General features: G+C 63.9%; 54 protein-coding genes and 5 tRNA genes (2 of these 59 cut by a window edge). 28 read left to right on the plus strand and 31 right to left on the minus strand.

The window, feature by feature from the left end; all coding sequences use genetic code 11:
• A protein-coding gene (guaD, locus tag P9220_RS00270) for a guanine deaminase (RefSeq protein ID WP_309763036.1) crosses the window boundary here: on the plus strand, nt 1-24 show its 3' portion. Its footprint begins 1305 nt before the window's first position; the window shows 24 of its 1329 coding nt (coding positions 1306-1329); its start codon lies beyond the left edge, outside the window; the stop codon is at nt 22-24.
• Between the two features lie 123 nt (nt 25-147).
• On the plus strand, nt 148-621 hold the full coding sequence (locus P9220_RS00275) for a hypothetical protein (protein ID WP_309763037.1): 474 nt from the start codon (nt 148-150) through the stop codon (nt 619-621).
• Here P9220_RS00275 and P9220_RS00280 read toward each other — a convergent pair whose 3' ends face one another.
• The 8 genes from P9220_RS00280 to P9220_RS00315 all read right to left on the minus strand — a co-directional run bounded on the left by P9220_RS00280 (nt 622) and on the right by P9220_RS00315 (nt 8746).
• The gene (locus P9220_RS00280; RefSeq protein WP_309763038.1) at nt 622-1686 is read right to left on the minus strand and encodes a 2-aminoethylphosphonate aminotransferase; all 1065 of its coding nucleotides are present in this window, start codon (nt 1684-1686) and stop codon (nt 622-624) included.
• Nucleotides 1686-2864, minus strand: a complete 1179-nt coding sequence (aepY, locus tag P9220_RS00285; RefSeq protein WP_309763039.1) for a phosphonopyruvate decarboxylase — start codon at nt 2862-2864, stop codon at nt 1686-1688. The genes P9220_RS00280 and aepY overlap by 1 nt, the downstream gene beginning before the upstream one ends.
• On the minus strand, nt 2857-4554 hold the full coding sequence (gene aepX / locus P9220_RS00290; RefSeq protein WP_309763040.1) for a phosphoenolpyruvate mutase: 1698 nt from the start codon (nt 4552-4554) through the stop codon (nt 2857-2859). Before aepX ends, aepY begins: the two co-directional genes overlap by 8 nt.
• Nucleotides 4555-4578: 24 nt before the next feature.
• On the minus strand, nt 4579-5367 hold the full coding sequence (locus P9220_RS00295) for a phosphocholine cytidylyltransferase family protein (protein ID WP_309763041.1): 789 nt from the start codon (nt 5365-5367) through the stop codon (nt 4579-4581).
• Nucleotides 5368-5391: 24 nt separating this feature from the next.
• A complete protein-coding gene (locus P9220_RS00300; protein WP_309763042.1) occupies nt 5392-6408 on the minus strand; it encodes a flippase-like domain-containing protein in 1017 nt (338 codons plus the stop codon).
• Nucleotides 6405-7217: a 2OG-Fe(II) oxygenase gene (locus P9220_RS00305; RefSeq protein WP_309763043.1), complete on the minus strand. Its 813-nt coding sequence runs from the start codon at nt 7215-7217 to the stop codon at nt 6405-6407. Before P9220_RS00305 ends, P9220_RS00300 begins: the two co-directional genes overlap by 4 nt.
• On the minus strand, nt 7214-7930 hold the full coding sequence (locus P9220_RS00310) for a CDP-alcohol phosphatidyltransferase family protein (RefSeq protein ID WP_309763044.1): 717 nt from the start codon (nt 7928-7930) through the stop codon (nt 7214-7216). The genes P9220_RS00305 and P9220_RS00310 overlap by 4 nt, the downstream gene beginning before the upstream one ends.
• A gap of 108 nt (nt 7931-8038) precedes the next feature.
• On the minus strand, nt 8039-8746 hold the full coding sequence (locus tag P9220_RS00315; protein WP_309763045.1) for a DUF4136 domain-containing protein: 708 nt from the start codon (nt 8744-8746) through the stop codon (nt 8039-8041).
• Nucleotides 8747-8923: 177 nt separating this feature from the next.
• Here P9220_RS00315 and pepN point away from each other — a divergent pair, with 177 nt between their 5' ends.
• The 5 genes from pepN to P9220_RS00340 all read left to right on the plus strand — a co-directional run bounded on the left by pepN (nt 8924) and on the right by P9220_RS00340 (nt 14460).
• Complete coding sequence (pepN, locus tag P9220_RS00320) at nt 8924-11647, plus strand: aminopeptidase N (protein ID WP_309763046.1); 2724 nt, start codon at nt 8924-8926, stop codon at nt 11645-11647.
• A gap of 151 nt (nt 11648-11798) precedes the next feature.
• On the plus strand, nt 11799-12818 hold the full coding sequence (locus tag P9220_RS00325; protein WP_309763047.1) for a class 1 fructose-bisphosphatase: 1020 nt from the start codon (nt 11799-11801) through the stop codon (nt 12816-12818).
• Nucleotides 12819-12871: 53 nt separating this feature from the next.
• Nucleotides 12872-12947, plus strand: a tRNA-Thr gene (locus P9220_RS00330).
• Between the two features lie 550 nt (nt 12948-13497).
• The gene (locus tag P9220_RS00335) at nt 13498-13647 is read left to right on the plus strand and encodes a hypothetical protein (RefSeq protein WP_309763048.1); all 150 of its coding nucleotides are present in this window, start codon (nt 13498-13500) and stop codon (nt 13645-13647) included.
• Between the two features lie 210 nt (nt 13648-13857).
• Entirely contained in the window at nt 13858-14460 is a 603-nt protein-coding gene (locus P9220_RS00340) for a chorismate mutase (RefSeq protein ID WP_309763049.1), read from the plus strand.
• A 31-nt stretch (nt 14461-14491) separates the two neighbouring features.
• On the opposite strand, the gene P9220_RS00345 is transcribed toward P9220_RS00340, so the two are convergent.
• The gene (locus P9220_RS00345; protein WP_309765320.1) at nt 14492-15637 is read right to left on the minus strand and encodes an exonuclease domain-containing protein; all 1146 of its coding nucleotides are present in this window, start codon (nt 15635-15637) and stop codon (nt 14492-14494) included.
• 1310 nt (nt 15638-16947) lie between these two features.
• On the opposite strand from P9220_RS00345, the gene P9220_RS00350 reads away from it, so the two are divergent.
• Nucleotides 16948-18102, plus strand: a complete 1155-nt coding sequence (locus P9220_RS00350; protein ID WP_309763050.1) for a porin — start codon at nt 16948-16950, stop codon at nt 18100-18102.
• 76 nt (nt 18103-18178) lie between these two features.
• On the opposite strand, the gene greB is transcribed toward P9220_RS00350, so the two are convergent.
• Complete coding sequence (gene greB, locus P9220_RS00355) at nt 18179-18730, minus strand: transcription elongation factor GreB (RefSeq protein ID WP_309763051.1); 552 nt, start codon at nt 18728-18730, stop codon at nt 18179-18181.
• A gap of 190 nt (nt 18731-18920) precedes the next feature.
• Here greB and P9220_RS00360 point away from each other — a divergent pair.
• Both P9220_RS00360 and P9220_RS00365 read left to right on the plus strand, forming a co-directional pair.
• Nucleotides 18921-18997 (plus strand) — tRNA-Arg (locus P9220_RS00360).
• Between the two features lie 86 nt (nt 18998-19083).
• Nucleotides 19084-19160: transfer RNA gene (locus tag P9220_RS00365), tRNA-Arg, on the plus strand.
• 410 nt (nt 19161-19570) lie between these two features.
• Here the strand turns inward: P9220_RS00365 and P9220_RS00370 are convergent.
• The 5 genes from P9220_RS00370 to P9220_RS00390 form a co-directional block, all read right to left on the minus strand.
• Nucleotides 19571-20062, minus strand: coding sequence for a phage protein NinX family protein (locus tag P9220_RS00370; protein ID WP_309763052.1), 492 nt, complete (start codon nt 20060-20062; stop codon nt 19571-19573).
• Between the two features lie 69 nt (nt 20063-20131).
• Nucleotides 20132-22477, minus strand: a complete 2346-nt coding sequence (locus P9220_RS00375) for a RelA/SpoT family protein (RefSeq protein WP_404980450.1) — start codon at nt 22475-22477, stop codon at nt 20132-20134.
• Between the two features lie 184 nt (nt 22478-22661).
• Nucleotides 22662-22865 carry a DNA-directed RNA polymerase subunit omega gene (rpoZ, locus tag P9220_RS00380; protein WP_006025620.1) on the minus strand — a complete coding sequence of 68 codons (204 nt, stop codon included), beginning with the start codon at nt 22863-22865 and terminating at the stop codon, nt 22662-22664.
• A gap of 69 nt (nt 22866-22934) precedes the next feature.
• Entirely contained in the window at nt 22935-23609 is a 675-nt protein-coding gene (gene gmk, locus P9220_RS00385) for a guanylate kinase (RefSeq protein ID WP_309763053.1), read from the minus strand.
• A gap of 9 nt (nt 23610-23618) precedes the next feature.
• On the minus strand, nt 23619-24563 hold the full coding sequence (locus tag P9220_RS00390; protein ID WP_309763054.1) for a YicC/YloC family endoribonuclease: 945 nt from the start codon (nt 24561-24563) through the stop codon (nt 23619-23621).
• Between the two features lie 290 nt (nt 24564-24853).
• On the opposite strand from P9220_RS00390, the gene rph reads away from it, so the two are divergent.
• From rph to P9220_RS00415, 5 genes are all read left to right on the plus strand, one after another.
• Nucleotides 24854-25594, plus strand: a complete 741-nt coding sequence (gene rph, locus P9220_RS00395; RefSeq protein WP_309765322.1) for a ribonuclease PH — start codon at nt 24854-24856, stop codon at nt 25592-25594.
• A gap of 10 nt (nt 25595-25604) precedes the next feature.
• Nucleotides 25605-26204 carry an RdgB/HAM1 family non-canonical purine NTP pyrophosphatase gene (gene rdgB, locus P9220_RS00400; protein ID WP_309765323.1) on the plus strand — a complete coding sequence of 200 codons (600 nt, stop codon included), beginning with the start codon at nt 25605-25607 and terminating at the stop codon, nt 26202-26204.
• Nucleotides 26201-27424, plus strand: coding sequence for a radical SAM family heme chaperone HemW (gene hemW / locus P9220_RS00405; RefSeq protein WP_309763055.1), 1224 nt, complete (start codon nt 26201-26203; stop codon nt 27422-27424). The genes rdgB and hemW overlap by 4 nt, the downstream gene beginning before the upstream one ends.
• Nucleotides 27425-27435: 11 nt before the next feature.
• Nucleotides 27436-28644, plus strand: a complete 1209-nt coding sequence (locus P9220_RS00410; protein WP_309765324.1) for an MFS transporter — start codon at nt 27436-27438, stop codon at nt 28642-28644.
• Nucleotides 28645-28689: 45 nt separating this feature from the next.
• Nucleotides 28690-28779, plus strand: a tRNA-Ser gene (locus P9220_RS00415).
• A 530-nt stretch (nt 28780-29309) separates the two neighbouring features.
• Here P9220_RS00415 and P9220_RS00420 read toward each other — a convergent pair.
• Nucleotides 29310-29666, minus strand: a complete 357-nt coding sequence (locus P9220_RS00420; RefSeq protein WP_309763056.1) for a hypothetical protein — start codon at nt 29664-29666, stop codon at nt 29310-29312.
• Nucleotides 29667-30820: 1154 nt separating this feature from the next.
• Here P9220_RS00420 and P9220_RS00425 point away from each other — a divergent pair.
• Nucleotides 30821-31144 (plus strand): hypothetical protein, encoded by a 324-nt coding sequence (locus P9220_RS00425; RefSeq protein ID WP_309763057.1) that lies wholly within the window; start codon nt 30821-30823, stop codon nt 31142-31144.
• Between the two features lie 13 nt (nt 31145-31157).
• Here the strand turns inward: P9220_RS00425 and P9220_RS00430 are convergent, their stop codons facing one another.
• A complete protein-coding gene (locus tag P9220_RS00430; RefSeq protein WP_309763058.1) occupies nt 31158-31301 on the minus strand; it encodes a hypothetical protein in 144 nt (47 codons plus the stop codon).
• A gap of 62 nt (nt 31302-31363) precedes the next feature.
• Nucleotides 31364-31522 (minus strand): hypothetical protein, encoded by a 159-nt coding sequence (locus P9220_RS00435; RefSeq protein ID WP_309763059.1) that lies wholly within the window; start codon nt 31520-31522, stop codon nt 31364-31366.
• Nucleotides 31523-31630: 108 nt separating this feature from the next.
• Here P9220_RS00435 and P9220_RS00440 point away from each other — a divergent pair, with 108 nt between their 5' ends.
• Complete coding sequence (locus P9220_RS00440) at nt 31631-32122, plus strand: TonB family protein (RefSeq protein WP_309763060.1); 492 nt, start codon at nt 31631-31633, stop codon at nt 32120-32122.
• Between the two features lie 261 nt (nt 32123-32383).
• Nucleotides 32384-33688: an MFS transporter gene (locus P9220_RS00445; protein WP_309763061.1), complete on the plus strand. Its 1305-nt coding sequence runs from the start codon at nt 32384-32386 to the stop codon at nt 33686-33688.
• Nucleotides 33689-33703: 15 nt separating this feature from the next.
• Here P9220_RS00445 and opgC read toward each other — a convergent pair whose 3' ends face one another.
• Nucleotides 33704-34903, minus strand: coding sequence for an OpgC domain-containing protein (gene opgC / locus P9220_RS00450; protein ID WP_309763062.1), 1200 nt, complete (start codon nt 34901-34903; stop codon nt 33704-33706).
• A gap of 225 nt (nt 34904-35128) precedes the next feature.
• On the opposite strand from opgC, the gene P9220_RS00455 reads away from it, so the two are divergent.
• The gene (locus P9220_RS00455; RefSeq protein ID WP_309763063.1) at nt 35129-35308 is read left to right on the plus strand and encodes a hypothetical protein; all 180 of its coding nucleotides are present in this window, start codon (nt 35129-35131) and stop codon (nt 35306-35308) included.
• 270 nt (nt 35309-35578) lie between these two features.
• The gene (locus P9220_RS00460; protein WP_309763064.1) at nt 35579-36946 is read left to right on the plus strand and encodes a chloride channel protein; all 1368 of its coding nucleotides are present in this window, start codon (nt 35579-35581) and stop codon (nt 36944-36946) included.
• A gap of 121 nt (nt 36947-37067) precedes the next feature.
• Here the strand turns inward: P9220_RS00460 and minE are convergent, their stop codons facing one another.
• From minE to map, 5 genes are all read right to left on the minus strand, one after another.
• The gene (gene minE, locus P9220_RS00465; RefSeq protein ID WP_049655730.1) at nt 37068-37322 is read right to left on the minus strand and encodes a cell division topological specificity factor MinE; all 255 of its coding nucleotides are present in this window, start codon (nt 37320-37322) and stop codon (nt 37068-37070) included.
• Between the two features lie 9 nt (nt 37323-37331).
• Nucleotides 37332-38147: a septum site-determining protein MinD gene (minD, locus tag P9220_RS00470; RefSeq protein WP_309763065.1), complete on the minus strand. Its 816-nt coding sequence runs from the start codon at nt 38145-38147 to the stop codon at nt 37332-37334.
• A gap of 78 nt (nt 38148-38225) precedes the next feature.
• On the minus strand, nt 38226-39005 hold the full coding sequence (gene minC, locus P9220_RS00475; protein ID WP_309763066.1) for a septum site-determining protein MinC: 780 nt from the start codon (nt 39003-39005) through the stop codon (nt 38226-38228).
• A gap of 132 nt (nt 39006-39137) precedes the next feature.
• The gene (locus P9220_RS00480; protein ID WP_309763067.1) at nt 39138-39662 is read right to left on the minus strand and encodes a GNAT family N-acetyltransferase; all 525 of its coding nucleotides are present in this window, start codon (nt 39660-39662) and stop codon (nt 39138-39140) included.
• A 167-nt stretch (nt 39663-39829) separates the two neighbouring features.
• A complete protein-coding gene (gene map, locus P9220_RS00485) occupies nt 39830-40612 on the minus strand; it encodes a type I methionyl aminopeptidase (protein ID WP_309763068.1) in 783 nt (260 codons plus the stop codon).
• Between the two features lie 208 nt (nt 40613-40820).
• Between map and P9220_RS00490 the strand changes: the two genes are divergently transcribed.
• On the plus strand, nt 40821-41171 hold the full coding sequence (locus P9220_RS00490) for a hypothetical protein (protein WP_309763069.1): 351 nt from the start codon (nt 40821-40823) through the stop codon (nt 41169-41171).
• A gap of 91 nt (nt 41172-41262) precedes the next feature.
• Here P9220_RS00490 and P9220_RS00495 read toward each other — a convergent pair.
• From P9220_RS00495 to P9220_RS00505, 3 genes are all read right to left on the minus strand, one after another.
• Nucleotides 41263-41353: transfer RNA gene (locus P9220_RS00495), tRNA-Ser, on the minus strand.
• A gap of 109 nt (nt 41354-41462) precedes the next feature.
• Nucleotides 41463-42761, minus strand: coding sequence for a serine--tRNA ligase (gene serS, locus P9220_RS00500; protein ID WP_309763071.1), 1299 nt, complete (start codon nt 42759-42761; stop codon nt 41463-41465).
• A gap of 199 nt (nt 42762-42960) precedes the next feature.
• Nucleotides 42961-44277, minus strand: a complete 1317-nt coding sequence (locus P9220_RS00505; protein WP_309763072.1) for a replication-associated recombination protein A — start codon at nt 44275-44277, stop codon at nt 42961-42963.
• Between the two features lie 235 nt (nt 44278-44512).
• On the opposite strand from P9220_RS00505, the gene cytX reads away from it, so the two are divergent.
• Nucleotides 44513-45817 carry a putative hydroxymethylpyrimidine transporter CytX gene (gene cytX, locus P9220_RS00510; protein ID WP_309763073.1) on the plus strand — a complete coding sequence of 435 codons (1305 nt, stop codon included), beginning with the start codon at nt 44513-44515 and terminating at the stop codon, nt 45815-45817.
• A gap of 180 nt (nt 45818-45997) precedes the next feature.
• Here cytX and speB read toward each other — a convergent pair whose 3' ends face one another.
• Nucleotides 45998-47008 carry an agmatinase gene (gene speB / locus P9220_RS00515; RefSeq protein WP_404980392.1) on the minus strand — a complete coding sequence of 337 codons (1011 nt, stop codon included), beginning with the start codon at nt 47006-47008 and terminating at the stop codon, nt 45998-46000.
• A 117-nt stretch (nt 47009-47125) separates the two neighbouring features.
• Between speB and P9220_RS00520 the strand changes: the two genes are divergently transcribed.
• Nucleotides 47126-48055: a LysR family transcriptional regulator gene (locus P9220_RS00520; protein WP_309763074.1), complete on the plus strand. Its 930-nt coding sequence runs from the start codon at nt 47126-47128 to the stop codon at nt 48053-48055.
• 159 nt (nt 48056-48214) lie between these two features.
• On the opposite strand, the gene lolA is transcribed toward P9220_RS00520, so the two are convergent.
• Both lolA and P9220_RS00530 read right to left on the minus strand, forming a co-directional pair.
• A complete protein-coding gene (gene lolA / locus P9220_RS00525) occupies nt 48215-48925 on the minus strand; it encodes an outer membrane lipoprotein chaperone LolA (RefSeq protein ID WP_404980391.1) in 711 nt (236 codons plus the stop codon).
• Nucleotides 48922-51246, minus strand: coding sequence for a DNA translocase FtsK 4TM domain-containing protein (locus P9220_RS00530; RefSeq protein ID WP_309763077.1), 2325 nt, complete (start codon nt 51244-51246; stop codon nt 48922-48924). Before P9220_RS00530 ends, lolA begins: the two co-directional genes overlap by 4 nt.
• A gap of 357 nt (nt 51247-51603) precedes the next feature.
• Here P9220_RS00530 and trxB point away from each other — a divergent pair, with 357 nt between their 5' ends.
• From trxB to P9220_RS00555, 5 genes are all read left to right on the plus strand, one after another.
• Complete coding sequence (gene trxB, locus P9220_RS00535; RefSeq protein ID WP_309763078.1) at nt 51604-52611, plus strand: thioredoxin-disulfide reductase; 1008 nt, start codon at nt 51604-51606, stop codon at nt 52609-52611.
• Nucleotides 52612-52865: 254 nt separating this feature from the next.
• Nucleotides 52866-53663 carry a Smr/MutS family protein gene (locus P9220_RS00540; RefSeq protein ID WP_309763079.1) on the plus strand — a complete coding sequence of 266 codons (798 nt, stop codon included), beginning with the start codon at nt 52866-52868 and terminating at the stop codon, nt 53661-53663.
• A 2-nt stretch (nt 53664-53665) separates the two neighbouring features.
• Nucleotides 53666-54286, plus strand: a complete 621-nt coding sequence (locus P9220_RS00545) for a trimeric intracellular cation channel family protein (RefSeq protein WP_309763080.1) — start codon at nt 53666-53668, stop codon at nt 54284-54286.
• A 127-nt stretch (nt 54287-54413) separates the two neighbouring features.
• Nucleotides 54414-55067, plus strand: coding sequence for a protein-L-isoaspartate O-methyltransferase (locus P9220_RS00550; RefSeq protein WP_309763081.1), 654 nt, complete (start codon nt 54414-54416; stop codon nt 55065-55067).
• 66 nt (nt 55068-55133) lie between these two features.
• Nucleotides 55134-55457, plus strand: a complete 324-nt coding sequence (locus P9220_RS00555; RefSeq protein WP_309763082.1) for a rhodanese-like domain-containing protein — start codon at nt 55134-55136, stop codon at nt 55455-55457.
• Here P9220_RS00555 and P9220_RS00560 read toward each other — a convergent pair.
• Nucleotides 55451-55794, minus strand: partial view of a GDSL-type esterase/lipase family protein gene (locus P9220_RS00560; RefSeq protein ID WP_309763083.1) — the final stretch only. Its footprint extends 1186 nt past the window's final position; only the last 344 of its 1530 coding nucleotides appear in the window; its start codon lies off the right edge, out of view; it ends in the stop codon at nt 55451-55453. The two genes, P9220_RS00555 and P9220_RS00560, sit on opposite strands and share 7 nt — an antisense overlap.

Below are 55794 nucleotides of genomic sequence, written 5' to 3' on the forward strand. Positions count from 1 at the left end.
GCGAGGCTCGAACTGGCAGCCTGACGCGCGCCTTCGATCCGCTTCGGTCGGGTTCGATCGGGTTCCAACCGGCTTCGCGACGGCGCGGCTCATGCACGATTCTTGCGTTGTCGTTAAAGTGCCTGAACCCCATCACGTCACTTTGCCATGACGCTCGCCGCTCGACTATTCTCGCTTGCCTGGCCGTTCGCGCTGACCGCCTTCGTCGCGCCGTCGCTCGCGCACGCGGCAGCGACAGCGACAGCGGCAGCGACAGCGACAGCCATCGAATCGCAACTCGACTGCAAGTCGACGCCGCATGACTTCATCGCGCCGCTTCAGCAAGAAGGCCTGCTCGAAAAGAAAGCCATGCGCGTCGAGCCGAATTCGATCAACGCGTTCCGGCCGGTCAAAGGCGCGGCGCTGACCGCTTACGGCTTCAAGGTCTACGCGCTGGTGGCGTATCAGAAGGACGATCCGCTCTTCAGGCAAGGAAAGGGCGAACCGATTGGCGATGCGGCGTATGGCGCAGTCGTGTGGGGCGGCGATGACGAAGTGCAGCAGCGCGTACGCGAAGCCGGCAGCGACGCGGTGGTGCACCACGTCGCGCCGTTCATCACCGCGATCTTCTGCAAGCCCTGATCAGCGCAGCAGTTCGCCGACCGCTGCGATCAGCCGGTCCATGTCGCCCGCAGCGAGCGCGCCCATCGTCGAGATGCGGAACAGGCTCTTCGACAAACCGCCCTGCCCCGCGTAGATCACGAAGCCCCTGGCCTTGAGCGCATCGTGCAGCGTCTCGTACGTGACGCCTTCGGGCAGCCGGTACGCGCGCAACACCACCGACGATTCCTCCGCCGGCAACGCGCCTTCGATGCCGAGCGTGGCCAGCCCCGCGCGCACCTGCTCGGCGAGCGCCGCATAGCGGGCATGCCGAGCGCGCCAGCCGCCCTCGTCCTCGAACTCGCGCAGCGCTTCGACGAGCGCATAGTACGCATGCACCGACGGCGTGAACGGCGTGTTGCGCTCGTCCTGCAGCTTCGCGAGCCGCGCGATGCCGAGGTAGTACGTGCGGCTCGCGGCCTTCTCCAGCGCATCGCGCCGGACGATCACGAACGCCGCGCCGGGCACGCCGTGCAGGCACTTGTTCGCCGTCGCCGCCACCGCGACGATGCCCCCGCCGTCGAAATCGATTGCTTCCGCGCCGAAGCTGCTGACGCCGTCGACAAGCAAGCCCACGCCGCGCGCGGCGCACGCGCGCGACAGCGCATCGATGGCGTTGAGGCGGCCGGTCGTCGTCTCGTGATGGATGATCGCGACGTGCGTGAACGCCCGGGCGTCGATCATCGCGACGATCGCGTCGATGTCGGGCGCCTGCATCCACTCGTATTTCACGACTTCATGCTCGATGCCGTACTGCTTCGCAATCTGCGCGATGCGGTCGCCGTAGACGCCGTTCTCCACGATAAGCAGACGCCCGCCTTCCGGCACGATGCCCGCCACCATGCTTTCGACGGCGGCCGTGCCGGAGCCGGTCATCAGCACGGCGGTCCACTTCGCGGGATCGAGTTCATAGGCGGCGACGAGGCGCGTTCTCGCTTCGTCCTGAAGATCGAAGAACTCGGGCTCGCGATGGCACAGGTCCGTTTGCAGCAGGCTCTTGCGCACGCGCTCGGTCAGCGTGACGGGACCGGGATTGAGCAGCAGCATCAGCGTTCTCCGATGTGTCGTTGCAGGCGCGCGCGCACGTCCTCGGGCGTGATCTTCGGGCGCGGCAGGTCAGCGGGCGTGCCGGTGTCGATCGACAGCCGCGCGAAGCGTGCGCCTCGGCGGGCATCGGCTGCGGCATCGGCTTCGAACAGGCGATCGATCACGCCGATGTCGTCGCCATCGAGCGCGAGGGCGTAGCCGCACGCCGATGCGATCGACGCAAAGTCGACGCCGCGCGAGACGGTCGCCTGTCCGCCCGTCGATTCGTGCGCGCCGTTGTCGAGCAGCAGATGCAGCAGGTTCGACGGGCCATAGGCGCCGAGCGTCGCGAACGCGCCCATGCGCATCAGCGCCGCGCCGTCGCCATCGAGCGCGACCACGGTGAGGTCCGGCCGCGAGAGCGCGAGACCGAGCGCCATCGGCGTGACGCAGCCCATCGAGCCGACCAGATAGAGCTGGTTCTCGCGGTCGTCGATTGCGTACAGTTCGCGGCCGCAAAAGCCCGTCGATGCGAGCACGACGGTCGAATCCTTCGGCGTCCTCGCGATCACGCGCCGGAGCGCATCGCGGCGCGACACGCGCTCGCCATCGAAGCGCGCGACGGCGGCCGGTTCGCCAGATGCGTGCACGCCGGACAGGCCGGTCTTCTTCAGCTCATAAGGTGCGACGCTGCCCTTCTGCATCACGAGCGCATACGGACGGCCGGTGCGGTCCATGTACTCGGTCGCGCGATGGAGCGCCGGACCGATCGCATCGCTTTCGGTCGGGAACAGCTCCCACGCGATTTCCATCGTGTCGAGCATCTGCGGCGTGATCGGGCCCATCAGCGCGTGCTGCGGTTCGTCGGCGACGCCCGGCTGTCCGCGCCACGTGACGATCAGAAGCTGCGGCAGCCGGAACGTCCACGTGAGCGACGTCAGCGGGCTCACCGCATTGCCGAGGCCCGAGTTCTGCATCATCGCGATGCCGCGACGCTTGCCCGCCTCGTTTCCGGCGCCGAGCGCGACGCCGGCGATCAGCGCGACGGCGTCGCCCTCATTGGCCGCCGACACGTAATGCAGCGATTCGTCCTGCAACACGTAGTTGATGAACGGCGTGAGAAACGAGCACGGCACGCCCGCATACCAGTCGAAGCCGTGCGCGCGCGCCGCTTCGACGAACTCCGCTGCTTCAATCATGCGCGTTCTCCAATCCTTCCGAACCGATGGGCGTCTGACCGTGCGCGAAATCGCCGGCGCGGCGGAAGTCGTCGAGGTCGTTGACGCCGCGCCAGTGGCCGTGCACGTACTGCACTTCCACCTTCTCGCCCGACGCGATCAGCGCGTTGAGCAGCGCGGCCATGTCGAGAGTGTCGAAGTCGGGGCGTTGCCGAAGCTGCGAGAGCGTCGCAGTGAAACGCTCGCGCGCGCCCGCCCGCACGTTGATGAGGCCCATCCAGCGGCCTTGCGGCGCGCGGCTTTCGGTCAGCGCCTGCCCCGCGCCGACCACGCTTTCGAGCCACACTTTGTGGCCGAAAAGCGCGCGGTCGTCGGCGGTCGAGCAATAGGCGAAGTCAGTCGCGGATGCGCCCGCGTGCGGCGTCTGCGACGAATCGACGACGACGCAGAAGTCGCTTTCCGATTCGACCAGATCGCGCAGGATGTAGCTTCGGAACAGCAGGTCGCCGTAGGAGATGACCGTATCGCCGGTGATGTGCTTCGCCGCGCACGCGAGCGACGCGAGCTCGCCCGTCGATTCGTGCTGCTCGTTGACGACGAGGCGAATGCCCGACGCATCGATCGCGTCCGCGCGATATCCGCCGACCACGGTGATGTCGTTGATGCCTTCCTTCTTGAACGCTTCCGCGAGATGGCGCAGCAGAGGCTTGCCCGCGACCGGCAGCATCACCTTCGGGCGATCCGCCGTCACCGCTTCCAGGCCCGCGCCGCGGCTCGCCGCCAGCACGACCGCGCCGCGCTTTTCGTTGGCCGCCGTCAGATACAGGTTCTCGGCGGCGGAATATTCGTCCGCGTCCTGCAGCCGGAAAATTTCGTTCACCGACGCGATGCGGTCTTCCACATTGACGAGCGTCTCGCTGTCGTGGATTTCCTTGGCGATCGCCTGCATCGCGGAGACCGCGCCGCGAATCAGATGATTCGCCCAGATCACCGTGCTGATGCCCGCCTGACGGAACACGTCGGTCGGCGTGCTGTAGTACTTCGTCGGCACGATCACGAGCGGACCGCGCCCGGCCCATTCGCGGGCGAACGTGAGGATTTCGTCGGGCTTCGAGAGCTTGCTGTGAATGAGGATCGCGTCCGCGCCCGCCTGGCGATACGCCTCGGCGCGCTTCAGCGCCTCTTCCATCCCCCAGCCGGCGATCAGCGCTTCCACACGCGCGACGATGGAAAAGTTGGGATCGCTCTGCGAATCCTTGCCGGCCTTGATCTTGCCGCAGAATTCGTCGATGTCGGCGAGCGGCTGCGCTTCGCCGTTGATGAAGCTGTTGGTCTTCGGAAACTGCTTGTCTTCGATGCACACGCCCGCGATGCCGCGCTGCTCCAGCTTCTTTACCAGCCGGCGCACGTTGTTGAAGTTGCCGTAGCCGGTGTCGCCGTCGAGCAGGATCGGCAGATCGCTCGCGTCCGCCATGAATTCGAGGTTATCGACGACCTGCGTCCAGCTCGCCTCGTTGTTGTCGCGCACGCCGAACTGCGCGGAAATGGAAAGGCCCGAGCCCCAGATCGCCTTGAAGCCCGCTTCCTTCGCAATGCGCGCGGAAATGCCGTTGTGCGCTTCCATCAGGAATTCGAGGCGATTGCTCGTGAGCATCTCGCGCAGGCGCATCGTGCGCGAATAGCCAACCGGGATAGTGCGTGGTGCGTTCATTGTCGAATTGCTCCTCTTGTCCTTTTAGCCTGCGAACTGACGCAGCGGATGCAGTTGCGGCAGAACTTCATCGGCCGCGCGCTTCACGTCGTTCGGAAAGTCGATCTCGATCCACGGTGCGCCGGTGACATCGGCGATATCGAACACGTGGCGTTTTTCTAGCAGAAGGTCGCGCACCGCTTCTTCGTGCGGCAGCTTCGCGCGGCCCGTCTGCACGTAGTCCGCAACGATATCGGCGAGACGCGCGGCCGTCTTTTCGTCGAAGCGAAAGAAGCCGACCGATTCGCCGATGGTGTCGTACTTGAGGCCCGCCGCCACCTGCTTGCGCAGCTCGACCGGCACGCCGTTCTCGACGCACAGCTTCACCGGCTCGTCGCCGGCTTCGAAATCGCGGTCGATCAACAGACGGTTCACCGAGCCGCCCGCCACGAGCGGCTCGACGATGCGCTCATCGTAGAGCACGTCCGCGTCCATCAGCAGCACGTCGCCGCCGCGCGTCATCGCATCGCGCGCCGTGTGGACGGACAGCACGCTGCCGAGCGTGTACTCGTCGTTCACGATGGTCGAAGTCCGCGGCTTCCAGTCGATGCCCGCGAGTTCCGCATCGATCTGCTCGTGCTTGTAGCCCGTCACGAAGACGATTTCGTCGACGCCCGCGTTCTTCAGAAAATGCAGATGGCGTTCGAGCAGCGAGGCATCGCCCGAACCGTCGCCCATGTTGTCCTTGAAGCGCAGCAGACACTTCGGTTTTTGCTGGCCGTCGGGCTGACCGAGACGCGAGCCCATCCCGGCCGCAAGAATGATTGCGCGCATGCTTGTGTTTCTCTTCGAGGGTGATCAGTCGATGTCCGGCACGCGCGCAAGACGGCGGCGCTGCCAGCCCTTCTCAACGAAATGCAAATAGACGATGCCCGGCACGCCGAGCAGCAGTTCCCGCGCGCGCTTGGCGAGCGACAGCGCGAGCGCCGCTTCGGGCGGCAGGCCGACGAGCCGCGCGAGCAGCAGATAGCCGCCCTCCTGCACGCCGAGCGAGCCGGGAATCATGAAGGCCGCGCCGCGAATCGCCTGGCCGAGGCTTTCGAGCAGCAGCGCTTCGGTCAGCCCGACCGGATGGCCGAGCACGTTCAGCGCAAGCCACACTTCGCCGGTGCCGACGATCCATCCGATGAGGCTCAGGCCGAAGCTCGCGGCGACCTTGCCGCGCTCGCGATAGAGCGCGTGCACGGCGGTGTCCACCGCTTCGGCGCGGGAAACCAGCGACGACCAGTCGCGCTTCTTCGAGAAGCGCGCCGCGATGCCGGAGACGAAGCGCATCGCGCGGCCGAAGAGGCCCCGCCGTTGCGCGAGATAGAAGCCGAAAATGAGCGCGCCGATCACGGCGACGACCGCCAGCACTGCGATCGACACGACGGTCGACGATCCGCCCGCCGCGTGATCCGTGAGCAGCACGACGCCGACGAGCGCGAAGATCAGTTGGCCGACCGTCTGCATCGTCGTGCTGACCGTAATGACGGCGGCGGCGTCGCGCGCACGCATGCCGCGCTGCGAGAGATGGCGGACCATCAGCATCGGCCCGCCGATCTGGCCTGCGGGCATCAGGCTATTGACCGATTCGCCCGCCCAGCGCGCGAGCAGCGCATCGCGCAGGGAGACATCGCGTTGCTTGCCTGAGAAGAGCACGCTGATCGCGCCGGCATCGAGCATGAGCGGCACGAAGTGAAAGGCCGCGACCGCGACGAGACCCCAGCCCGCTGCGGCGAGCGTCGACGCCACCGAACCGAAGCCCTGCCAGCCGAGCAGCGCGATGAACAACACCACGCCGACCGACAGCATGAACGTTCCGGCGCGGCTCATGCCTGTCCGTTCTTGCCGCCCTTGCGGCGAAAGACCTGCCGGAAGCCGAAGTAGGCGATCGAATCCTTCATGTTCGAAATGAAGCGCTGGAACGGCCGCATGTTCGGATTCGTCACGTATTCGAACGTGAGCGACACGCGCATTTCGTTCTCGCCGAGCGGCGTGACGCGATGGCGCAGCTTGTCGCCGTCGAAGAACACCAGCGCGCCCGGCGGATACTGCACCGAGCCGGGCTCGGGCGTCGCGTTCGGCGTGCGCGTGTGCAGTTCGTAGTCGAGGCGGCAGGAAGAATGGTCGACGACGCCGAGCAGCATCGTGTAGCGGCGGCCGTTGTAGTACGAGGTATCGTAGTGCCAGCCGATGTGATCGCCCGGACGCGTGTAGAAATACAGCGCGTAGGCGTGCGGGTCGTCTTCGGGCGAGAGCTGCAGCTTGTCGCCGCTGATGGCTTCGAGCCACTTGATGAGCGCCTCGGACCGGTACAGGTCCGCGATGAACGGCGCGAGCTTGTCGAGCGTGTGGCGGCTCACGCTGCCGCCCGCCTTGTGACCCGGCAGATAGTTGCGGTTCACGGCCGGCGTCACGTCGTGAACGGCGGCGATCAGGCGTTCGGTGTATTCGCGCGGCAGGAAGTCGTCGAGATAGAGGAAGGAGCCCTGCTTCTCGTAGTCCGCATGCAGCTTGGGCGTCTGCAGCCCCGCGAGCCGGGCGTTCAGCGTGGCGTCGATTTCGTCCCGCGTGGGACGGCCGGCGTGCGTTGCATGCTGTTCGTGTTGCAGGTTGTTGACCGGGGTTGCCGTATCGCTCATCTCACCGCCTGGAAATCGTTGCCGTCCTTCGCCTGCGCAGCTTGTGTGGCCTGTGCGGCCTGTGCGTTGGCATGCACGCTTCTCACGACCCGCCGATAGTCCACCGCGACATACACCGCGAACAGCGGCGCGCCGATGCATGCGGCGATCAGGAACGGCGTCATGCCGTTGAGGATCGTCACGACCGGCAGCAGGTACAGCACGTCTTCGGTCTCGAAGCCGCCCATCGAAGCCTGCCTCGTGCCGGACTTGCCGACCATCGACTCGACGCGCATGCGCAAGAAGAAAATGATCGCGACCGCAACGCCCGCGACGCCGCCGAGCCACTGCGCCGCCGCAGCCATCGACGGATGATGCTCCGCCACATAGAAACCGATGCCGACAAACAGCAGCACGGTAATGAGCGCGTCGGACGCGAGGTCGTAAAAGTGCCCGATTTTACTCGACTGGCCGCTGATGCGCGCGAGCTCGCCATCGGTGTGATCGACGAAATTGGACAGCGCGATCAGCAACGCGCCGAGCGTGCAGAGCCAGAAATCGCCGAGGGAAAGGCAGTACGCTCCCGCGAGGCCGATAACAAGGCGCAGCGTCGTCAGATGGTTCGGCGTGACGGGCGTGCCGACGAGCGGCGTGACCAGCGCGCGGGCGAGCCGCGCGTCCCACGTGGAGGGCTTCGGAACGGTTTTGGGGTCGGGCGGACACGGTTTAGTCATGACCGCGAATATATCGCTAATCGGGCCGCACTGCATGGGTGCGGGCTGCCGCCGGCGACTGCGAACGCCCCGTTCCGTCAGGGTTCGCCGGGTTTCACCCAGCCCGTTTCACTCGACGTTTTTGGCCGCAGCGCCGCCGGCGTTCGAGCCGACCGACGCCGCCGTTTCGTTACCGACGCCGCCGCTCTGATCCACGGGCAGCGTCACCGTGCGCACGGTGCCGTTGCCGAGCGGGAAATCGGCGAGCGCGCTGCGGGCGAGATAGGGCATCGCGTGAAAGAGCGACGCATCGCCGGTCGAATTGACCGCGCTCACCTTGTAGACCTCGCGGCCCGTCGTGCGGTCGGTCATGCGAATCTGCAGCGCGTGGATAAAGACCGGATAGCTCTGGTCGACATAGCCCGTCGGTCCCCACGGACCGTACGGCCCCATGCCGCCCCACGGTCCCCAGAACGGGCGGCCGTAGTAGCCGTACATCGGCCACGGATCGTAATAGACGGGCTGACGCACGGTCAGCAGATCGCCGCGCACCGAATACGCGAGCGCCACTTCATAATGCGCGCTTCCTTCAGGCGCGTGCTTGAACGCATATCTCGCCAGCTCGTTCGCGACGAGCACTTCGTAGGTTGCCTGTTCGATGCTGTTCTGCTGCTCGGGCGTGCGCGCGAACGCGTAGGTGCGGTTCGCGTCGCTGCCGGACCAGTCCGAGAAGGCGGTCACGCGAGTCTGAACGTAGCTCGTGCAGCCCGCGAGCCACAGCGCGCCCAGTAGGCAGACGGCGCGAACAAGCGTCCGGGGAAACTTCGGGAGATTCATGGTCTTCCTCACTTGGTCGACTGCCCTTCTTAGTTATAGATAGCACTTGCCAGCCTTGCCGGCTCGCATCGGACTCACGACGTCCAGCCGTTTTGTACAATGGTTCGACCCGCCGCGCCCGCATTCGTGCCGTACCGCCGTGCGACCGCGCCGCCATTCCACCTACACGATCCTGCCATGTCCAACACCGCACCGACCGCATCCGCTGTTATCCGCCGCGAGGACTACACGCCGCCCGCGTTTCTTATCGATTCGGTCGCGCTCGAGTTCGATCTCGTGCCGTCGCGCACGGTCGTGAAGAACACCATGCGCCTGCGCCGCAATCCGGACGCCGCGGGCGAAGCGCCCCGTCTGGAACTGATGGGCGAGCAGCTCGAATTCGTGAGCGCATCGATCGATGGCCAGCCGCACGCCGACGCCCACGTGACCGACCACGGACTGTCGATCGGCGATATTCCCGGCGACGCGTTCGAACTCGTCATCGAAAGCATCTGCAATCCGGCCGAGAACACGACGCTGTCCGGGCTATATGTGTCGAGCGGCAACTTCTTCACGCAATGCGAGGCGGAAGGATTCCGGCGCATCACTTATTTTCTCGACCGCCCGGACGTGATGGCCACCTACACCGTCACGCTGCGCGCCGACAAGTCGGCGTATCCGGTGCTGCTGTCGAACGGCAATCTGCTCGAAGAAGGCGATCTGCCCGATGGCCGTCACTTCGCCAAATGGGAAGACCCGTTCAAGAAGCCGAGCTATCTGTTCGCACTCGTCGCGGGCAAGCTCGTCTGCCTCGAAGAGCGCATCGAATCGAGTTCGGGCAAGGAGAAGCTGCTGCAGGTCTGGGTCGAACCGCAGGATCTCGACAAGACGCGTCACGCGATGGATTCGCTCATCCACTCCATCCGCTGGGACGAAAAGCGCTTCGGGCTTGAACTGGATCTGGACCGCTTCATGATCGTGGCGGTGAGCGACTTCAACATGGGCGCGATGGAGAACAAGGGCCTCAACATCTTCAATACGAAGTACGTGCTGGCGAATCCGGAGACGGCGACCGACATCGACTTTTCGAACATCGAGGCCGTGGTCGGCCACGAGTATTTCCATAACTGGACGGGCAACCGCGTGACCTGCCGCGACTGGTTCCAGTTGAGCCTGAAGGAAGGGCTGACGGTGTTCCGCGACCAGGAATTCTCCGCCGACATGGCCGCCGGCGATGTCGAAGGCGCGGCGAGCGCGGCCGCCCGCGCGACCAAGCGCATCGAAGACGTGCGCGTGCTGCGGCAGATGCAGTTCGCCGAGGACGCCGGCCCGATGGCCCACCCGGTGCGCCCGGAAAGCTATGTCGAGATCAACAACTTCTACACGATGACCGTCTACGAGAAAGGCTCGGAAGTCGTGCGGATGTACCAGACGCTTTTCGGCCGCGACGGCTTTCGGCGCGGCATGGACCTCTACTTTCAGCGCCACGACGGCCAGGCCGTGACCTGCGACGATTTCCGCCGCGCGATGGCCGACGCCAACAAGCGCGACCTCGCGCAGTACGAGCGCTGGTACAGCCAGGCCGGCACGCCGCGCGTGACGGTGCGCGCATCGTACGACGCCGCCGCGAAGCGCTACACGCTGACGCTTGCGCAAGGTTACGGCGAGACGTCGGAGGCGGCGCGGGCGACCCAGAAGGGACCGCTGCTGATTCCGTTCTCGGTCGGTCTCATCGGGGCGAACGGCGCGGATCTGCCGCTGCGGCTCGACGGCGAGCCGCAGCCGGGCGGCACCACTCGCGTGCTCGAACTCACGGAGCGCGAACAGTCGTTCACGTTCGTCGATGTGAACGAGCCGCCGCTGCCGTCGCTGCTGCGCAATTTCTCGGCGCCGGTCATCGTCGATTTCGATTACACCAATGAACAGCTCGCGTTCCTGCTCGCGCACGACAGCGATCCGTTCAACCGCTGGGAAGCCGGTCAGCGGCTCGCGACGCGCGAGTTGCTCGCGCTGGCGGGACGCGCGGCGAAGGGTGAGACGCTATCTCTCGACGATGAAACCATCGCCGCGTTCGCCCGCGTGCTCGACGACACGACGCTCACGCCCGCATTCCGCGAGCTCGCGCTGATGCTGCCGTCGGAGAGCTATCTGGCCGAGCAGATGAGCGTGTCCGACCCGGCCGCTGTGCATGCGGCGCGCGTGTTCATGAGCCGGCAACTGGCGTCGCGCCTGCGCGACAAGTGGCTCGCGCTCTACGAGGCGAACCGGACGCCGGGCGAATATCGGCCGACGCCCGAAGACGCCGGCAAGCGCGGCCTGAAGAATCTGGCCCTCGCCTATCTGAGCCAGCTGGACGATCCGCGTGACGGCGGTAAGCTCGCGCAGAAACAGTACGACGACGCCAACAACATGACCGATCGCTCGGCGGCGCTTTCCGCGCTGCTGCTGGCGAGCGCGACGGCAGGCGCGAGCGCGACGGTCGCCGATGCCGCGCTCGAAGACTTCTATCGCCGCTTCGAGAAGGAGCCGCTCGTCATCGACAAGTGGTTCGCGCTGCAGGCGACGCAGCGCGGCGGGGCGGATCGCAAGGTGATCGATATCGTGCGCGAGCTGATGCAGCATCCGGCGTTCAACATCAAGAATCCGAATCGCGCGCGCTCGCTCATTTTCAGCTTCTGCAGCGGCAATCCCGCCCAGTTCCATGCCGTCGACGGTTCCGGCTACGCGTTCTGGGCCGAACAGGTGATCGCGCTCGATGCGCTCAATCCGCAAGTCGCCGCGCGTCTCGCGCGCGGACTCGAAATGTGGCGACGCTTCACGCCGCAGCTTCGCGAGAAGATGCATGCGGCGTTGACCGAAGTGGCGTCGAAGGTGAAGTCACGCGACGTACGGGAAGTCGTGGAGAAAGCACTGGCGTCCTGAGCGTTGCTAGCAGCCTGAACGGCCGCCGCGCGAGCATTCGCGCGACGGCCGTTCTCGCTTATGGCGGGCATCGGCGGGCGCTGTCATAAGGAATGACCGAATCGAGCGGTTACAATCGTGAACATTCGTCTAAACGCTCACGGAGCTCCGCATGTCCTCCATCTCCAGCCGTACCACGCTGACCAAGTATCTGATCGAGCAGCAGCGTGAACATCAAAACCTGCCGGCCGACCTGCGTCTGTTGATCGAAGTCGTCGCGCGCGCTTGCAAGCAGATCGGCTACCAGGTCAGCAAGGGCGCGCTCGGCGACGCGCTCGGCTCGGCGGGCAGCGAAAACGTCCAGGGCGAAGTGCAGAAGAAGCTGGACGTGCTCTCGAACGAGATTCTGCTCGAAGCCAACGAATGGGGCGGGAACCTGGCCGCCATGGCGTCGGAAGAGATGGAAAAGATCTTCCCGATCCCGAACCGCTATCCGAAGGGCAATTACCTGCTGACCTTCGATCCGCTCGATGGCTCGTCGAATATCGATGTCAACGTATCCATCGGCACGATCTTCTCCGTGTTGCGCTGCCCCGACGGCGCGGAGCCGACCGAAGCTGCGTTCATGCAGCCGGGCTCGGCGCAGGTGGCCGCCGGCTATGCGGTCTACGGTCCGCAGACGGTGCTCGTGCTGACCACCGGCAACGGCGTGAACTGCTTCACGCTCGACCGCGAACTGGGCTCGTGGGTGCTGACGCAGCGCGATATGCAGGTGCCGGCCGAAACACGCGAATACGCGATCAACGCGTCGAACAGCCGCCACTGGTACGAGCCGGTGCAGCGCTACATTGGCGAGTTGAACGAGGGCAAGGACGGCCCGCGCGGCGCGGACTTCAACATGCGCTGGATCGCATCGATGGTCGCAGACGTGCATCGCATCCTGACTCGCGGCGGCATCTTCATGTACCCCGCCGATCGTCGCGATCCATCGAAGCCCGGCAAGCTGCGTCTGATGTACGAGGCAAACCCGATGGCGTTCATCGTCGAACAGGCTGGCGGCGCGGCGACGAATGGCGAGCAACGCATCCTCGATATCGTTCCGACGAGCCTGCATCAGCGCGTGCCGGTCTTCCTCGGCTCGAAGAACGAAGTCGAGCGCGTGACCGGCTACCATCTCGAAAAGAAAATTTGATTCAGGCTATTGCCAAAACGAGAAGGTGCTCGCTATAATCTTGTTTCTCTGATGCCGGAATAGCTCAGACGGTAGAGCAGCGCATTCGTAATGCGAAGGTCGGGGGTTCGATTCCTCTTTCCGGCACCACAAGATTCAGCATCAAACAAAAACCCGCGTTCACGCAAGTGACGCGGGTTTTTGCTTTGCGTTCGCGGTTCGGCGCGACTCATCCGACTCCCTGGCTCGGCGCACACAGCGGATCTCGCTGTCGCGCTGTTCCGTTTTGGCGTGCCTTGACCGCGCCGGCTAATTCGCGCGTTATGTGCGGTTTCATACAGGAGCGACCCATTTTCCGCTCCGCAGCATGAGTCGTCAACGATGGTTTCCCGGTATCGTTATACCTATAGAGGAAAGGCTAGAGTTGGAAGCGTGCGGCAGGCGTCGTCGGCAAGGACAGACGCCACGCGCCTTGGCGGGCGGGGTCGTGCGACCGGAATGCGAAGCAGGGCATCGCGCGCAAATTACCGAAGGACTCACGAAAGATCATGCCGGGTCGGACGCGCCGCTCAAGTCAGGCAGCGACGATTCCGATAACGCATAAACACAAGGAAGTGGTATTGGATTAGTAAGGATGCGATTCACGCGAACGGTCGCATCCGCAGCAACGCAACAGTTGACGTCACCCGAGGAGAGAACCATGGACGCGAAACCGACGAAGATCCCGACGCCCGATAAAGTGTATTCGCCGGACCCGGAGCCGGTGGCGGTCGAGTTTCTCGCGACCGAGTTGCCGGAGCACGTGCGCGCGTTCTTCGACGAACAGCGCAAGATGGCGTCGTCGAAATAACGGCGGCGAATCTCATCGCCCTGTCGTCGACGTGATCCTGACGCCCTTGCGCGTGGCGCACCCGGACTCCGAAGTCCGCATACGGCTCGACGCCGGCGGGCGTCGCGCGCCCTCGAATATCGTCGATCGTCGCTGGCCGGCGCGCGTCCGTTTCGCCGGCTGAAGTCGCTGCGCTATGCTGGCGGTTTCGCCAGCTTCCGCCCATCACCGATGCGCCGACCTTCCCTTCTTCGTTCCCTTCACGCGATAACCGCCGCTTCGGCGCTCTTCCTCGCCTTCGTCACGCCCGCGCACGCCGACGGCGACGACACCGCGTTCACGAATCTCATCGCACTGGTTTCGCAACGGCTGGCTTTGGCCGAACCGGTCGCGCGCTGGAAATGGGCGAAGCACGAGCCGATTACCGACGAACCGCGTGAGGCGGCGTTATTGAAACAGGTCGAACAGCGGGCACTCGCCGCGCAAGTGGACCCCGAATTCGCGCAACAGTTCTTCCGCGATCAGATCGACGCCAGCAAGGACGTGCAAAACGCCCTCTTCGCCAGCTGGCGCGCGGTGCGGGCCGCGCCGGAAGGCACGCCGCCCGATCTCGCCCGTGATACGCGGCCGAAACTGGATCAGCTCACGCGGTCGCTGCTGAGCGCACTGGCTCGCATCGAGCCGATTCGTCATGCCGACGACTGCCCGCTTCGCCTCGCCGACAGCGTCGCGCGCTGGAAGCATCTGACGCGCTATGAGTCGTCGATGAACGCGCCGCTTTCGCGCGCGTTGTCACATGTGTGTGCGACCGGCGGTGTGGGCGCGGTTGGTTGAACCGACCGGCGTCGGATTGCGCGACGCTACGCTACGTTACGTTGACGAGCGCATCGAGCGCGAGCGGTGTGACGGCGAGTCCCCGCGAAAGGCGCTCGGCAAGAATCCGGTAGGTTGCCAGGTCGAATGCCTGCGGCGTGGCGGCCACGCATAACGCCCGCGCTTCGGTCAACGTGCCGGCCGTCCCGAGATACTGCCATTTGTCGACGACATGCCACGCGCGCGCGCCCGTCGACGCGTCGCGCTCCTCGATCGCGATCGCGCCCGCATGCAGCCACGGCGCGCCGCGCGCATCGCCGGTGCGCGACTTCGAAACGCGATTCAGCGACGGACGCAGCGTTGCAATCATCTGCGCTTCGGCAAGCATCGCGCCGATTTCACCGCCCGTCGCCTTCCATTCGACACGCCGTACGAGCGCGGCGAGGCGCATGTCCTTCGCGGATCGCCGCGGCCCCGTCAGATGGGAGCGCACGCGCTGACGCAGCCGCACGCTGCGGCCGACGTAGAGCGGCAGGTCATCGTCGCCATAGAACATATAGACGCCGCAGCCCGCCGGGATACGCTCGATCGTGTCTTCGTCGATATGCGCCGCGAGCTGGAACCGTCGCGTGACGCGCTCGACATGCGCGCGCAGCACGTCTTGCGGATGCGCGCCATGAAGATGCTGCCAGAACTGCCATAGCAGATCGGCGTCTGCGAGCGCCCGATGCCGCGCCGAAGGCAACAGCGCATGACGTTCGACGAGCGCATCGAGGCCATGGCGGGTCTCTCGCGGATAGATCGCACGCGAAAGCTGAACGGTACAGAGCACATCCGGCGAGAAACGCATGCCGATACGCCTGAACTCGCCCTTCAGGAATCCGTGGTCGAAGTGCGCGTTGTGCGCGATGAAGAGCCGTCCGCTCATCCGCTCCATCAGGCCGGAGGCGAGTTGCTCGAAGGTGGGCGCGTCGCGGACCATCGAATCGTCGATGCCGGTGAGCTGGCGGATGAACGCGGGAATCGGCCTGCCGGGATTGACGAGCGATGTCCATTGCGACACGCCTTGCGGCCCCGCCTCGACAATGCCGATTTCCGTGATGCGGTCGACGCCCAGCGTGCCGCCCGTGGTTTCGAGATCGACGAAAACGATCGGTTCGGCGGGCAGTGCGGATTGGGGCAATGAGTCGGGAAGCATCGTGGGACGGCTGGGTTGAGGCGGATCGAAGATCGCGATGACGATCGGATCGTGCATTCTAACGTACGGCGTTTTCCCGCAGCGATGGAGTGTGGGAAAACGCATTGACATCGGCAAATTGTACTTTTGCTAATATCGATTTGCGCATTGGTTAGTAGTTTCACTGATTTACGGTCTGCGAGACCTCGGCTTCGCGCATTCGTTATCCATTCGACAGCACAGAAGATAATCAGCAATTGAGGATAACCCGGTTGTCGCAGCCGCCTACGTTGCGGACGATTTATCACCACCCGTATTTTGGTTGTGGTAGTGCAGTCCGACGGAAAGTGACGACAAACCCGCCCGGCGGCCGGCCCCGTCGGACGGAGCGCCCAGCTTGCCGGGCGATCCAAGGCGGCGGCTCTCTTGAACACGCTAAACTTTTTGTGCGCTTTCCGCATGGACTCTTTTAACCTCCACGCGATTATTTAGTTTCCAGCCGTATTAATCCGTTAATGCCGACCGGATTCATAGCTATGAAAATGCACAGGACACGGATTCTGAATGAATCCACTACATCGCTCCGCCTTTATTCGCGCAATTGCTGTGTGTATTTATGACCCACTCGTCAACTCATTTTATAAGCAGCGTTAATTCGAACCGGAAAGGCACGATCGAGTTCGTCAGCAAAACTTACTGCCATGGCGGAGCCAACGGACATTCTGTAGCGGACTATCGGGCGAGCGTTTTCACACGGCTACCCGGCGCTCCGCACAGGCCCACGGAACATGGCCTAGAGCCCTCCCGGCCCATGCCGGCGCGACCGCGAAAAAAAAGCGCGACCGGGAAGTCGCGCTGACAAAGTTTGGAGATCTTTTCCGTCAACGAAAAAGTCTGCTTCGGAAAGCAGAAACGGCAGTATAGCCATACGCCACGCATGAATTACAGTCGGAACGCACAAACGTCTGTTTCATTACCATCAACAATCATCACTTCGGCATTTTCCCATTGCGAATGCCCCGGTTTCATGTAGCACTTGCGCAACGCTGTCTTGTTGACACCCACGCCCTTACGACTTTATTCGCTTATAAACCCTTGTGTATAAAGGAGAAAACGCCGTCGGGCGATCATTGCTGATTGCAGAATGATTTATTGCGGATTCTGGAACATCCGCTTTGTAACGCCGTCTTTACACTTCGTCTGGTCCGGAAACAAATGTGTCGCACCTTCGGACGCATTGCTCCGGTGGCCGCGCCTCTCGCAGCGCGCCGCACGGAGGTTTCCTCAAAGCCTGGGACCCTTAGGCCCAAACTGCTCTCGGAGTTACAAAGATGAAAAAGACTCTCATGGTCGCTGCCCTGTCGGGCGTTTTCGCTACCGCTGCCCACGCGCAAAGCAGCGTCACGCTGTACGGCCTGATCGATGCGGGCATCACCTACACGAACAACAACGTGACGACGGTCGGCGGCCCTGGCCATAGCAACTGGAAGGCGACGAGCGGCTCGGTCAACGGCAGCCGTTGGGGCCTGCGTGGTTCTGAAGACCTGGGTGGCGGTCTGAAGGCGATCTTCACGTTGGAGAACGGCTTCAACATCATGAACGGCACGAACGGCCAGGGCGGTCGTGAGTTCGGCCGTCAGGCTTTCGTCGGTCTGTCGAGCAACCAGTTCGGCGCGATCACGCTTGGCCGTCAGTATGACTCCGTGGTCGACTTCCTCGGGCCTCTGGCGCTGACGGGTACGCAATACGGCGGCACGCAGTTCGCCCACCCGTTCGACAACGACAACCTGGACAACACGTTCCGCGTCAACAACTCGGTCAAGTACACGAGCGCTAACTACGCTGGCTTCAAGTTCGGCGCACAGTATGGCTTCTCGAACGCAGCCGGCGGTTTCTCGAACAACCGTGAATACAGCGCAGGCGTGTCGTACAACTACGGTCCGTTGAACATCGCCGGTGCGTACATGCAGCTGAACAACGGCAACAATCCGCTGCAAGCAGGCGGCGCAGTTGCTGGCGACGCTCCGTTCGTCGCAGGCCGTCAGCGCGTGTTCGGCGGCGGCATCAACTACGCGTTCGGTCCGGCGACGGTCGGTTTCGTGTTCACGCAGACGATGCTGGACAACGCTACGCAAATCAGCGCGGTCGGCACGCAGACGGGCTCGCCCTTCAACCTGTCGAACGGCCACGTTCGCTTCACGAACTACGAAGTCAACGGCCGTTACAACCTGACGCCGGCTTTGTCGCTCGCTGCGAACTACACGTACACGAACAGCCGCATCGACGGTATCGCCCCGAAGTGGCATCAGGTCGACCTGCAAACGGCGTACGCGCTGTCGAAGCGTACCGACGTGTACCTGCAGGGCGAGTACCAGCACGTGACCGGCCTGGACGGCTCGGATCTGGGCGCGACGATCAACGGCGTCGGTATGTCGTCGTCGTCGAACCAGGTTTCGGCAACGGTTGGCGTTCGTCACCGCTTCTAAGCCGTATCCGCAGCACAGTTGTGAAAAAGCCGCTCTTCGGAGCGGCTTTTTTTCGTTCTGCGTTTCCGGTTCGGTTTCAGCGCGGATAACGCACGTCGAGAATATCGATCTGCTGAACGCCTGCGGGCGTGTGCAGCGGCACCGTATCGCCGATCCTGGCCTTGAGCAGCGCACGCGCGACCGGCGAGATCCAGCTGACGTGGCCGCGATCGAGATCGACCTCGTCGATACCGACGATCGTCACCGTATGCACGATTCCGTCGTCGCCCGCGTAGTCGACCGTCGCGCCAAAGAACACCTGGTCGACGTTTTCCTGCTTGCGCGCATCCACGACTTCCGCGAGGTCGAGGCGCTTGGTCAGGAAGCGGATGCGGCGGTCGATTTCACGCAGACGGCGCTTGCCGTAGATGTAATCGCCATTCTCCGAACGATCGCCGTTGGACGCCGCCCAGGACACGAGCCTGACGACTTCGGGACGTTCGGTATCGAGGAGCTGCAGCAACTCGCTGCGCAGCCTCTCATGCCCTGCCGGCGTGATGTAGTTCTTGGCGCCGGCCGGGACATCGGGCTGGTTCAGTTCGAGGTCGTCGTCGCTCTCGTCCGATTCTTTGACAAATGCCTTGTTCATCGTACCAACCAGTTTCAGTATTCTGCGGATGGGTTCAGACCATCAACTTACCACGCCCCAAGGGGCGAAGCGCGATCGGACCTGACTGCGCGATGGTGGCGGCAGCGGTCGAATGCAAACGATGCGTCGATCTTTCGGTCGAAAACTCTTCCTTTTTGAAAAAGGCTTCGCTATAATTCCGCTTCTGCGTGCGGCTGTAGCTCAGTTGGATAGAGTACTTGGCTACGAACCAAGGGGTCGTGGGTTCGAATCCTGCCAGCCGCGCCACTCATTCCGGTGTTTTCGTTTGGAACGAAGGCATCGAGCGCTTAACCACAAGCGCGTCGAAGTAACATAGCAGTACCGTTTTGCGTGCGGCTGTAGCTCAGTTGGATAGAGTACTTGGCTACGAACCAAGGGGTCGTGGGTTCGAATCCTGCCAGCCGCGCCATTTTTCGAAGGGCCTTCCATACGGAAGGCCCTTTTCGTTTGGCGCGGCGCAAATCGAGTGAGGCACCCAACGGCAGAGCACTCCACGGCAGCGCCAAGCGCTGTGCCGGATGAATGAGCCGCTCACCACTAAGTGGAGTGCGCGGTGCCACAGTGGCTAATCGCACCTAACCCGTACTGCCTATGCGGCCGACACTTAAGCGATTGCCGCTGCTAGGGCAAGTGCGATCGCGCCGGGCATGCTGCGGGCGGTGTGAAAGCTCCTTTCTTTGCATGGGACCAGCGTAAGGCGCCAAAGCGCCAACTCTGGCCGACAGCGAAGAAAATCGGCCCCGCCTCGGCGAGGCGCAGCCTAATAAACCGACACGAAGCAAGCGCCGCGGGGCCGCGCCGCAAGGCACAAGAAAAAACTCAAGGCCGCGGCGCCGACCTGACATCGCCGATCCGCCCTTCAGGCACGGGGACATCCCCCGTCGTACTGACAGCACTTTGCTCACCAATAGATTCGGCCTGAGTTCCAAGCAACGTCTGGGGATGCCGTAGATAAACATCCTCGACGGACTCACCGAAAGCGTGCCGCACGAACGCCCGCAGCAGCGCGATGCGCAACGACGGTCCCCGCCCCTCCACCGGCTGCCCATCCGCACCGAAGGTCACGGTACATTGCACTTCGCCCCGCCCGTGATCGCTCATCTCGAGCCGGCAGGCGCGCTCGAGGACGACAGAAGCCGCCTCCCAGGAAGTCGACGGCAAGAACCGCCCGTCCCATGCCTTCCCGCGATCATTGCCGCGAATGGAAAGCGTCTCCCCACTATCGGTGAAGTAGATTTCTCGGATGAAGTCATGCAGCCCTCGCGCGACCCAGTAGTCGAGCGTGGCGCCTTCGAGATCGGATGTATTCATTGCGGCGCTTCCCATGCTTTCAGTCGAATGACAATGACAAAAGGCATGCACGCCGCGTTCCCGCGCCGCTCAGTAGTCGGCGCGTTCGCGGTCGACACGCATGCCGCCGTCCTGATTGCGATGATGCGGCTCGTCGCTCGGACGCTCCCGCGCGATGCGCATCACGTCGTGGTTGGTGCGCACGCGGCGCATCACGTTGGCGAGGTGCACGCGGTCGCTCACCTGGATCACGAAACGCAGCAGCTTCGCTTCCTGCGAGACGTCTTCGTCCATCGCGATATGGACGATGTTCGCGTCCGCCGACGTGATGTCCGCCGCGACGCGAGCAAACACGCCCTTGGTGTTCCTGACGAGCACCTTGACGGCGACATCGAACAGGCGGCCCGGCTGCGGCGCCCACGCGACGTCGATCCAGCGGCCCGGATCGCGCCGATGAATGCGTTGGGCGACGCGGCATTCGGTCGTGTGAATCGCCATGCCGAGCCCGATGCCGATATAGCCCATGATGTTGTCGCCGGGAATCGGACGGCAGCACGGCGACAACTGCACCGACATGCCTTCCGTGCCCGTGATCACCACCGGCGGCGCGGTGTTCGTATGGTGATGCTCGCGATGCGGATGCTCGTCATCATCGGCGATGCCGTTCATCAAGACTTCGATGCGCTTCGCCATCACCGCCGCGACGCGCCGGCCGAGACCGATGTCCGCGAAAATTTCCTGGCGAGTCTTGTTGCCGGTCCACTGCACGAGCTTTTCCCACACTTCCGGCGTGACTTCGGAGAGCGCGAGGCCATAGCCCTTCAGACTTTGATCGACGAGCCGCTCGCCAAGTTGCACCGACTCGTTCAGGCGCATCGTCTTGAGATAGTGACGAATGGCCGAGCGCGCCTTTCCGGTGCGTACGAAACCGAGCCACGCCGGATTCGGCTTCGAATACGGCGCGGTGATCACTTCGACGATATCGCCGCTCTTCAGCTCCGTGCGCAGCGGCAGAAGCTCGTTGTTGATCTTCACCGCGACGCACTGGTTGCCCAGGTCGCTGTGGATCGAATACGCGAAGTCGAGCGCGGTCGCGCCGCGCGGCAGCGGCATGATCTTCGACTTCGGCGTGAAAACGTAGACCGCGTCCGGGAACAGATCGATCTTGACGTGTTCGAGGAATTCGCTCGAATCGCCGGCTTCGCTCTGAATGTCGAGCAGCGACTTCAACCACTGATGCGCGCGCTTCTGCACATCGTTGAGATCCGCGCCGCCGTTTTTGTAAAGCCAGTGCGCCGCGACGCCCGCTTCGGCGATTTCATGCATCTTGCGGGTGCGAATCTGAAACTCGATGGGCGCGCCGAACGGCCCGACGAGCGTCGTGTGCAACGACTGATAGCCGTTGACCTTCGGAATCGCGATGTAATCCTTGAACTTGCCCGGCACGGGCTTGTAGAGCGCATGCAACGCGCCGATGCATGTGTAGCACTCCAGCGCGCTTTCGACGACGACGCGAAAGCCGTAGACGTCCAGCACCTGCGAGAACGACAACTGCTTGTCGCGCATCTTCTTGTAGATGCTGTAGATGGTCTTTTCGCGGCCGGTGACTTCCGCGCAAATCTTTGCATCCGCGATGGTGCGCTGCACCGCTTCGAGAATCTTGCCGACCACTTCGCGCCGGTTGCCGCGCGCCGCCTTCACCGCTTTTTCGAGCGTGGCGTAGCGGTTCGGATTGAAGTTCGCGAAGCTCAGGTCCTGCAGTTCGCGATAGGTATTGTTGAGACCGAGCCGATGTGCAATCGGCGCGTAGATGTCCAGCGTTTCGCGCGCCACGCGCCGCCGCTTTTCCGGCGGCACCGCACCGAGGGTGCGCATGTTGTGCAGCCGGTCCGCGAGCTTGACGAGAATCACGCGGACGTCGCGCGCCATCGCGAGCAACATCTTGCGGAAGTTTTCCGCCTGCGCTTCCTCGCGATTGCGGAACTCCATCTTGTCGAGCTTCGACAAGCCGTCGACCAGTTCCGCGACTTTCGCGCCGAAGCGCTCCGCGATTTCGGTCTTGGTCACGCCCTGGTCTTCGATCACGTCGTGCAGGAGCGCCGCCATGATCGATTGTGCATCCAGCTTCCAGCCCGCGCAGATTTCGGCGACCGCCACCGGATGCGTGATGTACGGCTCGCCGCTCTGGCGATACTGCCCGAGATGCGCTTCGTCGCTGAAATGGAACGCCGCCTTGACTTCCTTGATCTCGTCGGCCGAGATATAGCTCGCGAGCGCGTTCGTCAGGTTCGCGATGGAAACGACATCGTGCTTGCGCGGCTGCTCGGGCGTCGCGGTCGGGCCGAACAGGTGGCGAAACGACTGTTCGAGGACCGCATCGATGTACTTGCGCGCGGCGTGCGGCTTGTCGGCGTCGAGAAGCGCGTCCTGATCGATCTCGGGATCGGTCTGGGTCTCGATCTCGGGGTCCACTGACGCGGAGACGGGCAACGGTGTCTGACTCAAGTTCGCCTCCGTGTTCGTGTGACGCGCCGCTTGACGATCTGTCGCGCCGGTTGCAGGAAATGAAACGCGTGTGATGCGATAAGACGTTGAAGCCGGACGTTGAAGCCGGCGGCCCTTAGACGGGCACCTTCTTCAGCATTTCGACGCCGACTTGCCCCGCTGCGATTTCGCGCAGCGCGACGACGGTCGGCTTGTCGCGGCTTTCGATCTTCGGGGTGTGACCTTGCGCCAGCTGGCGCGCACGATACGTTGCCGCGAGCGCCAGCTCGAAGCGATTCGGAATTTGTTTCAGGCAGTCTTCGACGGTAATGCGGGCCATGTTTGTTTCCTTCTCAATATGAGTTTTATTCTACCTTATGTGACCGATACGCCCCGGCCACGGCTCGCGTCACGACGCGTGCGAGGGATGAATGCCGAGGTCGACGAAAAGCTGCGTATGACGCGCGTATTGAGACGTGAAGCGCAGGCGCGTCGCCGTGACGAGGCATTGCAGTTCGGTGAGCGCGCGATCGAAGTTCTCGTTGATGACCACATACTCCGCCTCCGATGCATGCGCCATCTCGCTGCCCGCCGCGAGCAGGCGTCGCACGATCACTTTTTCGGAGTCCTGTCCGCGCTTCTTGAGCCGGTCTTCGAGCGCATCGAGCGACGGCGGCAGAATGAAAATCTCCACCGCGTTCCGGAACTGCTTCTTGACCTGTTGCGCGCCCTGCCAGTCGATTTCGAGCAGCACGTCGTGGCCCATCTTCATCTGGTCTTCGATCCACAGGCGCGAGGTCGCGTAGTAATTGCCGTGGACCTCGGCGCTCTCGAGGAACTCGCCCTTGTCGTGCCGTTCCATGAAGTCTTCGACCGACACGAAGTGATATTGCACGCCGTTGGTTTCCATCGGACGCGGATCGCGCGTGGTGTACGACACCGACAGGCGAATGGCCGGGTCCTGGGCGAGCAGCGCGTTGACGAGCGTGGACTTGCCCGCGCCCGACGGCGCGACCACCATGAACAGGTTGCCGGGATAGACGCCCGTATAGTTGCTATGCGAGCGATGTGTGGTGTTCGGCATGATGTTGCGTTACTCCAGATTCTGTACTTGTTCGCGCATCTGTTCGATGAGCAGCTTGAGCGTCATCGATGCATCCGCGAGTTCCTTCGCGGCCGCCTTGGAGCCGAGCGTGTTCGCTTCGCGATTGAGCTCCTGCATCATGAAGTCGAGCCGCTTGCCGACCTTGCCGCCCTTCTGCAGCACGTGGCGCGTTTCGGCGAGGTGCGCGGTCAGCCGCTGCAACTCTTCGGCGATGTCGATACGAATGCCGTACATCGTCACCTCCTGACGGATGCGCTCGGCAATCTCTTCGCGCGGCACGCTCGTCGTCGCGGCGTTCTCGGCAGTCGCGATGCCGAGCGCATCCTGCAATCGCTCGACGATCTTCTGCTGATGCTTGGCGATGAGTTCCGGCACGAGCGGCGTGATGCGCGCGACGATCGCTTCCATTTCCGTCACGTTGCTGACGAGCACGTTGCCAAGCGCCGCGCCTTCACGCGCGCGCACGTCGATGAGATCGGCGATGGCCTGCTTGCCGCACGCGAGCACCGCTTCGCGCAGCGTTTCCGGCGACACCGAGCTTTCCGCCAGCACGCCCGGCCAGCGAAGAATCTCGCCGGTGCGCATGCGCTCCGCATCGGGGAAAACGTCGAGCACCGCGCGCTCGAGCGTCGCGAGTTGCGTGAGCGCATCGCGATTGAGCGCGCCCGCGTTCGCCGTCTGCTCGACGCGATTCAGGTTGATGCGAATATCGACCTTGCCGCGCGAGAGCTTCGTCATCAGCATTTCGCGCAGTTGCGGTTCCGTCGCGCGCACGTCTTCGGGCATGCGGAAATTCAGGTCGAGAAAGCGCGAATTCACCGTGCGCAATTCGACCGATACGCCGACGCCCGAACCGCCCGCGCCATTGGGTCCCGCGCCATTCGCGACGACTTCCCGCGTCGCGCTGGCATAGCCTGTCATGCTGTAGATCATGGTCCGTCCCGCGATGTGAGCCTTGCTTGCGAAGGCCGGTTCAACGAAACGCCCGGCGTGTCTGAAGGTGCATTGGGATGGGCACGCGCGTGCCGCCGGGCGATGAATCGGCATTATCCCATTTTTGCCGCGCGGGCCGCCCGGAAAGGCGCGCCCGAAACATCCGATCCCCGCCGCGCCCGGCAACGCCACCCGTTGAATGACGATAAAATTGCTTCACCCGGCGCGCTCGGATTCGAAGCCGCGCCTGACCTCTCTTACTGCGGATCACCATGACCGACTCTCCCCTGCTGAAGCCTTCCATTCCACGTCCGAGCGGCCGTCGCGACAATCAGTTGCGCGATGTTCGCATCACGCGGCATTACACAAAGCACGCGGAAGGATCGGTGCTCGTCGAGTTCGGCGATACCAAGGTGATCTGCACGGCGAGCATCGCCGAGCGCGTGCCTGCGTTTCTGAGCGGACGCGAGCAAGGCTGGCTGACCGCGGAATACGGCATGCTGCCGCGCGCGACGCACACGCGCAGCGACCGCGAAGCCGCGCGTGGCAAGCAGACGGGCCGCACGCAGGAAATCCAGCGTTTGATCGGCCGCGCGCTGCGCTCGGTGTTCGACCTGAACGCGCTCGGCCCGCGCACGCTGCATATCGATTGCGACGTGATCCAGGCGGACGGCGGCACGCGCACGGCGAGCATCACCGGCGCGTTCGTCGCCGCGCACGATGCGGCAACGAAGCTGCTGGCAAGCGGGCGCATCGCGCAATCGCCGGTGAAGGACTTCGTCGCTGCGATTTCGGTCGGCATCTTCGATGGATCGCCGGTGCTCGATCTCGACTACGAAGAAGACTCGCAATGCGATACCGACATGAACGTCGTGATGACGGGCGCAGGCGGTTTCGTCGAGGTGCAGGGCACGGCGGAAGGCGCGCCGTTCTCGCGTGACGAAATGAACGCGCTGCTCGATCTCGCGGATAGCGGAATCAGGGCGCTGATCGCGAAGCAGAAGGCCGCGCTGGAGATCGAAGGTGTCTGATACGCACGGCATGAAGCGCGTGGTGCTCGCGTCCAATAACGCGGGCAAGCTGCGCGAATTCGCATCGCTGCTGGGGGCGGCGGGCATCGAACTTATCGCGCAGGGCGAGCTCGGCGTGCCGGAAGCGGAAGAGCCCCATGCGACGTTCGTCGAGAATGCGCTGGCGAAGGCGCGTCACGCGTCGTCGCTGACGGGCCTGCCCGCGCTCGCGGACGACTCCGGCCTCTGCGTGCGTGCGCTGAACGGCGCACCCGGCGTCTATTCGGCGCGCTACGCGATGATCAACGGCGGCGAAAAAAGCGACGCCGCCAACAATGCGCGGCTCGTCGCGGACCTCGCGAGCGAGACCGACCGCCGCGCTTACTATTTCTGCGTGCTCGTGCTGGTGCGGCATGCGAACGATCCCGAACCGCTCATCGCGGAAGGCCGTTGGCATGGCGAAGTAATCGATGCGCCGCGCGGCGCGAACGGCTTCGGCTACGATCCTTATTTCTTTCTGCCGACGCTCAACGCGACGGCCGCCGAACTCGAGCCCGCACGCAAGAACGCGCTGAGCCATCGTGCGCTCGCGCTGCGTGATCTGCTGCAACGGCTGAAGGAACTGGCGTGAGCACGGGACCGAAGACGATCAATGTCGTTCAGGCGTTCACGTCGCCGGGAAGCATCCGGCTCACGTCGCTGCCGCCGCTTTCGCTTTATGTGCATTTTCCGTGGTGCGTGCGCAAGTGTCCGTACTGCGATTTCAACTCGCACGAATCGAAGGACGATACCTTCCCCGAAGACCGTTATCTCGATGCGTTGCGCGCCGATCTCGAAAGCGCGTTGCCGCTCGTATGGGGACGTCAGGTCCATACCATCTTCATCGGCGGCGGCACGCCGTCGTTGCTCTCGGCGAAGAAGCTCGATCGCTTGTTGTCCGATGCCCGCGCCCTGCTCCCCCTCGACGCCGACGCGGAGATCACGCTCGAAGCCAACCCGGGCACGTTCGAAGCCGAGAAGTTCGCGCAGTATCGGGCAAGCGGGGTGAATCGCCTGTCGATCGGCATTCAGAGCTTCAACGAGGCGCATCTGAAGGCGCTCGGGCGCATCCACGATGCGACGCAAGCCAGGCGCGCGGTGGAGATCGCCGGGAAGCACTTCGACAACTTCAATCTCGATCTGATGTTCGCGTTGCCGCAGCAGACGCTCGCCGAATGCCGGCAGGACATCGAGACGGCGATTGCGTTCGCGCCGCCGCATCTGTCGCTGTATCACCTGACGATGGAGCCGAACACGCTCTTTGCGAAGTATCCGCCCGCCTTGCCCGACGACGATGCCGCCGCCGACATGCAGGACTGGATTCACGAGCGCACGCGAGATGCGGGCTACGAGCGCTACGAAGTATCGGCGTATGCGAAGCCGCATCGGCAGAGCCGGCACAATCTGAACTACTGGCGTTTCGGCGACTATCTCGGCATCGGTGCCGGCGCGCATACCAAGCTGTCCTTTCCGCAGAAGATCGTGCGGCAGGCGCGCTTCAAGCATCCGTCGACGTATATGGATCAGGCGTTGTCGTCCGGGCAGAGCGCGGTTCAGGAAGAGCGTGAAGTCGGTCCGCGCGATCTGCCTTTCGAGTTCATGCTGAACACGCTGCGGCTGGTCGAGGGTTTTCCGGTGCACGCGTTCGTCGAGCGCACGGGCCTGGCGATGTCCGCCATCGAGCCCGCGCTCGTCGAAGCGGAGAAGCGCGGACTCATCACGCGCGATTTCGAGCGCATTGCGCCGACCGAACTCGGCCAGCGGTTTCTGAACGATCTGCAGGAGCTGTTCCTGAAGGATACGGACCGTTGAGCGCGCCGACGATGGCGCCCGGCTCGGTGATGCGGCATCGTCCGTTCGCGCTTTTCTGGAGCGCGCGGGTGATGTCGTCGGTGGCGTTTCAGATGATGTCGGTCGCGATCGGATGGCAGGTCTATTCGATCACGCACAGCGCGTTTGCGCTCGGGCTCGTCGGGCTCGCGCAGTTCCTGCCGATGTTCGTGCTCACGCTCGTGGTCGGGCATGTGGCGGATCGCTATGACCGGCGCACCATTGCGTACGTCTGTCAGACGATCGAGGGCATCGCGGCGCTGGTGCTGTGCTTCGGGGCGTGGCGCGGCTGGGACCACGTCGGGCCGATCTACGCGATCGCGATGATCACCGGCGCTGCGCGCGCATTCGAATCGCCATCGATGGCGGCGCTGCTGCCGAATCTCGTCGCGCGCAACCAGTTGCAGCACGCGAGCGCGTGGTCGACATCGGCGAATCAGACCGCGCAGATCCTTGGCCCGGCGATGGGTGGCCTGCTTTACGGGCTCGGCGCGTCGACCGTTTATGGCGCGGTGACGGTCGCGTTCATCGTCGCGGCTTGCGCGGTCGGGGCGATCCGCATCGACGAAGCCGTCCGCATGCGTGCGCCTTTGTCGTTTGCGGCGTTGTTCAGCGGGATCGGCTTCATTCGAAGCAAGCCGGTGATTCTCGGTGCGCTGTCGCTCGATCTCTTTGCGGTGCTGCTTGGCGGCGCGACGGCGCTGCTGCCCGTGTTCGCGCGTGACATCCTGCATACCGGTCCGTGGGGGCTGGGCGTGTTGCGGGCCGCGCCGGCGGCGGGCGCGTTGGCCGGATCGATCTGGCTTGCGCATTTTCCGCTGCGACGGCGCGCGGGGACGGCGCTTTTCGGCGGCGTGATCGCGTTCGGCATCGCGACGATCGTGTTCGGGCTGTCGAGCAATCTCTATGTGTCGCTGATCGCGCTGGCGGCGCTGGGCGCATCGGATGTGATCAGCGTGGTCGTGCGCATGTCGCTCGTTCAATTGCAGACGCCGGACGAGATGCGCGGACGCGTCGGCGCGATCAATTCGCTTTTCATAGGGACGTCGAACCAGCTCGGCGAATTCGAATCGGGGATGACGGCGGGCCTGTTCGGCGCGGTGCCGGCGGTGCTGATCGGGGGTATCGGCACGATTGCGGTTGCATTGCTGTGGATGCGGCTTTTCCCCGCGCTGAAGGCGACGCGCACGCTGGAAGGCTGAGCGTTTCTTCCGGCTGGCGAGTTGCGCTACAATACGCGCCTTGCTGGAGGTGTGGCCGAGCGGTTTAAGGCACCGGTCTTGAAAACCGGCGAAGGAGCGATCCTTCCGTGAGTTCGAATCTCACCGCCTCCGCCAGCGACAGAACAAAGGCCCCGTCAGTCAAGTGACTTACGGGGCCTTTTCGCAACCGGCCTTTCAGCCGATCAGACAAGGCGCTCAACGTTGAACGGCTACAGTGCTCGCCCTCACCGTCTGCGAAAGCGCGAAAAACTGTTCCGACGAAAGCGCCCTTCCGTCGTCAGCGAACCCCGTTCGAGCCTGCGCATGCATGGTGGTCACGACGCTGTCACAGCGCCGCTCGGAAAGACGGAGCGACCGCGAGTCCGGATCATGCTCCACCGCAACAAGTTCGGCGTCGTGAAAATTGGGTGCATCGGCAAGGGTTTGAACGGGCGTGAATCTGGAAGTAATCATCCGCTGGTCAACGGAAGAGTAGTGAGCGGCGCCCGCAACTATCTTTCCCGGTGAAAGAACTTGACGCTCCATTTCTGGGCGTGCGATACGCTTTGTTCATGGTCATGATCGAAGTCGAGGTCCACAACCGCTGCCATCGCTCACATACAACCGCATCCTGTTACTGCCGGTGCAATGTTAGCTTTGTGTTCTCACTGGTTATGAGAGTCGACTTCGACCGACCGCATCCTGTCGAATTCAACCGTTGCCTCGGCGCCGAGCGACGCGGAGATTCTTGCGATCTTCTTCATGGGCCAGTTATCACCCCAGGGATGCGCCTCCTCCAATGCCTTTCGTGCCACTGCGTATTCAGTCGAGGACTCCGTCAGTAGCGTCAAACTGTAGACGACGTTCTGAGCAACGAATCCCTCGACGATGAAACGAGTAGCCCCTTCGAAGTAGATGCTGGCGCGGCGTTTCTTGAAGTCGTCGCAAAGTTGAATGGTTAACTCATGAGTCCCCATATCCAGCGAGACGCCGACCCGGAACCAATCATGGAACGATTGCATACATCCTCTTAATAGGACCAAGGGCTAAAAGGAACTACGTCGTATCCGGTATCGCGGCCCCCGGTTCCCCACTTATGCGCGTGCGGCCGTAAGCCGTTGTGGACATGATCGAAATCCAGATCAACTACGGGCCTGCCGTCAGAACCATAGAGCCGCATTTGACCGCTGCCGGAGTTCGTGTACCAGCTTCCCGGTTCCCCGAGATTCGGCGTCTTTGCAACGTCCCACACGTCACCGTCTGGCATGTCCGGCGAATATTCGAACGGCTGGGCGTCTGCAAGCGGTGTAACTTCTGACAGGCTCGATGGCTCATCGACCTCCTGGGGCATTCGCAGCCCCCCGCCGTACTTTTGAACCGCTCGGATTGCGCGGTAATCGCCTGCGGCTTGCGCCGGTCTTCCTGAATTGACTTCACGCAGACTCGCAAGTCATCGGGCGTCGGCACGAAAATCGAATCGCCTCGCGTCACCGCTTCGCGCACGGCCTGCGCGATCTCCCTTGTTTCCCGCCATACCCAATGCGGAAAGGACCTATCGGAGCGACCGAGCGCCGAACGCAAGTCAGAGTCGGAGCTCGATAATCGAATCACGGTGAAACGGTTGAGGAATGCGTGGCGGGCGACTCTCATGGCTATGGTGATAGCGTCTATCTCTTCGCGAGTCACTTCCGTGGCATTCCGGTTTGTGCAAAAACAGTAATGGCTAGCCGGAAAAAACATACGTGGATTTCTCACGCTGAGATAAACCGATCGATGAATGCTCTGCCAAAACAGATATGTGTACCGGTTGTTTTCGTCGTGAATGCCGTAGTCCGGACCAAGGTGAAACATTGCGTTCCTTACCTCTCCGCTGTCTTGAAAGAGAGCGTCAGAAGTACCACAAAACGGCGAAACGAAACCAGTGCGTTATTCTGAAAAGCCAATGGGGTAACGTTTCCAATAAGGACCGCGCTGCGAAGCAGCGTAAAAAGATGCGCCTGAGTCGGGTTCGTTGATTGAAGCGCTCCCGTTGCCTTCTCAGCTCAGCTCGCGGGCATCGGCAATCGACCTATGAGGATACGTGCCCCTGCACGCCCGCATGCGATGCATTCGCTTTGGAACGCCCTCGCCTGCGCTCTATCTAACACGCCTCCATTCCTTACGCGGAGCACCGTGCATGAAATTTCCAAGCGGCATCCCGGCAATTCTTCTCGCGCTCGCGCCGCTCGCCATGGCCCCGTCCACCCGCGCCGAAGAAACACCCAACGCCCAATGGCGCGCATCTGAAACAACGCTCTTCGACCTCATTCAGAACGGCTACACGATGGTCAGCACGACGAGCGTCGCCGCGCGCAGCACGGGGCTGCCCGAAGACACCTACCTCCTGCAAAAGACAAACAGCGTCTATCGCTGCGTGGAAACGCGCGCGACCGATTCCGCCGCCACGCGTTCCATCACGCCGCTGCGCTGCGCCGAACTGGTCAAGCCGTACCGCGACTGATGCGGACCTCGCGTCAGTTGTCGTCCGTCCTGACAGGACGCTCGTGCGGCGCCGGCTCGGCCTTGTCGGCATCGGGAACGGATGCGTTCTCGTCCGGTGACGGCGGGGGTTGTTGCTCAGGCGCGCCGTTGGAAGGGGGATCGTTAGCGGGTGACATGGCATTCTCCCAAGAGGCACGGGGCGCCTCGCCCCTACCTTAGCACCGCACCGGCGCTGCGCTCAACCCACCGGCGGCTCGCCTTCGCCCGGCTCTTTCCCCGGCTGGTCGTTCGGCGCCTGCTTGCGACCTGCATCGTCACGCTCCGGCAGCTTGCTCTTCTCGTTGTCGCTATGCTCGGCGGGCTGCGCGTCTTCAGGCCGATTCGCTTCGCTGCTCATGACTCCCTCCTTTCTCCGTTCGATGGTGAACCATCGATAGCAAGTTATGCACCCGTCGACGCCACCACCGACTACTATTGAATCATCGCGTCACCCGTTCTTTCGCTCATGTTCGCCATATTCCTGCGACGGTCGGGCATCTGCCTCGCGTCGATGCTCCTTCTCGCGACCACCGCCTGCACCATCACGCCGCCGCCGGGCGTGCTGCAGGCGCGCGCCACGGCGCCCGCCACACCCGCGCCCAGCCCGACACTCGACGACTACAAGGCGCGCATCGCCGAGCGCATCTTCGAGCGCAATCCGTCGCTCGTGCTGCGTGGCACGCCGCAGGCGATGCTTCGCTCCTTCGTCCTCGTCTCGTTCACCGTCGATCGCAGCGGGCGGGTGGTGCACTCGTCGGTGTATCGCACGAACGGGGACGATGAAGCCGAAGCCACCGCGCTCGCGTCGCTGCGTCGATCCGCGCCGCTGCCCGCGCCGCCCGCGCGGCTCCTGAACGGCAGCGGACAGATCGAGCTTTTCGAAGGATGGATGTTCAACGACAACGGCCAGTTCCAGCTGCAGACATCGCACTCGCCGCAAGCGACGACCATCGATTAGCGCGCGCCGGCGAACGAGTTGGCGCTCCCCGCGCCCGGTCGATATAATTTTTGACACCCCTGCCGGCTCCACCGGCACCGCCTTCGCCGCGCGCCGACCCCGCGCGCCGTGCGAAGCGCCCATGCGGCCACGCCGCACCGCCTCGCGCACCACTCCCGCGCAGCACGAGGCATCGTATCCAATCCCTATAAAAGCATGACCGAGCGCCATCGTCCATGTGCCGTCGATGCGCGCAACAGCGTTTCATGAAACGGAGACACCATGTCCTCAACCCCGCTTTCCGCCGAAAATTCCGGCGATAAAGCCCAAAGCACCTCGCGCGTGATCTTCGCGAGCTTCATCGGAACCGCGATCGAGTTCTACGACTTCTACGTGTACGCGACCGCCGCCGCGCTTGTCATCGGACCGGTGTTCTTCCCGCACGGATCGCCGGCGGCGCAGGCGTTGTCGGCGTTCGTCACGTTCGGCATCGCGTTTCTCGCGCGTCCGGTCGGCTCGTTCCTGTTCGGGCATTTCGGCGATCGCGTCGGGCGCAAGTCGACGCTCGTCGCCTCCCTGCTCGTGATGGGCGTTTCCACGACGCTCATCGGCTTCGTGCCGGGCTACGATTCCATCGGCAGTCTTGCGCCCGTGCTGTTGTGCATCCTGCGCTTCGGGCAAGGCATCGGGCTCGGCGGCGAATGGGGCGGCGCGGCGCTGCTCGCGACCGAATATGCGCCGAAGGGCAAGCGCGGTCTCTTCGGCATGTTTCCGCAACTGGGGCCATCGGTCGGGTTCCTGGCGTCGAACGGATTGTTCTTCGGGCTCGCCCTCTCCCTTTCCGACGAGCAGTTCCGCAGCTGGGGCTGGCGCGTCCCGTTCATCGTCAGCGCGGTGCTGGTGGCGCTCGGCCTCTACGTGCGCCTGAAAATTGCGGAAACGCCTGCGTTCCGCGCCGCACTCGAGCGACAGGAGCGCGTGCGCGTGCCCATCGCGACGCTGCTCGGCCGCCATCTCGGGCCGACGCTGCTGGGCGCGCTCGCGATGGTCGTCTGCTACACGCTGTTCTATATCTCGACGGTCTTTTCGCTGTCCTACGGCGTCGCGACGCTGCACTTCTCGCGCGAAAAGTTCCTCGGCCTGCTGTGCTTCGCCGTGCTGTTCATGGCGATCGCCACGCCGATTTCCGCCATCGCCAGCGACCGCTTCGGCCGCAAGCCGGTGCTGGCCGTCGGCTGCATCGCGGCGATCCTCTCGGGCTTCGCGATGTCGCCGTTGCTCGGCAGCGGCAACACGGCTTACGTCGCGCTCTTCCTGGTGATCGAACTGTTCCTGATGGGCGTCACCTTCGCACCGATGGGCGCGCTTCTGCCCGAACTCTTCCCGACGAACGTGCGTTACACGGGCGCGGGCGTCGCCTACAACCTGGGCGGGATTCTGGGCGCATCGGTGGCGCCGTATATCGCGCAACTGCTCGCCAATCGCGGCGGGCTGGCGTGGGTCGGCGCTTATGTGTCGGTGGCGGCGGCGGTGAGTCTCTTCGCCGTGCTGGCCATGCGCGAAACGCGCGATATCACGCTGGAGTGATCGGAGCCGATACGCTCAGCGCTCGCGCCGCCGGTCGACGGCATGCGCGGGCGCCGGCCGCTGCTCGATGACCGGCAGCCGCCGCGCCGGTTTCGCGCCGGCGCGCGCCGCCTCTTTCGCTCGGACCGCCTTCGCCGCCTTGCGATCCGCCCAAACGCGCGCGAGCCATAGCAGCACGCCGACGGCGAGCGCATCGGCGGCGAGCCCCGCGAGCCAGTGCGACGGCGTCCGTCCAAGCTGATCGACGCCCATCACGCGCAGCGCCGTATCCAGCACGAGCGACACGCAGGTGCCCGCGATGAAGCACACGAGCCCCTGCTGCCCCACCGTGACGACGCCCGGCAGCCTGCGCGCGAGGTCGCCTATCCATCCTCGATACACCGCCCGCGCAACGATCCACGCGACGACCGCGAAACTCACGATGCGCAGCGTCGCGAGGTTCTGCTTCATGTATCCCGGCGGCGCCTGCGTCTCGAGAAAGAGCTTGGCGAACGCAAACGTCAGCGCGAACGCGACCGCGACGCACGTGAGCCAGCGCGCGGTCCGGCTCGCGTGAAACGTGGCGCTGACCGGCTGCGCGCGCGCCAGCACGCCCGCCACGAACATGAGCTGCCAGGCAAAAGGGTTGAAGGACCATGCCTGCGCATACGATGCCGGCAGCGCATGCGCGAGCGGCGCGGCGGCGAGCCACAGCAGCAGGCTCCCGAACATCACGGCGACGGGCCTGCGTTGCGCGAGCGGCGCGGCGACCGGCACGGCAAGGGCGAAGAGCGCATACATCGGCAGCACCGACGACAGATACGGCTGCTGACGCAACGTCGCGACATCGAGCATCAGGCCGAAGGGACGCCCGAGCAGCGCAGGCCATTCGGTGTACTGCAGCATCGGCGAATCGATCCGAAGGAACATCAGGAGCGCGCCGCAGAGCAGCATCAGCATCGCCGTCAGAAGATACGCGCGATAGATCTCCCAGCTTCGTCTGAAAAAGCGTCGGCGAGCGGCCGGGTTGCCACGGCGAGTCGCGAGCGCCGTGTAAGCCGCCGCCGACGCATAACCGCCAAGAAAGACGAAGACTTCAGCGGAGTCGCAGAACGCGTAGCGATGCAGCGTGAAGTGCGACAACACGCTTCCCGATATATGGTCGACCGCGATGACCAGCAGCACGATTCCCCGGAAGAAATCGACTTCGAGAGAACGTGTGGTCGGGGAAGTCATCGATCGGAAGCTCCAACGGACTGCGGTCGGGCGCGCCTCTCAGGGACGATTGCGCGCATGCGGGTTGGTAACCGGCCTTGCTGAAAGATTCCCTGAAATGCGTGCATCAAAGCTAACACCTGAACGCCGTCCGCAATGTGGCGGGAATATGGCGTTTCTGCCGGTTTGCCGCTGAACGCGGCGTGCCTATACTCGATCGAAGCAAGGCATTCAACGGGGACCACCATGCGCCTCTTTTTTCAAACCTCGCATCTCGTCGCGATGATCGCCATCGCGCTGTCCGTCGCCCTCCTGCTTGCGATCCGGTTCCGCCCCGCGACATGGCGCGGGGTCGTGTGCGAAGCGGTCATCGCCAATCTCGGCGCGATCGCAGCAGTCGTTGCTTTCGAAGTACTTACGGCTTGATCGATCGAGCGAAGAAGTTCGAAAGTCGATTGAACTTCCATCACAGGGTCTAGTCCGAACGTGTAATGCCGCGCTTGCCGACGAATCTCTTCCGGCGCGCGCGGCGCTCTTCTCCTCTCCGCTCCTGCTTTGTGGGAGCGTTTCCTGGGCGCCCGGCGAAAGCCTCGCGCCTGTTCTTTTTTCTGGCGGTCTTTCGCTTCTCGCGCGGCGCGCCATCGTTTATGAGATGGTCGTTATAATCGGCGCTCCTTCGAAAGCGACGGCTAACGCATGCTCCGAGCGCTCCGCTCCCTCTCGACCCTCACCACGCGCCGCACGCGCAGTCTCTGGCGGCGCTACGGCATCTTCTGGCTGGGTGCGATCCTCGTCGGTCTCGTCGCGGTGTACTACGCGCGGCTCATCGACTGGGGCTACGACCTTTTCATGCACTATCGCGCCGGGCATCCGTGGCTGCCGCTCATCGTGACGCCGGCGGTCGCGGCGCTGTGCGTCTTTCTCACGCGCAGTTTCTTTCGCGGCTCGGAAGGCAGCGGCATCCCGCAGGTCATCGCCGTGCTGCATAGTCCGACATCGGCGGCGGCAGGCAGGCGGCTGCTGACGCTGAAGATTCTCGCGAGCAAGATCGCCGTCTCGTTCATCGCGATTCTCGGCGGCTTCACGATCGGACGCGAAGGACCGACCGTGCAAGTCGGCGCGGCGCTGATGTTCAACATGCGGCGCTTCTATCCGCGTTCGAATTCGCTGATCGAACGGCAACTCGTGCTGGCGGGCGCGGCGGCCGGCTTGTCGGCGGCGTTCAACACGCCGCTTGCGGGCATCGTGTTCGCGATCGAGGAACTCACGCGCAGTTTCTCGACGCGCGCAAGCGGCGTGCTGATCACGGGCATCATCATCGCGGGTATCGTCGCGCTGGGGCTGAACGGCAACTACACGTACTTCGGCACCATCGACGTCGGCGCGCACTTTCCCAGTCTGCTCGCGGTGGCGGTCGTCGTCACGGCGGTCATTACCGGCATTGCGGGCGGCGTCTTCTGCTGGCTGCTGCTCAATACGGCGAAATGGATTCCCGCGCCGCTGCGCACACTGCACGCGTCGCGTCCGGTCGTCTTCGCGGCGCTGTGCGGGCTCGTCATCGCTGTAGTGGGCGTCGTGTCGGGTGGCACGACGTTCGGCAGCGGCTACGCGGAAGCACGCGGCCTGCTCGAAGGACGCGAGCATCTGTCGGTGTTTTATCCGCTGCTGAAAATGGTGTCGATGATCGGCTCGTATCTGCCGGGCATCCCCGGTGGCATCTTTGCGCCGTCGCTCTCCATTGGCGCGGGCTTCGGCAACGTGATCCACATGCTCTTCACCGACATGCCGTTGCCGATGCTGATCGCGCTCGCGATGGTCGGCTATCTCGCCGCCGTCACGCAGTCGCCGATCACGGCGTTCGTCATCGTGATGGAGATGATCAACGGCCACGCGCTCGTGATCTCGCTGATGGCGACTGCACTCATCTCGAGCCGCGTGTCGCGCGCGTTCGCGCCGCCGCTCTATGAAGCGCTGTCGGAGCGCTATCTGACGCCTGTGGCGCCGCAAGCGCCATCGCCGGAAGTGCCGGAAGCCGAAGAGACGCGCGTCGAAAAACGGACGTGAATCGCGGCACGCAAACGATAGCGCGCAAAAGCAAAAAGCCAGGTTCCAACCGATCCTGGCTTTTTTCATTTGGCGACGCCCCGCGCCAAGCGGATGACGCCGCGCGATGCGCGAAGGCGCGTTACGCCTGCGGAATCTCGATCTTCACTTCCAGCACTTCGAGATCGTCCTGACGTTCGAGGCTCACTCGAATATCGTCATCGGAAATCTTCACGTACTTCGAAATCACGGCAACGAGTTCCCGTTGCAACGCCGGCAGATAATCGGCGGCGGCTCTGCCACCCGCGCGCTCGTGCGCAATGATCAACTGCAAGCGTTCCTTCGCGACCGTAGCGGACTTCTTTTTCTCGCCCAGCAAAAACGAAAGAATCGACATTGCGTCCCCTTACTTGGTGCCGAAGATGCGTTGCAGCAGGCCAGGCTTCTGGTAGTCAGTGAAACGCAGCGCCTTTTCCTCGCCGAGGAAACGCGACACCACGTCCTTGTAGGATTCCGCGACATCGGTGCCGTCGAGATGCACGGCCGGCAGACCCTGGTTCGATGCATGCAGCACCGCTTCCGATTCCGGAATCACGCCGATCAGCTCGATACGCAGGATTTCCTGGATGTCGTTGAGCGACAGCATCTCGCCTTCCGACACGCGCTTCGGGTTGTAGCGTGTGATGAGCAGGTGTTCCTTGACGGGCTCCTTGCCTTCCATCGCGCGCTTCGTCTTCGATGCGAGAATGCCGAGAATGCGGTCCGAGTCGCGCACCGACGACACTTCCGGATTCGTCACGATGAGCGCTTCGTCCGCGAAGTGCATCGCCATCAGCGCGCCGGATTCGATGCCCGCGGGGGAATCGCACACGATGTACTCGAAGTCCATCTTGATGAGTTCGTCGATGACCTTCTCGACGCCTTCGAGCGTCAATGCGTCCTTGTCACGCGTCTGAGACGCCGGAAGGATATAAAGGTTCTCGCATTTCTTGTCCTTGATGAGCGCCTGGTGCAGGTTCGCTTCGCCCTGAATGACGTTGATCAGGTCGTACACGACGCGGCGTTCACAGCCCATGATGAGGTCGAGGTTGCGCAGACCGACGTCGAAGTCGATCACGGCCGTCTTGTGGCCGCGAATCGCGAGCGCCGATGCGAAGCTTGCGCTGGTGGTCGTCTTGCCGACGCCGCCCTTCCCCGAAGTCACCACAATGATTTTTGCCATACAAGTACCTTGTGTTCGTCAATAGGTCCGCTCGCGCCTCGTGCATGAGCGCGCGCCAAACGCAGCGGGCGCGCGGCTTCAGGTCAGCCGCAGCGGTTCGATCATGAGTTTTTCTTCGTCGAGCCAGATCTGCACGGGCTTGCTTTGCACATCGGCTGCGAGGGGGTTCTCGGTCGTCCGGTAGATTCCGGCGATGGAAATCAGTTCCGGCTCGAGGCACGTGCAGAAGATGCGCGCATCGAGATTGCCGTGCACGCCGGCGAGCGCGCGGCCACGCAACGGCGCATAGATATGGATGTTCCCTTCCGCGATGACCTCGGCCCCGTACGACACCAGCCCGAGCACGATGAGATCGCCCTTCGCATACACCTGCTGCCCCGAGCGCAGCGGCCGGTCGATGATGGTCGCGGGTTGCGGCAGCGCGGGCGGCGGCTCCTTCGCGACGGCCGCTTCGATGACGGCGGCGGCTTCGGTGTTGGGCTTCGCTTCATCCACCGAAGGCTTCGGTGAACCACGACGGTCGCGCGCTTCGAGCATGGGCAGGCCGCCCGCGTTCGCCCACTGGATCGCCCACGTCTGCGACGGCAATGCGACGACGCCCACGGGACGCATGTGCACGCTCTTCAACAGCGCCTCCAGCTCCGCCAGCGATACACGCTCGCCTTCGCCGCCTTCAGCCGAAGCGAGCCGCCGCACGTCGATGGCGACGACGTCGTTCGCGAAAAATTCGGGAGTCGCTTCGAAGCGCCGTGTGAGTTCGGTGCGAAGGGCATCGAGGTCGGGAGTCTTGACGACGAAGAGAAGCGTGTCGACGGAGCCGCTGCGCAGTTCGAAGAAGGGCGTTTTGTTGAGCGACATAGGAACGGCCAAAAATTTTGCGTATTTTACAGGCGTACACGCTCGCGGCCATAGTTTTTCAGGCCGATTTTCTGGCATCGAACAGATGAGTGCGTGCGGCGCGCACGCGATGCAGAGGCTTGACCGAAGGGCTTAAACGTCGTGTCCGGACTTCATGTGACGCACGTAGAGCGATTCCGCTTCCTGCTCGTGCATCGGCATCGCGCGTCGATCGCCGGTGGGGCCGAAGCCGAGGCGTTCGTAGAAGCGCATCGCGTTGCGGTTCTCATCGGCGATCCATGCATGCACTTCCGATGCGCCCTGCTCCGCGAGCCACTGCGATGCGAAGTTCACGAGCAGTTCGCCGCCGCGCAAATGACGGACCGCCGGGGCGACCCAGAGCGCGCTCACGAACGCGCGCCTGTCATCGGTTTCTTCGATATACGCATGCACGAGCCCGGCCGGATGCCCTTCGGTGTACAGCAGGAATGTCGCGAGCCGGGGCGAGCCGGCGTGCAGCGAGGCGGCATCGTCGAAGGAAGCGGGATCGACGAGCAGCGTGTCTTCCAGTGTTTCGCCGAACGCGTACGGCGCTTCGCGCAGCGATGCCGTGCGAAGCTCGCGCAAAACCGAACCTTGTTGCGCGCCGATGCGGCTGACGGTCAGTGAGGGACTCATGCGGGCGATTATCTCTCTGGCTTTCTGGCTGTGCTGAGGCGCCTCGCGGCGGCCCGGGCGCAGGCCCATTCGCGTAGCTTCATCCGAACGGGCGAACCCGTCAATTCCTAAATCCTGGAAAGTGCTTTACAGCGCACGCTTTCGCGTTTTTCCAGACGTCGCCCCGTTCACGGCTGGGCATACGGACCCGTGCCGTCGGGCCAGGGCGTGAGCAGCTCGAAGCCTTCTTCGGTGACGGCGACCATATGCTCCCATTGCGCCGACAGGGAGCGGTCCTTGGTCGTGACGGTCCAGCCATCGCGCGATTGCTGCGTGGCCGCGCGGCCCGCGTTGATCATCGGCTCGATGGTGAAGACGAGGCCGGGCTTGAGACGCAGTCCCGCGCCGCGCTGGCCGTAATGCAGCACTTGCGGATCTTCGTGATACACCCGGCCGATGCCGTGGCCGCAATACTCGCGCACCACGGAGAAGCCTTCGCGATGCGCCACCGATTGAATCGCGAAGCCGATATCGCCGAGCGTCGCGCCGGGACGCACCGCGCGGATGCCGGCGACCATCGCTTCGTATGTCGTTTCAGTCAGACGGCGCGCTTCCTTGCCCGGCGTGCCGGCGTAGTACATGCGGCTCGTGTCGCCGAAGTAGCCGTCCTTGATGATCGCGACATCGATGTTGACGATGTCGCCATCCTTCAATTCCTTCGGCCCCGGAATGCCGTGACAGACCACGTGATTGACCGACGTGCAGACCGTCTTCGGAAAGCCCATGTAGCCGACGTTCGCGGGGATGGCCTTCAGTTCGTCGACGATGAAGCGATTGCAGATGGCGTCGAGTTCGTCGGTCGTGACGCCGGGGCGCACGTGTTCGGCGATCATCGCGAGGACTTCGGCGGCCATGCGGCCTGAGATGCGCAATTTCTCGATGTCGGCGGGAGTCTTGAGGGTGATGGCCATTGAGCGATGCGGGTGGATTCGTGCCGCCTGCATGCGGGCCGGGCGCCGCCGCTGGCGACTGCCGATGGTGCGCCGCGCACGAGGACAATGGGCCCGATGATAGCATTGCCGCTCCTGGCAACGGGCGCGCGCGCTTCGAGGACGGCCTTTCCCGCCGTTTCGGCGCATGTCGCGTTCGTCGGCCAATTGGGTTTTCTTACGGAGCGTTATGACCTTGCATCGTGTTTTTGTCGTTCTCGCTTTTGCCTCGGCTGCCGGGGCGCTTGCCGCGTGCAGTTCGACCAGTGGTCCCGAGTTACGGGCATCGAAACCCGTGATCTATGTCTCGTCGGCGCGCGCGGCATCGGATATATCGAGCTGCCTGCAGCGCAGGCTACCGTCGGCGCAAGTGATGCGCGACCAGGGTTCCACCGAGCTGCTCGTCGGATCGAATGCCTGGCTTGTGACGTTGACGCCGTCGGGGTACGGATCGATCGTGAAGGTGCAGCAGTCGGCGAGCGACGATGGCGGCGTGCCCGAGCCGGAGATGAGGTTCGACGTGGCGCGGTGCGCGGTTTGAGGTCGGTATCGGACCCGGCGGTTTGCGGGTCCGCACATAGACCGGAAATGAAAAACCCCGCAAGTCTCTCGACTTGCGGGGTTTTGAATTTTGGCGGAAAGGGTGGGATTCGAACCCACGGTACGGGGAAACCGTACGCCTGATTTCGAGTCAGGTACATTCGACCACTCTGCCACCTTTCCGTCTACCAGCTTGCTTCTGCCGGCCTTCGCCAAGCGGGTCGCTGCTCAACGAAGAATGAAAGTATATCGAAGACTCGGAAGTTTTCAAGCACCTTTTTGCAAATAAGCATCACGCCGATGCACCCGCTTCGATACGCTCCGCACCGCGCATGTACGGGCGCAGCGCCGCCGGAATCGTCACCGAGCCGTCCGCGTTCTGGAAGTTTTCGAGCACCGCGACGAGCGTGCGACCGACCGCCAGCCCCGAACCGTTGAGCGTGTGCACGAACTCCGGCTTGCCCTGCGCGTTGCGAAAGCGCGCCTGCATGCGCCGCGCCTGGAACGCCTCGGTATTCGAACAGCTCGAAATTTCGCGATACGTGTTCTGCGCCGGCAACCAGACTTCGAGGTCGAACGTCTTCGCCGCGGAGAATCCCATGTCGCCCGTGCACAGCGTAATGACCCGGTACGGCAGTTCGAGCTTCTGCAGGATGGCTTCTGCCTGGCCGACCATTTCGTCGAGCGCCGCGTACGAATGTTCGGGCGCGACGACCTGAACCATCTCGACCTTGTCGAACTGATGCTGGCGGATCAGCCCGCGCGTGTCGCGTCCATACGAACCCGCCTCGGAACGGAAGCACGGCGAATGCGCCGTCAGCTTCACAGGCAGCGCGCCCGCTTCGAGGATGCTGTCGCGCACCGTATTCGTCAGCGAGATTTCCGACGTCGAAATCAGATACTGCGTGACCGTGTTCTCGTCGCCGCCCTTCTCCACGCGGAACATGTCGTCGGCGAATTTCGGCAACTGGCCGGTGCCGTACAGAATCTCCGGATTGACGATATACGGCGTGTAAGCCTCGGTATAACCGTGCTGCTCCGTATGCGTGTCGATCATGAACTGCGCGAGCGCGCGATGCAGCCGCGCGATCGGTCCGCGCAGCAGCGTGAAGCGCGCGCCCGACAGCTTCGCGCCCGTTTCGAAGTCGAGACCGAGCGGCGCGCCGACATCGACGTGATCCTTCACTTCGAAATCGAACGCGCGCGGTGCGCCCCAGCGCCGCACTTCGACGTTCTGCGTCTCATCGTTGCCCACGGGCACGCTTTCGTGGGGCAGATTCGGCACGGTCAGCATCAGGTCCGACAGGCGCTTTTGCACGTCGTCCAGTTGCGCCGCCGATGCCTTCATCGTCTCGCCGATGCCGCCGACTTCCGCCATGACGGCAGAGGCGTCCTCGCCGCGGCCTTTCATCGCACCGATCTGCTTCGACAGGCTGTTGCGGCGCGCCTGGAGTTCTTCGGTGCGGGTCTGGATCTCGCGGCGCTCGGCTTCGAGCGCGGCAAAGGCGGCGACGTCGAGCGTATAGCCCCGATCGGCGAGGCGCTTCGCGACGCCGTCCAGGTCTTTGCGGAGGAGTTGAATGTCGAGCATGGCGGGCTGCTTTTGTTAAGTATTCGGAAACGCCGATTCTAGCGTACCGACAATTGGCCGCTATCCGGCAACCGGCGCCGTGTGCGAAGGCGAAACGAAAGTGCAGTGGAAAGTCTAGTGCATCGTCCGCGCCGGCCAGCGTGCCTCGCCCGCTCGCCTGACGAAATTCGCATCGCGCAGGAGCGAAACGGCCATCGCATCACCGCTTCTTGCCATCCCGATGCTCGCGCCGCCAGGCATCGTCCAGTTCGGCCAGCCGCGAGAGCTTCTCGCCGATCTTGCCTTCCAGCCCACGCGGCGTCGGCTGATACCAGTGTGGATCGCGCATGCCGTCCGGCAGGTACGTTTCGCCGGCGGCGTAAGCGTCGGGCTCGTCGTGCGCGTAGCGATATTCGTGGCCGTAGCCGAGCTCTTTCATCAGCTTCGTCGGCGCATTGCGCAGATGCACCGGCACGCCGCGCGACTGGTCCTTGCCGACGAATCGCCGCGCCTCGTTATACGCGTTGTAGCCCGCATTCGATTTCGGCGCGACCGCGAGATAGATCAGCGCCTGCGCGAGCGCCAGTTCGCCTTCGGGCGTGCCGAGGCGTTCGTACGTTTCGGCGGCATCGAGCGCGATGCGCGCGGCGCGCGGGTCGGCCAGCCCAATGTCCTCCCACGCCATGCGTACGATGCGCCGCGCGAGATAACGCGCGTCCGCGCCGCCGTCGATCATGCGGCAGAACCAGTAGAGCGCCGCGTCGGGGTTGCTGCCGCGCACCGACTTATGCAGCGCGCTGATCTGGTCGTAGAACGCGTCGCCGCCCTTGTCGAAACGCCGCAGGTTTTCCGCGAGCGCGCTGCCGAGCAACGCGCCGTCGACTTCGGTTGTCTTCTGTTGCGCCGCCGCGCGCGCGACGATCTCGAGGTTGTTGAGGAGCTTGCGCCCGTCGCCGTCCGCCGAGCCGATGAGCGCGTCGCGCGCTTCGTCCGTGAACGTCAGGCCGCCCAGCTCCGCGGTCGCGCGTTCGAGCAGTTCCTTCAGCTCGTCGGCATCGAGGCTTTTGAGCACATACACCGCCGCGCGTGACAACAACGCGCTGTTCACCTCGAACGATGGATTCTCGGTCGTCGCCCCGACGAACACGAACAGGCCCGATTCGACATGCGGCAAGAACGCGTCCTGCTGGCTCTTGTTGAAGCGATGCACTTCGTCGACGAACACAAGCGTCTGCCGCCCGTTCGCGCGATGGATCTGCGCAGTCTCGACGGCCTCGCGGATGTCCTTCACGCCCGACAGCACCGCCGACAGCGAGATGAACTCCGCGTGGAACGCAGCGGCCATCAGGCGCGCGAGCGTCGTCTTGCCGACGCCGGGCGGGCCCCAGAGAATCATCGAATGCGCCTCGCCCGATTCGAAGGCGACGCGCAGCGGCTTGTTGGGCCCGAGCAGATGCTTCTGGCCGATTACATCGTCGATGGTGCGGGGACGCAGGCGCTCCGCGAGCGGAACGTTGCCACGATTTTGTTCGAACATGGTGCTGTGGACGCAATAGATGCAGGTTGGCGCGCGTATCGCACGCAGACCGAACGCGGCGATAATCTTGCGCTTTTCATGGAGCGCGGTGCATCGGCCATTCGGCCAGGTATCCGCGCGGCCAGCCGTGGCGCAAAATGGGTAACGATTCCGGGGATTATGACAGCCGGAAGCTGCACATGATTCACGGCGGCGGCCGTCATTCCGAACCGACACAACCTGGGGATCCGATCCGATGCAGCAAGAGAACACGTCCACCTACGCGCCGCTCACGCCGGTGCCCTCCGAGCGGCGCGCTTTCGGCACGAGCGACGCGTTCGCGCTGTGGTTTTCGCTCGGCATCGGCTTGCTGGTCGCGCAGGCGGGCGCGCTGCTGGTGCCGGGGCTGTCGCTGCCGCACGCGCTCGCCGCCATCGTCATCGGCACGGCGATCGGCGTCGTGCTGCTCGCGCTTGCCGGCGTCATCGGCACGGATACGGGGCTTGCGGCGATGTCGTCGCTGCGCCCGACGCTCGGCGTGCGCGGCGCGTCGGCGCCGGCGGTGCTGAACGCGGTGCAACTGGTCGGCTGGGGCTCGTTTGAAATCATCGTGATGCGCGATTCCGCCGACGCGCTCGCGAAGCAATCCTTCCATCTGTCGATCCCGCTCGTCTGGACGCTGCTTTTCGGCGCGCTCGCGACGCTGCTCGCCGTGAGCGGCCCGCTCTCCTTCGTGCGGCGCTTTCTGCGGACGTGGGGCATCTGGCTGCTGCTCGGCGGCGCGGGCTGGCTCACGTGGAATCTGCTTTCGACGCACGACCTCGCTTCGCTCCTGGCGCGCCCCGGCACCGGCGAAATGGCGTTCGGCGCGGGCATCGATCTGGTCGTCGCGATGCCGCTTTCGTGGCTGCCGCTCATCGCGGATTACACGCGCTTCGGGCGCAGCGCGGGCGGCACGTTCCGCGGCACGCTGCTGGGCTACGGCATCGCGAACCTGTGGTTCTATGCGCTGGGCGCGGTGTACGGCCTCGCAGCGGGCGGCGGCGATGCGCTTCTGACCGTCGCGCTGGCGCAGGCGGGCGGCGGCGTCGCGCTGCTGCTGATCCTGATCGATGAAATCGACAACGCCTTCGCCGATATCCACTCGGCCGCCGTTTCGACCGGCACGTTCTGGGCGCGCGCCAGCGTGCCGATGCTGTCGGCGGGCTACGGCGCGCTCTGCACGCTGGTCGCGCTCTTCGTCGCCATGGGCAAGTACCAGAACTTCCTGCTGCTGATCGGCTCGGTGTTCGCGCCGCTCTTCGGCGTGGTGCTGGCGGATCACTTCATCGTGAGAAAGCGCCGGGTCGATGCCGCGGCGCTCGGGCGCATCGACGGGCGCTACGGCTATTCCGGCGGCTGGCACGTGAGCGCGTTCGTCGCATGGGCAATCGGCATTGCGGCGTATCACGCGATCAACCAGTGGCTGCCGAACCTCGGCGCGACGCTGCCGGCGCTCGCGCTCGGTGCGGCGTGCTATCTGCTGCTGGTATCGGCGCGGCGGGCGGCGCTGGCTTCGTGAAGGCGTCTTGCGCGACGCTCTGAGCGAGGACGGAGCGCAACGCCATCCGCATAGCGCGAAGCACGCTTCGCGCAAAGTGCATGGCGCGCACGCCGGATCGAACCGTTCGTGCGCGTTCAGCCGCGCCGCCGCTGCGCGTTCAGCGCGTAACGCGCCCGCCTCGGCGTATCGCCTGCGCGCTCAAACGCGCCGCTCCACGCCCGGCAGCACGCACAGCAATTCAAACGCGATATTGGCCGCCAGCAACGCAGTGGTGCCGAACGGATCGTAAGGCGGCGCGACTTCCACCAGATCCGCGCCGACAATATTCAAGCCCCACGCGCCCCGCACGATTTCGAGCGCCTGCGGCACCGTCAGTCCCGCGATTTCCGGCGTGCCGGTTCCGGGCGCGAACGCCGGGTCGATGCCGTCGATATCGAACGTGATGTACACCGGCCCGTCGCTCAACTGCGCGCGCACTTCATCCATCAACGGTGCGAGCGACTTGTTCCAGCATTCCTCCGTCTGCACGACGCGAAAGCCCTGCTCGCGGCACCAGTCGAAATCGCCCGCTTCGTAGCCGGTTCCGCGCAGGCCGATCTGCACGACGCGCTCGCAATCGAGCAAGCCCTCCTCCACCGCGCGGCGAAAGGGCGTGCCGTGCGCGATTTTCTCGCCGAACATCGTGTCGTTGACGTCCGCGTGGGCGTCGACGTGAATCAAGCCGACTTTGCCGTGCTTCGCGTGGATCGCACGCAGGATCGGCAACGCGATGGTGTGGTCGCCGCCGAGCGTGATCGGCTTGCAATCGTGCTCGAGAATCTCGCGATACGCCCGCTCGATCCGGTCGATCGAATCGGGCAGGTTGTACGGATTGATCGCCACATCGCCTACATCCGCCACGCACAGCGAGTCGAACGGCGCGGCGCGCGTCGCCATGTTGTAGGGGCGCAGCAGCACCGATTCGTTGCGCACCTGGCGCGGCCCGAAGCGCGCGCCGGTCCGGTTCGACGTGCCGAGATCGAACGGCACCCCGACGAAACACGCGTCGAGCCCGGCGGCGGATGCGACGTGCGGCAGGCGCATCATCGTCGTGATTCCGCCGCAGCGCGGCATCTGATTGCCCGACAGCGGCTGCGGCCGCTCGGCGCGATGATCGCGGAAGTGCGAATCGAAGTGTTCGGCGGGAGCGAAAAGCGACGATGTATTCATGGCAGTGAATGTGAGCTGAAAGGCTGACAAACCTCATTAGTACCGCCTTTCCCGCCAAGTTAAAATGCCGCCGGCATCAACTACACATCGATACGAATCGATCTAACGGCGGCACGCATGTTCACTCACCTCTCGGACCTGGATTTGCGGCTCATCCGCGTCTTTTTGGCCATCGTCGATGCGGGCGGCGTTTCATCCGCGCAGGCAACGCTGAACGTGGGCCAGTCGACCATCAGCACGCAACTCGCGACGCTCGAAACGCGGCTCGGCTATCGGCTATGCGACCGCGGACGCGGCGGCTTCGCACTCACCGCGCGCGGCGAGCAATTCGTCGATGCCTGCCGGACGCTGCTCGTCGCCGTCGATACGTTCGATTCCACCGCGCGAAACGTCGGCAGAAAGCTCGTCGGCACGCTGACGCTCGGGATGATCGGCACGACGCCGGTCAGCGCCAACGCGCGCATCGGCGAGGCCATCGCGCGTTTTCGGGAACGCGACGAATCGGTGCGCTTCGCCGTGCTCGTCCGGTCGCCCAGCGAACTGGAAGAGATGCTGCTTGCCGGGCGCATTCAGATGGCGATCGGATATTTCTGGCATCGCGTGCCGTCGCTCGATTACACGGAAATTTTCGCGGAGGATCAGCTCGCGTATTGCGCGCGCACGCATCCGCTCTACGCCCGCGCGGGCGACGTGTCGCTCGATGAGGCCGCCGAACACGACTGGGCGTGGCGCAGCTATCCGCTGCCCGAAGCGGGCGCGCTGACGCCGCGCTCGATCAGCGCGGTGGCGGACAATATGGAAGCGGTCGCCATGCTGGTGCTGTCGGGGCGGCATCTCGGCTATCTGCCGGAGCACTTCGCCGCGTCGTATGTGGACGACGGACTGCTTGCGCCGCTGAACGAAGCGACGATGCGTTATCGCGTCGCCTTCCAGATGGTGACGCGCGCGCGGCGGGATCGCGGAGAACGCAACGAGATTCTCGATGCGTTTATCGAGGATATGAGCGCGGCGCATGCACCGAAGTGTCTTGCAGCTAGAAAGCAGTGACGCTCCTCGCCGGTTATCACTAAAAGCCGAGACCGCAAATGACGCGCGGCCCGAGAGAGCCGCGCTTTGCTTGACCTGCTGAAATTGAAGTCCCGCCGTGGATCGGCGGGTTCTTCTGACTATCCAAAACGCCCCGATGGGAAGTCGGGCGGCATCTCTTTACCCGTTGATCACATCCGCGCCCTTCGGCACGTTGAACTTGAAGGTATCGCTTTTGATCGGCGGGTTCTTCTGGATGTTCAGAAACGTAAGCAGCGTGACGTTACCGAACACATCGTGCAATTCCATCGCCTGCAAATTACCGTCCTTGAAGCCGATGCCGACCGTCTCGAACTGCGTGTCCTTCGCCTTCGGCGTCAGTTCCAGCCAGTCGATGCCGCCCTTCACGCCCGCATCGCGCAACGTGAAGTTCTTGTCGAGATCGTTGCTGCCGAAGAGGATCGCAGCCGGGCTTGCGCCGAGCGCACCGCCGAGGCTGCGAACCGTCACCTGGTTCAGGTCCTTGTCGTACACGTAGAGCTTGTCGCCGTCCGCCTGCAGCACTTGCGAATACGGCTTCTCATACGACCAGATGAATTTGCCCGGCCGCGCGAACATGAACGTGCCGCTGGAATTCGCGCCCTTCGACGCTGTGGGCGTGGCCGCCGCGCCATTGTTCGCCCTGCCCGGCGCTTTCACTTCCTGCTGCGTGAATTCGCCTCGCGCCGCGTGAACTTGCGACACGAACTGCTTCAACTGCTCCGTGCCGCTCGCGAATGCCTGCGCCGCGAAAAGCATCGACGCCGACAGAATCGCCGCGCCGAATATCTTCCCCGTTCGTTGCTTCATAGTCTCGTTCTCCAAATAATGCTCACCGTGCGCGACGCTCATTCCGCCTCGCGCGCCGGCGTGAGAATCTCCCGGTTGCCGTTCGACGACATCGCCGACACGAGACCCGAGTTCTCCATCTGTTCCAGAAGCCGCGCCGCCCGGTTATAGCCGATCCGCAAATGCCGCTGCACGAGCGAAATGGAAGCGCGCTTGTTCTTGATGACGACTTCCACCGCCTGATCGTACAAAGGATCGGCTTCGCCGTCGGCCGAGCCCGCGCCCGCGCCGGCTGCGCCTTCGTCGCCATCGCCCGCCAGCCCGCCCTCCAGAATCCCTTCGATGTAATTCGGCTCGCCGTGTTCTTTCAGCTTGTCGACCACGCGATGCACTTCCTCATCCGATACGAACGCGCCGTGCACGCGCACCGGCAGGCCCGAGCCCGGCGGCAGATACAGCATGTCGCCCATGCCGAGCAGCGATTCCGCGCCCTGCTGATCCAGAATCGTGCGTGAGTCGATTTTCGACGACACCTGGAACGCCATGCGCGTCGGTACGTTCGCCTTGATGAGGCCCGTGATGACATCGACCGACGGCCGCTGCGTCGCCAGAATCAGATGGATGCCGGCCGCCCGCGCCTTCTGCGCGATCCGCGCGATCAGCTCTTCGACTTTCTTGCCGACGACCATCATCAGGTCGGCGAGTTCGTCGATCACCACGACGATGTTCGGCAGGCGCGTGAGCGGCTCGGGATCGTCCGGCGTCAGGCTGAACGGATTCGGAATCTTCTCGTCGCGCTTCTTTGCTTCGTCGATCTTCGTATTGAAGCTCGCGAGGTTGCGCACGCCCATCTTGCTCATCAGCTTGTAGCGGCGCTCCATCTCGGCCACGGCCCAGTTGAGCGCATGCCCCGCCTGCCGCATGTCGGTGACGACCGGACACAGCAGATGCGGAATGCCTTCGTAGACGCTCATTTCGAGCATCTTCGGATCGATGAGGATGAGCCGCACCTGATCCGCGCTTGCCTTGTAGAGCAGGGAGAGGATCATCGCGTTGATGCCGACCGACTTGCCCGAACCCGTCGTGCCCGCGACCAGCAGGTGCGGCATCTTCGCGAGGTCGGCGCAGACCGGATTGCCGCCGATGTCCTTGCCGAGGCCCATCGTGAGCGGCGACGCGCCGTTCGCGTACACCTCGGAGCCGAGGATCTCCGAGAGCTTGACCGTCTGCCGGCGCTGGTTCGGCAATTCGAGCGCCATGAAGTTCTTGCCGGGAATCGTCTCGACGACGCGAATCGACACGAGCGACAGCGAACGCGCCAGATCCTTCGCCAGACCGACGATCTGGCTGCCCTTCACGCCCGTCGCCGGCTCGATTTCATAGCGCGTGACGACCGGCCCCGGATACGCCGCGACGACGCTGACTTCGACGCCGAAGTCCTTCAGCTTCTTTTCGATGAGACGCGATGTGTATTCGAGCGTATCCGCAGCGATGGTCTCCTGCGTCTTCGGCGGCGGATCGAGCAGGGAGATGGCCGGCAACGTCGAATCGCCCGGAAGGTTCGTGAAGAGCGGCGCCTGCTTTTCCTTCTCGACGCGCTCGGACCGCGCGGGCGTGGCGACCGGCGGGACGATCACGACCGGCTCGTGGTCCTCCTGCTTCACGCGCGAACGCACGACCTTGCCCTCGCGCTTCGATGCGGCTTCCTCGCCGAGCTTGCGGTCGCGGCCGGCTTCGCGCCGCAGTTGCGCGCCGGTGATTGCGTTCAGGATGCCCTCGCCGACCTTCTCGCAAACCGAGAGCCACGAGAACCGGAAGTAGAGCGACAGGCCGATTGCCAGCGCGATCAGCAAAAAGAGCGTGGCGCCGGTGAAGCCCAGCGCATGCGATACATGGCGCGCGATCAGATCGCCGACGACGCCGCCCGGCGCGCGCGGCAGCGGCACCTTGAGCGACCACATGCGCAGCGCCTCGATGCCGTCGCTGGCCAGCAGCACGAGCACGAAGGCGAACGCTTCGGCGAGCCACGTGCGGTCGCGCGGCGCGTCGGCATCGTCCTTCAATGACTGCGCCGCCGGCTCGATGATGCGCCGGTAATTCGCGATGATGCGCCGCCCGAGCAGCACGACGAGCCAGTACGACGACAGCCCGAACACGAGCAGCAGAATGTCCGACGTGTACGCGCCGACGCGGCCTGCCCAGTTTGAAATGTGATCGACGCTGACCGCGTGCGTCCAGCTCGGGTCCTTGCGGCTGTAGGAAATCAGCGCCATCACGAGGAACAGGCCGAGCGCGACCTGGAGAATCCAGCGAATCTCGGTGAAGAGCCGCGACATGCGGTGAGGCAACGCCTGCGGGCTCGCGGAATAGGATGCTTTTGCCATTGATTCGGTGTCGCTTTTTGCGGCCCGTGGTTGATGAGCGCCGATGGCGAATGGGGCCGTACGAACGGTGGCCTATTGTAAACGCTGCATTGCGGGGAAAGGCGCAAAAACGGGCGCGTTCTTGCATCCTGTAACACTCCTCACATGCCGCGCGCGCGCCGTTTTCGCGTCGAATCTTCTACGGAAGCCTATCAAAGCGATTGAAAGGTTCACTCGGAAGGCTTTCGCACGGACCTTTATAATCGAGGACTTGCATCCAACTACGGGTCATCGGAATGCGACGCGCGCGGGAGTCGAACTTGCTGCGCTGACGTCATCCCCTGCTTCCGGTCAGACCATCAATAACGGACCATCGCCATGTCTTCATCCCAAAGCGCGCCCAAGCACGCCAAAGTGCTGATTCTCGGTTCCGGCCCCGCCGGCTACTCCGCCGCCGTCTACGCGGCGCGCGCGAACCTGTCGCCGCTGCTCGTCACCGGCCTCGCGCAAGGCGGCCAGCTGATGACCACGACCGACGTCGAAAACTGGCCGGGCGATCCCTCGGGCGTGCAGGGTCCGGAACTCATGCAGCGCATGGAGGAACACGCGCGCCGCTTCAACACCGAGATCGTGTTCGACCACATCCACACCGCGAAGCTGAACGAGCGGCCGTTCCGTCTGATCGGCGATTCGGGCGAGTACACCTGCGATTCGCTGATCATCTCGACGGGCGCATCGGCGCAATATCTCGGCGATCCGTCCGAGCAGGCCTTCATGGGCAAAGGCGTGTCCGCGTGCGCCACCTGCGACGGCTTCTTCTATCGCAACGGCGAAGTCGCGGTCATCGGCGGCGGCAACACGGCGGTCGAAGAGGCGCTGTATCTGTCGGGCATCGCGAAGAAAGTGACGGTGATCCACCGCCGCGACAAGTTCCGCGCCGAGCCGATTCTGATCGACCGCCTGCTCGCGAAAGAGAAGGAAGGCGTGGTCGACATCAAGTGGAATCACGTGCTCGACGAAGTGCTCGGCGACGAATCCGGCGTCACCGGCCTGCGCGTCAAGCACACGGTCACCGGCGAGACCACGGACATCGCGCTGCAGGGCGTGTTCGTCGCGATCGGTCACAAGCCGAACACCGATCTCTTCGCCGGCCAGGTGGAGATGAAGAACGGTTACATCATCACGAAGGGCGGCACGACCGGCAACGCAACCGCGACGAGCATCCCCGGCGTGTTCGCGGCGGGCGACGTGCAGGATCACATCTATCGTCAGGCGATCACCAGCGCCGGCACGGGCTGCATGGCCGCGCTCGATGCGCAGCGCTATCTCGAAGCCATCGACGAAACGCCCACGCCGCACTCGATGAGCCACGAAAAGGATCGTTGAGCGGCAAGGCGATACAGTGCGCCGGGCCGCTGGAATGGGGCTGGGCGCGCTGCATTCGGCGCAACGCGACGCCTGATCCATACCGGCGTTTCGACAAAACGGGCCTCGGCCCGTTTTTTGTTTCCCCGTACGGCCACGCGCGTTTCACCATCGCGCATTCGACGGCATCGCGCCCGTGGCACAATCGGCGCGCCGCGTCGCGTGCCGTCCTCAAGCCTGGCTTTTGAACTGCAGCCGACTCTTCAGGCCGAACGATGCCCAAAAATCATCCTCACCCGCACGAACCGAAAGCCCGCCGCCGGGAAACGCCGCGCGCAGCCGCGCCCGCCGAGAAGCCAGCCGATCCGCGCGAGGTGTCGGCGGCGGTGAAGCGCGACGGCCTCGCCGGTCTTGCATCGCTAAAGTCCGCGCTGAAAGCGGACGCCGACAAGCGCCAGGCCGAACGGGTCGCCGTGAAGCGCGCCGAGCGCGAAGCCGTCGCGGATGCCGACGAGTTTCGCCGCGCGATCGGCGAAGTCGAGCCGCTCAGAACGCCTCCGCGCACGATGGCGCCCCGCGTGCCGCCTTCGCCGCTGCCGCTCCAGAGCCTGCGCGACGAAGAAGCGGTGCTGCAGGAAGCGCTCTCCGACGAATACGATCCCGAAAGCCTGCTCGACATCGACGAAACGCTGTCCTTCCACCGGCCGGGCGTCAGTCAGGAAGTCGTGAGAAAGCTGCGGCGCGGCGCGTGGATCGTGCAGGCGCAACTCGATCTGCACGGCATGCGGCGCGAGGAAGCACGCGAGGCGCTGGCGGAATTCATCCGCGAATCGGTGAAGCGCGGGCTGCGCTGCCTGCGCGTGATTCACGGCAAGGGGCTCGGGTCCATCGGCAAGCATCCGGTGCTCAAGGGCAAGGTGCGCGCGTGGCTCGTGCAGAAGGCGGAGGTGATTGCCTTCTGTCAGGCGCGTCCGCACGACGGCGGCGAGGGCGCCGTGCTCGTGCTGCTGCAGCCGGGCGGCACGCCGCGGCATCACAACCATCCCGAAGACAAGACCCGCAAAACGGAATAGACGTGCATCCCAGACTCACCCTCGCCATTTCCATCATGGAGGCGTTCGCGATTTTCGCGTATGCGCTCTCCGGCCTCATCGAAGCGAGGAAGCGCCGGCTCGACGCGGTCGGCGCATTTCTCGTCGCGCTCGCGACCGCGTTCGGCGGCGGCACCGTGCGCGACGTGCTGCTGTCGCGCCGCCCCTTCTACTGGGTCGAGCATCAGGAATACGTGCTCGCGATTTTCGCGATGTCGATCTTCGCGCCGCTGTTCCTGCGCGTGACGACGCGCCTCTTCGATCAGCGCGCGCTTCTCGTCACCGACGCCATCGGGCTCGGCCTCTTCAGCGTGTCGGGCACGTCCATCGCGCTCGATGCGCAAATGCCCGTTTTCACCGCGACGATGATGGGCGTCACGACCGGCGTGTTCGGCGGCATCATGCGCGACGTGCTGTGCAACGAAATCCCTCTGATCCTGCGCGATTCGCGGCCCTACGCGGTGTGCGCGTTCGCGGGCTGCTGGATGTACATCGGCTTGGAGCAGTTCGCCGTCGAGCCGATCTACAACGTCCTGCTGTCGACGGCCTTCATCCTCGTGGCGCGGCTCATCACCTTCAAGTTCGATATCCGGCTGCCGCATTAGCGGCGCGGGGGCGCGGGCGGCGACGAGGCGTCGATTTGCTACAATCGCGAAGTCAATCAGCCCCGTTCCGGCGCGTCTCGCCGGGCATCGGGGCGTATGTTCCCGGTCGCCAACACGCACACAGAAAATGAACATCGAGCAAGCGCGTTTCAACATGATCGAGCAACAGATTCGTCCGTGGGATGTGCTGGACCAGGACGTATTGAATCTGCTGTCGGTCGTCAAGCGTGAGAACTTCGTTCCCGCCGCCTATCGCAACATCGCTTTCGCGGACCTCGAAGTTCCGCTGCCGGGCGGCGAACGCATGCTCGCGCCGAAGATCGAGGCGCGCGTCCTGCAAGAACTGGCGGTGAAGAAGACCGAGACGGTGCTCGAAATCGGCGCGGGCTCGGGCTACATGGCGGCCCTGCTCGCGCATCGCGGCCGCAGCGTGACGACCGTCGAAATTTCGCCGGAACTGGCCGAATTCGCCAAGCAGAACCTGGCGGCGAACGGCGTGACGAACGCGCAGGTCATGGAAGGCGACGGCTCGCGCGGCTGGAACGAAGGCGCACCGTACGACGTCATCTGCGTGTCGGGCGGACTGCCGATCATGCCGCAGGAATTTCTCGAGCAGCTGAGCATCGGCGGGCGTATTGCGGCATTCGTCGGCGCGGCGCCGGTCATGAAGGCGCAAATCATCACGCGCGTCGACGAAAAGCAGTTCCGCGTGTCGGATGTCTTCGAAACGCTCGTCGCGCCGCTCAAGAACGCGTTGCATCCTTCGCCGTTCAGGTTCTGAACGCCGCCCGGTCCGCGGCGGGCGAACATCGCCGCCGCGCATCATCATCGTCCCGCCCAGGCTCCCATGCAGAATCTCACCGCACCCGAACTCGCCGCGTGGCTCGCCGATTCCTCCCGCCCCGCTCCCGTGCTGCTCGACGTGCGCGAACCGTGGGAGCTTCAGACAGCCGCGATGGACAACATCGTGTCCATTCCGATGCGCGACATCCCCGCGCGCAGTGAAGAACTCGACGACGACGCGCAGATCGTCTGCATCTGCCATCACGGCGCGCGCAGCGCCCAGGTCGGCATGTTTCTCGAATCGCGCGGCTTCACGAACATCTTCAATCTGTACGGCGGCATCGACGCATGGTCGCGTCAGGTCGATCCGTCCGTTCCCACTTACTGAGCCCGTCCGGTCACCGTGCCCGTCGCCCAGACGGGCGTGCCGGCCTGCGAATAGACGACGAGGTTGCCGTCGCGCTGCATGTAGGCGTAGCCGGGCGCGCTGGTTTTCGTCGTCTGCCAGACGCGGGCGCCGTTCGCGTTGTATAGCGACAGCGTGCCGTCTTCCGCGAAGCGCACCACGACGCCCGGCGCTCCGAACGCGCCAGACGACCAGATCGGCCCGCCGTCGAACACAATGGCGAGATAACCGTCGCGGCCGAGCGTCAGAGAGAATCGACCGTCGCATGATGCGAGCGTCTGCCCCGCCAGCAATCCCTCGCCCGGCGCGAGCCGGCCGC

This window comes from Caballeronia sp. LZ016 (assembly GCF_031450805.1).
GTDB lineage: Bacteria > Pseudomonadota > Gammaproteobacteria > Burkholderiales > Burkholderiaceae > Caballeronia.

Bases quoted from the DNA above. Each gene is read 5' to 3' on its own strand.
- P9220_RS00275 (WP_309763037.1), top strand. From the start codon at position 148: ATGACGCTCGCCGCTCGACTATTCTCGCTTGCCTGGCCGTTCGCGCTG.
- P9220_RS00280 (WP_309763038.1), bottom strand. From the start codon at position 1,686: ATGCTGCTGCTCAATCCCGGTCCCGTCACGCTGACCGAGCGCGTGCGC.
- aepY (WP_309763039.1), bottom strand. From the start codon at position 2,864: ATGATTGAAGCAGCGGAGTTCGTCGAAGCGGCGCGCGCGCACGGCTTC.
- aepX (WP_309763040.1), bottom strand. From the start codon at position 4,554: ATGAACGCACCACGCACTATCCCGGTTGGCTATTCGCGCACGATGCGC.
- P9220_RS00295 (WP_309763041.1), bottom strand. From the start codon at position 5,367: ATGCGCGCAATCATTCTTGCGGCCGGGATGGGCTCGCGTCTCGGTCAG.
- P9220_RS00300 (WP_309763042.1), bottom strand. From the start codon at position 6,408: ATGAGCCGCGCCGGAACGTTCATGCTGTCGGTCGGCGTGGTGTTGTTC.
- P9220_RS00305 (WP_309763043.1), bottom strand. From the start codon at position 7,217: ATGAGCGATACGGCAACCCCGGTCAACAACCTGCAACACGAACAGCAT.
- P9220_RS00310 (WP_309763044.1), bottom strand. From the start codon at position 7,930: ATGACTAAACCGTGTCCGCCCGACCCCAAAACCGTTCCGAAGCCCTCC.
- P9220_RS00315 (WP_309763045.1), bottom strand. From the start codon at position 8,746: ATGAATCTCCCGAAGTTTCCCCGGACGCTTGTTCGCGCCGTCTGCCTA.
- pepN (WP_309763046.1), top strand. From the start codon at position 8,924: ATGTCCAACACCGCACCGACCGCATCCGCTGTTATCCGCCGCGAGGAC.
- P9220_RS00325 (WP_309763047.1), top strand. From the start codon at position 11,799: ATGTCCTCCATCTCCAGCCGTACCACGCTGACCAAGTATCTGATCGAG.
- P9220_RS00335 (WP_309763048.1), top strand. From the start codon at position 13,498: ATGGACGCGAAACCGACGAAGATCCCGACGCCCGATAAAGTGTATTCG.
- P9220_RS00340 (WP_309763049.1), top strand. From the start codon at position 13,858: ATGCGCCGACCTTCCCTTCTTCGTTCCCTTCACGCGATAACCGCCGCT.
- P9220_RS00345 (WP_309765320.1), bottom strand. From the start codon at position 15,637: ATGCTTCCCGACTCATTGCCCCAATCCGCACTGCCCGCCGAACCGATC.
- P9220_RS00350 (WP_309763050.1), top strand. From the start codon at position 16,948: ATGAAAAAGACTCTCATGGTCGCTGCCCTGTCGGGCGTTTTCGCTACC.
- greB (WP_309763051.1), bottom strand. From the start codon at position 18,730: ATGAACAAGGCATTTGTCAAAGAATCGGACGAGAGCGACGACGACCTC.
- P9220_RS00370 (WP_309763052.1), bottom strand. From the start codon at position 20,062: ATGAATACATCCGATCTCGAAGGCGCCACGCTCGACTACTGGGTCGCG.
- rpoZ (WP_006025620.1), bottom strand. From the start codon at position 22,865: ATGGCCCGCATTACCGTCGAAGACTGCCTGAAACAAATTCCGAATCGC.
- gmk (WP_309763053.1), bottom strand. From the start codon at position 23,609: ATGCCGAACACCACACATCGCTCGCATAGCAACTATACGGGCGTCTAT.
- P9220_RS00390 (WP_309763054.1), bottom strand. From the start codon at position 24,563: ATGATCTACAGCATGACAGGCTATGCCAGCGCGACGCGGGAAGTCGTC.
- rdgB (WP_309765323.1), top strand. From the start codon at position 25,605: ATGAAGCGCGTGGTGCTCGCGTCCAATAACGCGGGCAAGCTGCGCGAA.
- P9220_RS00410 (WP_309765324.1), top strand. From the start codon at position 27,436: ATGGCGCCCGGCTCGGTGATGCGGCATCGTCCGTTCGCGCTTTTCTGG.
- P9220_RS00420 (WP_309763056.1), bottom strand. From the start codon at position 29,666: ATGCAATCGTTCCATGATTGGTTCCGGGTCGGCGTCTCGCTGGATATG.
- P9220_RS00425 (WP_309763057.1), top strand. From the start codon at position 30,821: ATGAAATTTCCAAGCGGCATCCCGGCAATTCTTCTCGCGCTCGCGCCG.
- P9220_RS00430 (WP_309763058.1), bottom strand. From the start codon at position 31,301: ATGTCACCCGCTAACGATCCCCCTTCCAACGGCGCGCCTGAGCAACAA.
- P9220_RS00435 (WP_309763059.1), bottom strand. From the start codon at position 31,522: ATGAGCAGCGAAGCGAATCGGCCTGAAGACGCGCAGCCCGCCGAGCAT.
- P9220_RS00440 (WP_309763060.1), top strand. From the start codon at position 31,631: ATGTTCGCCATATTCCTGCGACGGTCGGGCATCTGCCTCGCGTCGATG.
- P9220_RS00445 (WP_309763061.1), top strand. From the start codon at position 32,384: ATGTCCTCAACCCCGCTTTCCGCCGAAAATTCCGGCGATAAAGCCCAA.
- opgC (WP_309763062.1), bottom strand. From the start codon at position 34,903: ATGACTTCCCCGACCACACGTTCTCTCGAAGTCGATTTCTTCCGGGGA.
- P9220_RS00455 (WP_309763063.1), top strand. From the start codon at position 35,129: ATGCGCCTCTTTTTTCAAACCTCGCATCTCGTCGCGATGATCGCCATC.
- P9220_RS00460 (WP_309763064.1), top strand. From the start codon at position 35,579: ATGCTCCGAGCGCTCCGCTCCCTCTCGACCCTCACCACGCGCCGCACG.
- minE (WP_049655730.1), bottom strand. From the start codon at position 37,322: ATGTCGATTCTTTCGTTTTTGCTGGGCGAGAAAAAGAAGTCCGCTACG.
- minD (WP_309763065.1), bottom strand. From the start codon at position 38,147: ATGGCAAAAATCATTGTGGTGACTTCGGGGAAGGGCGGCGTCGGCAAG.
- minC (WP_309763066.1), bottom strand. From the start codon at position 39,005: ATGTCGCTCAACAAAACGCCCTTCTTCGAACTGCGCAGCGGCTCCGTC.
- P9220_RS00480 (WP_309763067.1), bottom strand. From the start codon at position 39,662: ATGAGTCCCTCACTGACCGTCAGCCGCATCGGCGCGCAACAAGGTTCG.
- map (WP_309763068.1), bottom strand. From the start codon at position 40,612: ATGGCCATCACCCTCAAGACTCCCGCCGACATCGAGAAATTGCGCATC.
- P9220_RS00490 (WP_309763069.1), top strand. From the start codon at position 40,821: ATGACCTTGCATCGTGTTTTTGTCGTTCTCGCTTTTGCCTCGGCTGCC.
- serS (WP_309763071.1), bottom strand. From the start codon at position 42,761: ATGCTCGACATTCAACTCCTCCGCAAAGACCTGGACGGCGTCGCGAAG.
- P9220_RS00505 (WP_309763072.1), bottom strand. From the start codon at position 44,277: ATGTTCGAACAAAATCGTGGCAACGTTCCGCTCGCGGAGCGCCTGCGT.
- cytX (WP_309763073.1), top strand. From the start codon at position 44,513: ATGCAGCAAGAGAACACGTCCACCTACGCGCCGCTCACGCCGGTGCCC.
- speB (WP_404980392.1), bottom strand. From the start codon at position 47,008: ATGAATACATCGTCGCTTTTCGCTCCCGCCGAACACTTCGATTCGCAC.
- P9220_RS00520 (WP_309763074.1), top strand. From the start codon at position 47,126: ATGTTCACTCACCTCTCGGACCTGGATTTGCGGCTCATCCGCGTCTTT.
- lolA (WP_404980391.1), bottom strand. From the start codon at position 48,925: ATGAGCGTCGCGCACGGTGAGCATTATTTGGAGAACGAGACTATGAAG.
- P9220_RS00530 (WP_309763077.1), bottom strand. From the start codon at position 51,246: ATGGCAAAAGCATCCTATTCCGCGAGCCCGCAGGCGTTGCCTCACCGC.
- trxB (WP_309763078.1), top strand. From the start codon at position 51,604: ATGTCTTCATCCCAAAGCGCGCCCAAGCACGCCAAAGTGCTGATTCTC.
- P9220_RS00540 (WP_309763079.1), top strand. From the start codon at position 52,866: ATGCCCAAAAATCATCCTCACCCGCACGAACCGAAAGCCCGCCGCCGG.
- P9220_RS00550 (WP_309763081.1), top strand. From the start codon at position 54,414: ATGAACATCGAGCAAGCGCGTTTCAACATGATCGAGCAACAGATTCGT.
- P9220_RS00555 (WP_309763082.1), top strand. From the start codon at position 55,134: ATGCAGAATCTCACCGCACCCGAACTCGCCGCGTGGCTCGCCGATTCC.